49 protein-coding genes and 1 pseudogene (1 of these 50 only partly in view) are annotated in these 57,671 nt (G+C 68.6%); 25 read left to right on the top strand and 25 right to left on the bottom strand.

Annotation, left to right across the window (positions count from 1 at the left end):
• Both AC4HOU_RS02235 and AC4HOU_RS02230 read right to left on the bottom strand, forming a co-directional pair.
• On the bottom strand, positions 1–209 hold the 5' portion of the coding sequence (locus AC4HOU_RS02235) for a pyridoxamine 5'-phosphate oxidase family protein (protein WP_163810868.1). It extends 271 nt beyond the left edge of the window; 209 of the gene's 480 nt are visible here — the first part of the coding sequence; the start codon lies at positions 207–209; the stop codon falls past the left edge of the window.
• A gap of 55 nt (positions 210–264) precedes the next feature.
• A complete protein-coding gene (locus tag AC4HOU_RS02230; protein WP_163810870.1) occupies positions 265–1,095 on the bottom strand; it encodes an SAM-dependent methyltransferase in 831 nt (276 codons plus the stop codon).
• A 355-nt stretch (positions 1,096–1,450) separates the two neighbouring features.
• Between AC4HOU_RS02230 and AC4HOU_RS02225 the strand changes: the two genes are divergently transcribed.
• Positions 1,451–2,347 (top strand): Sco1979 family transcriptional regulator, encoded by an 897-nt coding sequence (locus tag AC4HOU_RS02225; protein WP_195019511.1) that lies wholly within the window; start codon positions 1,451–1,453, stop codon positions 2,345–2,347.
• Positions 2,348–2,376: 29 nt separating this feature from the next.
• On the opposite strand, the gene AC4HOU_RS02220 is transcribed toward AC4HOU_RS02225, so the two are convergent.
• On the bottom strand, positions 2,377–3,123 hold the full coding sequence (locus AC4HOU_RS02220) for a TetR/AcrR family transcriptional regulator (protein ID WP_195019510.1): 747 nt from the start codon (positions 3,121–3,123) through the stop codon (positions 2,377–2,379).
• A gap of 54 nt (positions 3,124–3,177) precedes the next feature.
• On the opposite strand from AC4HOU_RS02220, the gene AC4HOU_RS02215 reads away from it, so the two are divergent.
• A complete protein-coding gene (locus tag AC4HOU_RS02215; RefSeq protein WP_490724087.1) occupies positions 3,178–4,635 on the top strand; it encodes an MFS transporter in 1,458 nt (485 codons plus the stop codon).
• A 188-nt stretch (positions 4,636–4,823) separates the two neighbouring features.
• Positions 4,824–5,555 (top strand): GntR family transcriptional regulator, encoded by a 732-nt coding sequence (locus tag AC4HOU_RS02210; RefSeq protein ID WP_195019508.1) that lies wholly within the window; start codon positions 4,824–4,826, stop codon positions 5,553–5,555.
• Positions 5,556–5,630: 75 nt separating this feature from the next.
• Here AC4HOU_RS02210 and AC4HOU_RS02205 read toward each other — a convergent pair whose 3' ends face one another.
• Both AC4HOU_RS02205 and AC4HOU_RS02200 read right to left on the bottom strand, forming a co-directional pair.
• Positions 5,631–6,101 (bottom strand): PTS sugar transporter subunit IIA, encoded by a 471-nt coding sequence (locus AC4HOU_RS02205; RefSeq protein ID WP_195019507.1) that lies wholly within the window; start codon positions 6,099–6,101, stop codon positions 5,631–5,633.
• Complete coding sequence (locus tag AC4HOU_RS02200) at positions 6,098–6,397, bottom strand: PTS sugar transporter subunit IIB (RefSeq protein WP_163810881.1); 300 nt, start codon at positions 6,395–6,397, stop codon at positions 6,098–6,100. Before AC4HOU_RS02200 ends, AC4HOU_RS02205 begins: the two co-directional genes overlap by 4 nt.
• 152 nt (positions 6,398–6,549) lie before the next feature.
• Here AC4HOU_RS02200 and AC4HOU_RS02195 point away from each other — a divergent pair.
• The 9 genes and pseudogenes from AC4HOU_RS02195 to AC4HOU_RS02155 all read left to right on the top strand — a co-directional run.
• A pseudogene (locus AC4HOU_RS02195) lies at positions 6,550–7,779 on the top strand (PTS transporter subunit EIIC); the annotation flags it as partial.
• A gap of 337 nt (positions 7,780–8,116) precedes the next feature.
• Positions 8,117–9,352: an N-acetylglucosamine-6-phosphate deacetylase gene (locus tag AC4HOU_RS02190; protein WP_195020775.1), complete on the top strand. Its 1,236-nt coding sequence runs from the start codon at positions 8,117–8,119 to the stop codon at positions 9,350–9,352.
• The gene (nagB, locus tag AC4HOU_RS02185) at positions 9,340–10,119 is read left to right on the top strand and encodes a glucosamine-6-phosphate deaminase (protein WP_195019506.1); all 780 of its coding nucleotides are present in this window, start codon (positions 9,340–9,342) and stop codon (positions 10,117–10,119) included. The genes AC4HOU_RS02190 and nagB overlap by 13 nt, the downstream gene beginning before the upstream one ends.
• A gap of 164 nt (positions 10,120–10,283) precedes the next feature.
• A complete protein-coding gene (locus tag AC4HOU_RS02180; protein ID WP_195020774.1) occupies positions 10,284–11,786 on the top strand; it encodes an AIM24 family protein in 1,503 nt (500 codons plus the stop codon).
• Between the two features lie 92 nt (positions 11,787–11,878).
• Entirely contained in the window at positions 11,879–12,712 is an 834-nt protein-coding gene (locus tag AC4HOU_RS02175) for an alpha/beta fold hydrolase (protein ID WP_195019505.1), read from the top strand.
• 135 nt (positions 12,713–12,847) lie between these two features.
• Positions 12,848–13,198: a hypothetical protein gene (locus tag AC4HOU_RS02170; protein WP_195019504.1), complete on the top strand. Its 351-nt coding sequence runs from the start codon at positions 12,848–12,850 to the stop codon at positions 13,196–13,198.
• A gap of 202 nt (positions 13,199–13,400) precedes the next feature.
• Positions 13,401–13,982, top strand: a complete 582-nt coding sequence (locus tag AC4HOU_RS02165) for a PadR family transcriptional regulator (RefSeq protein ID WP_195019503.1) — start codon at positions 13,401–13,403, stop codon at positions 13,980–13,982.
• A 40-nt stretch (positions 13,983–14,022) separates the two neighbouring features.
• Positions 14,023–14,748: a DUF8817 family protein gene (locus AC4HOU_RS02160; protein ID WP_195019502.1), complete on the top strand. Its 726-nt coding sequence runs from the start codon at positions 14,023–14,025 to the stop codon at positions 14,746–14,748.
• 72 nt (positions 14,749–14,820) lie between these two features.
• Complete coding sequence (locus AC4HOU_RS02155) at positions 14,821–15,309, top strand: DnaJ family domain-containing protein (protein ID WP_195019501.1); 489 nt, start codon at positions 14,821–14,823, stop codon at positions 15,307–15,309.
• Positions 15,310–15,383: 74 nt separating this feature from the next.
• On the opposite strand, the gene AC4HOU_RS02150 is transcribed toward AC4HOU_RS02155, so the two are convergent.
• Both AC4HOU_RS02150 and AC4HOU_RS02145 read right to left on the bottom strand, forming a co-directional pair.
• A complete protein-coding gene (locus AC4HOU_RS02150) occupies positions 15,384–16,136 on the bottom strand; it encodes an aminoglycoside adenylyltransferase domain-containing protein (protein WP_195019500.1) in 753 nt (250 codons plus the stop codon).
• 106 nt (positions 16,137–16,242) lie between these two features.
• Positions 16,243–16,863, bottom strand: coding sequence for a DUF2867 domain-containing protein (locus tag AC4HOU_RS02145; RefSeq protein WP_195019499.1), 621 nt, complete (start codon positions 16,861–16,863; stop codon positions 16,243–16,245).
• 152 nt (positions 16,864–17,015) lie between these two features.
• Here AC4HOU_RS02145 and AC4HOU_RS02140 point away from each other — a divergent pair, with 152 nt between their 5' ends.
• Entirely contained in the window at positions 17,016–17,600 is a 585-nt protein-coding gene (locus AC4HOU_RS02140) for a TetR/AcrR family transcriptional regulator (protein ID WP_163810899.1), read from the top strand.
• Positions 17,601–17,626: 26 nt separating this feature from the next.
• On the top strand, positions 17,627–18,520 hold the full coding sequence (locus tag AC4HOU_RS02135) for a hypothetical protein (protein WP_280212735.1): 894 nt from the start codon (positions 17,627–17,629) through the stop codon (positions 18,518–18,520).
• A 37-nt stretch (positions 18,521–18,557) separates the two neighbouring features.
• On the opposite strand, the gene AC4HOU_RS02130 is transcribed toward AC4HOU_RS02135, so the two are convergent.
• On the bottom strand, positions 18,558–19,076 hold the full coding sequence (locus AC4HOU_RS02130) for a DUF4254 domain-containing protein (protein ID WP_195007088.1): 519 nt from the start codon (positions 19,074–19,076) through the stop codon (positions 18,558–18,560).
• A 506-nt stretch (positions 19,077–19,582) separates the two neighbouring features.
• On the opposite strand from AC4HOU_RS02130, the gene AC4HOU_RS02125 reads away from it, so the two are divergent.
• The 6 genes from AC4HOU_RS02125 (at position 19,583) to AC4HOU_RS02100 (ending at position 32,196) form a co-directional block, all read left to right on the top strand.
• The gene (locus tag AC4HOU_RS02125; RefSeq protein ID WP_490724086.1) at positions 19,583–21,424 is read left to right on the top strand and encodes a hypothetical protein; all 1,842 of its coding nucleotides are present in this window, start codon (positions 19,583–19,585) and stop codon (positions 21,422–21,424) included.
• Between the two features lie 435 nt (positions 21,425–21,859).
• Positions 21,860–22,489 (top strand): GNAT family N-acetyltransferase, encoded by a 630-nt coding sequence (locus AC4HOU_RS02120; protein WP_490724085.1) that lies wholly within the window; start codon positions 21,860–21,862, stop codon positions 22,487–22,489.
• A gap of 102 nt (positions 22,490–22,591) precedes the next feature.
• Positions 22,592–28,975: a type I polyketide synthase gene (locus tag AC4HOU_RS02115; RefSeq protein ID WP_490724084.1), complete on the top strand. Its 6,384-nt coding sequence runs from the start codon at positions 22,592–22,594 to the stop codon at positions 28,973–28,975.
• Positions 28,972–30,387 carry an aminotransferase class I/II-fold pyridoxal phosphate-dependent enzyme gene (locus tag AC4HOU_RS02110; RefSeq protein WP_490724083.1) on the top strand — a complete coding sequence of 472 codons (1,416 nt, stop codon included), beginning with the start codon at positions 28,972–28,974 and terminating at the stop codon, positions 30,385–30,387. Before AC4HOU_RS02115 ends, AC4HOU_RS02110 begins: the two co-directional genes overlap by 4 nt.
• Positions 30,384–31,457, top strand: coding sequence for a carboxymuconolactone decarboxylase family protein (locus AC4HOU_RS02105; protein ID WP_490724082.1), 1,074 nt, complete (start codon positions 30,384–30,386; stop codon positions 31,455–31,457). Before AC4HOU_RS02110 ends, AC4HOU_RS02105 begins: the two co-directional genes overlap by 4 nt.
• A 55-nt stretch (positions 31,458–31,512) precedes the next feature.
• A complete protein-coding gene (locus AC4HOU_RS02100; RefSeq protein WP_490724081.1) occupies positions 31,513–32,196 on the top strand; it encodes a TetR/AcrR family transcriptional regulator in 684 nt (227 codons plus the stop codon).
• Positions 32,197–32,211: 15 nt separating this feature from the next.
• Here AC4HOU_RS02100 and AC4HOU_RS02095 read toward each other — a convergent pair whose 3' ends face one another.
• The 5 genes from AC4HOU_RS02095 to AC4HOU_RS02075 all read right to left on the bottom strand — a co-directional run bounded on the left by AC4HOU_RS02095 (position 32,212) and on the right by AC4HOU_RS02075 (position 37,023).
• A complete protein-coding gene (locus tag AC4HOU_RS02095; protein ID WP_490724245.1) occupies positions 32,212–33,075 on the bottom strand; it encodes an LLM class F420-dependent oxidoreductase in 864 nt (287 codons plus the stop codon).
• 199 nt (positions 33,076–33,274) lie between these two features.
• Positions 33,275–34,297, bottom strand: coding sequence for a methyltransferase (locus AC4HOU_RS02090; protein ID WP_194991057.1), 1,023 nt, complete (start codon positions 34,295–34,297; stop codon positions 33,275–33,277).
• Positions 34,298–34,407: 110 nt separating this feature from the next.
• Entirely contained in the window at positions 34,408–35,346 is a 939-nt protein-coding gene (locus AC4HOU_RS02085; RefSeq protein ID WP_490724080.1) for an SMP-30/gluconolactonase/LRE family protein, read from the bottom strand.
• Positions 35,347–35,452: 106 nt separating this feature from the next.
• Positions 35,453–36,085, bottom strand: coding sequence for an NAD(P)-dependent oxidoreductase (locus AC4HOU_RS02080; RefSeq protein ID WP_163810915.1), 633 nt, complete (start codon positions 36,083–36,085; stop codon positions 35,453–35,455).
• Complete coding sequence (locus AC4HOU_RS02075) at positions 36,082–37,023, bottom strand: EamA family transporter (protein WP_218586373.1); 942 nt, start codon at positions 37,021–37,023, stop codon at positions 36,082–36,084. Before AC4HOU_RS02075 ends, AC4HOU_RS02080 begins: the two co-directional genes overlap by 4 nt.
• A 79-nt stretch (positions 37,024–37,102) precedes the next feature.
• Here AC4HOU_RS02075 and AC4HOU_RS02070 point away from each other — a divergent pair, with 79 nt between their 5' ends.
• The 3 genes from AC4HOU_RS02070 to AC4HOU_RS02060 all read left to right on the top strand — a co-directional run bounded on the left by AC4HOU_RS02070 (position 37,103) and on the right by AC4HOU_RS02060 (position 41,685).
• Positions 37,103–38,017, top strand: coding sequence for a LysR family transcriptional regulator (locus tag AC4HOU_RS02070; protein ID WP_194991054.1), 915 nt, complete (start codon positions 37,103–37,105; stop codon positions 38,015–38,017).
• 213 nt (positions 38,018–38,230) lie between these two features.
• Complete coding sequence (locus tag AC4HOU_RS02065) at positions 38,231–39,715, top strand: MDR family MFS transporter (protein WP_195007090.1); 1,485 nt, start codon at positions 38,231–38,233, stop codon at positions 39,713–39,715.
• A 221-nt stretch (positions 39,716–39,936) separates the two neighbouring features.
• On the top strand, positions 39,937–41,685 hold the full coding sequence (locus AC4HOU_RS02060; protein WP_490724079.1) for a DUF3556 domain-containing protein: 1,749 nt from the start codon (positions 39,937–39,939) through the stop codon (positions 41,683–41,685).
• A 22-nt stretch (positions 41,686–41,707) separates the two neighbouring features.
• On the opposite strand, the gene AC4HOU_RS02055 is transcribed toward AC4HOU_RS02060, so the two are convergent.
• The 5 genes from AC4HOU_RS02055 to AC4HOU_RS02035 all read right to left on the bottom strand — a co-directional run bounded on the left by AC4HOU_RS02055 (position 41,708) and on the right by AC4HOU_RS02035 (position 47,251).
• Entirely contained in the window at positions 41,708–45,022 is a 3,315-nt protein-coding gene (locus AC4HOU_RS02055) for a protein kinase domain-containing protein (RefSeq protein WP_490724078.1), read from the bottom strand.
• A 144-nt stretch (positions 45,023–45,166) separates the two neighbouring features.
• A complete protein-coding gene (locus tag AC4HOU_RS02050; RefSeq protein ID WP_490724077.1) occupies positions 45,167–45,643 on the bottom strand; it encodes a nuclear transport factor 2 family protein in 477 nt (158 codons plus the stop codon).
• 93 nt (positions 45,644–45,736) lie between these two features.
• Positions 45,737–46,162 carry a nuclear transport factor 2 family protein gene (locus AC4HOU_RS02045; protein ID WP_195017007.1) on the bottom strand — a complete coding sequence of 142 codons (426 nt, stop codon included), beginning with the start codon at positions 46,160–46,162 and terminating at the stop codon, positions 45,737–45,739.
• A gap of 104 nt (positions 46,163–46,266) precedes the next feature.
• Positions 46,267–46,719 carry a VOC family protein gene (locus tag AC4HOU_RS02040; RefSeq protein WP_194991716.1) on the bottom strand — a complete coding sequence of 151 codons (453 nt, stop codon included), beginning with the start codon at positions 46,717–46,719 and terminating at the stop codon, positions 46,267–46,269.
• Positions 46,720–46,780: 61 nt separating this feature from the next.
• Complete coding sequence (locus AC4HOU_RS02035) at positions 46,781–47,251, bottom strand: RDD family protein (RefSeq protein WP_163810932.1); 471 nt, start codon at positions 47,249–47,251, stop codon at positions 46,781–46,783.
• Between the two features lie 291 nt (positions 47,252–47,542).
• Between AC4HOU_RS02035 and AC4HOU_RS02030 the strand changes: the two genes are divergently transcribed.
• Both AC4HOU_RS02030 and AC4HOU_RS02025 read left to right on the top strand, forming a co-directional pair.
• Positions 47,543–47,863, top strand: a complete 321-nt coding sequence (locus AC4HOU_RS02030; protein ID WP_195019488.1) for a hypothetical protein — start codon at positions 47,543–47,545, stop codon at positions 47,861–47,863.
• Between the two features lie 99 nt (positions 47,864–47,962).
• Entirely contained in the window at positions 47,963–48,457 is a 495-nt protein-coding gene (locus AC4HOU_RS02025; protein WP_195019487.1) for a hypothetical protein, read from the top strand.
• Between the two features lie 86 nt (positions 48,458–48,543).
• Here AC4HOU_RS02025 and AC4HOU_RS02020 read toward each other — a convergent pair whose 3' ends face one another.
• The 7 genes from AC4HOU_RS02020 to AC4HOU_RS01990 all read right to left on the bottom strand — a co-directional run bounded on the left by AC4HOU_RS02020 (position 48,544) and on the right by AC4HOU_RS01990 (position 57,349).
• The gene (locus AC4HOU_RS02020) at positions 48,544–49,101 is read right to left on the bottom strand and encodes a DUF488 domain-containing protein (RefSeq protein ID WP_490724076.1); all 558 of its coding nucleotides are present in this window, start codon (positions 49,099–49,101) and stop codon (positions 48,544–48,546) included.
• A gap of 2 nt (positions 49,102–49,103) precedes the next feature.
• The gene (locus tag AC4HOU_RS02015) at positions 49,104–50,654 is read right to left on the bottom strand and encodes a GMC family oxidoreductase (protein ID WP_163810937.1); all 1,551 of its coding nucleotides are present in this window, start codon (positions 50,652–50,654) and stop codon (positions 49,104–49,106) included.
• On the bottom strand, positions 50,651–52,165 hold the full coding sequence (locus tag AC4HOU_RS02010) for an aldehyde dehydrogenase family protein (RefSeq protein WP_163810939.1): 1,515 nt from the start codon (positions 52,163–52,165) through the stop codon (positions 50,651–50,653). The genes AC4HOU_RS02015 and AC4HOU_RS02010 overlap by 4 nt, the downstream gene beginning before the upstream one ends.
• Positions 52,162–54,363: a choline BCCT transporter BetT gene (gene betT / locus AC4HOU_RS02005; RefSeq protein ID WP_490724075.1), complete on the bottom strand. Its 2,202-nt coding sequence runs from the start codon at positions 54,361–54,363 to the stop codon at positions 52,162–52,164. The genes AC4HOU_RS02010 and betT overlap by 4 nt, the downstream gene beginning before the upstream one ends.
• A 191-nt stretch (positions 54,364–54,554) precedes the next feature.
• Entirely contained in the window at positions 54,555–55,034 is a 480-nt protein-coding gene (locus tag AC4HOU_RS02000; protein WP_163810943.1) for a hypothetical protein, read from the bottom strand.
• A 131-nt stretch (positions 55,035–55,165) separates the two neighbouring features.
• Positions 55,166–56,080: an NAD-dependent epimerase/dehydratase family protein gene (locus AC4HOU_RS01995; RefSeq protein ID WP_195019484.1), complete on the bottom strand. Its 915-nt coding sequence runs from the start codon at positions 56,078–56,080 to the stop codon at positions 55,166–55,168.
• A 123-nt stretch (positions 56,081–56,203) separates the two neighbouring features.
• The gene (locus AC4HOU_RS01990) at positions 56,204–57,349 is read right to left on the bottom strand and encodes a PucR family transcriptional regulator (protein WP_163810947.1); all 1,146 of its coding nucleotides are present in this window, start codon (positions 57,347–57,349) and stop codon (positions 56,204–56,206) included.
• Between the last annotated feature and the right edge of the window lie 322 nt (positions 57,350–57,671).

Genomic DNA, 57,671 nt, shown 5'->3' with positions numbered 1-57,671 from the left:
AGCGTGCGGCCGCCCGATTCCAGGATCAGGGTGAGCCGGAACGGGTCGTCGTCGAGGTGGGTGAAGAACGCGCTCGAGCACCAGTTCACGCCGTCTTTGGACGTCGCGAGGTCGATGCTGGTGGTGGCGAGTATGCCGGCGAGCTTGTCCCGGACGTCCTGCTCGGTGATCTGTGCGTTGCCGGTGGTGGTGTCGGCGTCCGCTGACATGGCGGCCTCCTGTGATCGTGTGAATCGAATGCGAACAGTGGAACGGATGTGCGAGTTACGGTTTGCGGCCGACGCCGCCGATGATCAGGTACTCGTCCGGGACGCGCTCGCGCTCGTCGGGCCCCCAGGGCCACCAGTCGTCGAGCGGTACCAGTCCCGGTTCGAGCAGTTCCAGCCCGTCGAAGAACGGCATCAGTTCCTCGCGGGTGCGCCAGCGGCCGGTGCCGAGGCCTTCGTCGTGCAGGGCGCGTTCGGCGCGGCGGGCCAGCTGATGCAATTCGGCGTCTTCGCTGCCGGGATCGAAGAAGTGGCTGATCATGACGTAGGAGCCGGGCGCGAGCCGGTCGATGTACTGGGCCATGATGCCCGCCGGATCGCGATCGTCGTCGACGTGATGCAAAGTGCCGCATTGCATCATCAGCAGCGGCTTGCTCAGGTCGAGGTACTGGTTCACGGCCGGATGTCCGAGGACCTCATCGGGCTTGGTGAGATCGAGATCGAGGAAATGGGTGTACTCGTTGGCTTCGAGCAGTTCCTTGCCGCGGCGCACGCACACCGGGTCGTTGTCGACATAGACGACCATGACCTCCGCGCCCAGTTCCTGAGCGATCTCGTGGGTGTTCTTCTGCGTCGGTAGTCCGCTGCCGAGATCCAGGATCTGCGTCATGCCCACCTGGCTGGTCAGGTAGCGGACCACCCGTTCGAGCCAGCGCCGGTTCGCCACGCCGACCGCATTCTGGTTCGGCACAACAGTCAATAGGTGTTCGTAGACTCTACGATCGACCTCGAACCAGTCCGTACCGCCCAGTCCGTAGTCGTAGACGCGGGCAATGCTCGGCGTGTCAGGGTCGACACGCCCACCGAGATCCTCATCATCCATCGGCATCATGGGGCTCCTCTCCCATCGGCTCCCACGACTGTGACTCTACGCACCGCGCGTACGCCGCGCGCGGTATCGGGAAGAAGATATGCCGTTGTCCCGCTAGGACATCCACGCATAAAGGTCATTGGTGACGCGATCGGTCACCGCGCACCGGCGCGAGGTGCAACTCGACGACCGACCAGTCTGTGCCGAACGCGGGCACACGCGGCGCCCGGCCCCCCGCGACGATGATCGCCGACGGGTAACGGGCTCCGGTGGTTTCGCTATAGGAGCGAGTAGGATCTGCAACCGACGCGGTGGAACCGGTGGGTGTGACCGGGCAGATCGCGGTCTAACCACTATCGGCCAGAGGCGGTCCATGACCAACGACCAGGACAACAGCGACAACGTGGAACTGCTTGTGGCAGAGCGTGGTCCGACCGTGATCCGGATCGCGCTCGGCAGCAGGTTGCGTCGGCTGCGGGAAAGTTGCGGTGTCAGCAGGGAAGCGGCCGGAGACGCCATTCGCGGATCACACGCCAAGATCAGCCGGCTCGAGCTGGGACGCACCGGGTTCAAGGAACGCGATATCCGCGATCTGCTCACCCTCTACGGCGTCACCGATGACGACAAGCGCGAGCCCTACCTCGATATGGCGCGCAAGGCCAACGACCCTGGATGGTGGCAGAGCTACAGCGATCTGCTACCCGCGTGGTTCGAGACCTACGTCGGGCTCGAACAGGCGGCCACCACGATCCGCACCTACGAGGCCCAGTTCATTCCCGGCTTGTTGCAGACCGCCGACTACGCCCGCTCGGTCATCATGCTCGGCAACGACGACGAGACCGAACGCCGGGTCGCGGTCCGCATGCGCAGGCAGAAGATCCTGCACCGCAGGGCGGCACCGACCCTGTGGGCGGTCATCGACGAGAACGCCCTCCGCAGGCCCGTCGGCGGTATGAAGGTGCTGCGCGAGCAGATCCAACACCTGATCGCCATCTCCGAACTACCCAATGTGCGCATTCAGGTGCTGCCGTATTCGGCCGGTGGACATTCCGCGGCCGGCGGACCGTTCAGCATCCTGCGCTTCCCCGAGCCCGAACTACCCGACATCGTCTACACCGAACAGCTGACCAGCTCGCTCTATATGGAGAAGCGCCACGATGTGGAGCTGTACATGTCGGTGATGAATCAGCTCAGCGTGCAGGCCCTCTCGCCGGCCGAGAGCCTGCAATTCCTGTCGCAGATCCTCGCCGAGTACGCCGCGCAGGACTGACCCGCGCGCCGTCGGCGCGGCTCCCGGGATCAGCCGCGTATCTCGGAGTGGTTGTCGACAGCTGGCTCGGCGCTCGCCCCGCCGCGCAGACGTGCCTCGAGCCCGTCGAGCACCGAGATCAGGCCGAAGTCGAAGGCCACCGCGCGGGCGACGGTCGGGTCGGTCGTCACGGTGTCACGGTAATCGTCGATGAGATCGGGAAAGTCGGCGCCGTTGGCTTCCAGTACGGGCAGCACCGCCGCCGGGTCGATAGTGGCATCGCCATAGGCGTTGTTCCAGGCGATAAGGGGCAGCACCTGGCCGAGAACGAACGAGAACAGCGTCCCGGTGGCGAGATAGACGTCGTTGCCCTGGAATCCCGCGCCGACGAAGGTGCGGCGCAATCGGTCGGTCAACCGCAGCGAATTGGGGCCGATGCTGGGCAGATGGCCCAACAGCTCGGCGGCCCACGAATGGTTCATCATGGTGTCGCGCAGGCTGTAGGCGAATCCGGTCGCCACCCCGCGCCATGACGTCTGCTCCGGTTCCGGAACCTGCACCTTTCCCCAGAACTCGTCGAGGACCAGCTCGAGCAGCTCGTCCTTGTTCGCCACATACCAGTAGAGGCTGGTCGCGCCCGCGCCGAGCCGAGCGCCGAGCTTGCGCATGCTCAAGGCGGCCATCCCCTCGGCATCGAGGAGGGTGAGCGCGGCCTCCACGATCTGTTCACGGCCGAGACCCGAGGACTTGGGCTGGCGGGGTTCGCGGCTCCACACCGACTCGAACTGCTTGGTCACGGCCTCATTCTATATTCGCTCGCACACCGTTCGATTGTCTCGTACGCTGTGCGAGTGGAATCGAACGTTGTACGAGACCCGCGGCGCTGGTTGATCCTCGGGGTTCTCTGTCTGTCCTTGTTGGTGCTGATGATCGACGGCACGGTGTTGAACCTCGCGATTCCGTCGCTGATCCGGGAGCTGGGTGCCACCCCGTCGGATGTGCAGTGGATCCTGGACGCCTACGTGCTGGTTTTCGCCGGTCTGCTGCTCACCGCTGGCAGCCTCTCGGACCGGTTCGGGCGGCGCCGGATGCTCGTTCTCGGCCTTGCCGTCTTCGGGGTGGCCTCGCTGGCGGCGGTGCTGGCGACCGACCCCTGGCAGGTGATCGGGGCACGGGCGGCGATGGGCGTGGGCGGGTCGCTGCTGATGCCGTCGACGCTGTCGATCCTGATGACCACCTTCGACCAGGACGAACGGCGGCTGGCGATGGCCGCGTGGACGACGGTGTCGATGGTCGGCATCGTCGCGGGCCCGACGCTCGGCGGCTTTCTGCTCGAGCACTACTGGTGGGGTTCGGTGTTCCTGATCAACATTCCGGTGGCGATCCTGGCGATCGTGGCCGCGCTGGTGCTGATGCCGGAAACGACGGGGGAGCAGCGTCCGGTCGACCTGGTCGGGGTGCTGTTGTCGATCCTGGCGCTGGTGTCGGCGGTGTATGTGATCATCGAGCGCGAATGGAACCTGCCGGTGATCGGTCTGGCCGTGGTGGCCGCCGTCGCGTTCGTGGTGTGGGAGAGCCGGTCCGAGCATCCGATGCTACCGCTGGCGGTGTTCCGCAATCGCGATTTCACCGGCACCTGCCTGACCTTGTTGCTGATGGTCTTCGGTATGGGCGCGATCATGTTCATGCTCACCCAGTATCTGCAATTCGTGCTCGGCTACGGGCCGATGAAGGCCGGGCTGGCGCTGCTGCCGTACGCGGTGGCCGCTGCGGTGTGCAACGGGCTCGGCGCCACCCTCGGCAAGAAGTTGAGCAACAAGACCCTCATCGTGAGTGGTCTGCTGGTGATGGGCGTGGCGTTCGTGGTGCTGGCGACGGGCACCGGCTACGGCGCGGTGCTGATGAGCATGCTGACCATGGGCATCGGCGGCGGCCTCGCCGGACCGTCGGCCTACGCGGCCATCATGAGCGCCATCCCGCTCGAACACGCGGGTGTCGGGTCGGCCATGAACGACACCTTGCAGCAGGTGGGAATGGCGATCAGTATCGCGGTGCTCGGCAGCGTGCTCGCCGGGGTGTTCACCGCGAACATGCCGTCCGACGCGCCGGAGCCGGCCCGCGAATCCATCGGTGCCGCTTTCGAACTCGGCTACACCGAACCGGCGAAGCTGGCCTTCACCGAGGCGATGTCGACCGGGGCGTGGATCAGCGCGGGCTTCAGCGTCGCGGCCGCCGTGCTCGGCCTGGTGCTGCTGCGTGCCCGGCCACCGCAGGCGGTGGCACCGGAGCCGGTCGCGGTGCAGAGCTGAACGCTGGGCGGGTGCGTGCCGTCGCTGCCGCGCACCCGCCCACTGCGGCCCCGAATTCGGCTGCCGCGCACCCGCGCGCAGCGGTCGGGCGCTCAGGGCGAGGAGTATCCTCGGAGACCGGACCGTACCGGTAGGGACCTTCGGTCCCCTGCGAGAGTGGATCTGCGGTCCCCGACGAAGGAGCCGCTGTGATGCCTGTGCCGCTGCGTGACAGCGCGATTCCCAAACATGAACAGCTGCGCGCCATCCTGCTGCACAAGTGCACCCGCGAACTGCAGCCGGGCGATCTGCTGACCAGTGAACGCAATCTGATGCAGGACTACGGCGTCAGTCGGATCACCGTGCGCGAGGCGATCGGCCAGCTGGTCAACGAAGGTCATCTGATACGGGTGCGCGGCAAGGGGACCTTCGTCGCGCATCGGCCCGTCCAGTCGCGGCTGCATCTGGCGTCGTTCACCGAGGAGATGCGCGCCCAGGGACACCATCCGACGACGGTGGTCCTGATCGCCGAGGAAGATGCGGTGCCCGAGGCTTCGGCGCGGGCACTCGGCCTGGGCGAGGGTGCGCGCGGCTATCACATCAAGCGGCTGCGCCTGGCCGACGGTGAGCCGGTGAGCGTGGACGACGGCTGGTTCCATGCCGAGCTGCTGCCGGGGTTGATCGAGGTGGATCTGACCGCCTCCATTTATCAGACCTGCGCCGAACGCTACGGACGCCCGATCGAACGCGCCACCCAGACCGTCGACGCCACCGCCGCCGACGCGGGCATCGCCGCACTGCTCGGTGTGAAAAGGAATGCGCCGGTGCTGCATTTCGACCGCACATCGTTCAGCGCTGGGGTCGCGGTCGAGCACACGCAGAGCTGGTACCGCTCGGATCGCTACCGGTTGCAGATGGAGGTCGGACAGGAGCGCACCTGACCGTTCAGGGGGGTGCCGCACGGCAACCGGGTGCGACGGGGGCCGACCCGGGCCGCAGGCCTCCGCCGCGGTGCGTCAGCGCGGTTCGGGAGTCCAATCGAACAGCGTCGCACCGGTGTCCACCTGAGTCCCGAGGGTGCCGGGGTCGACGGAATCCCGCGCCGAATCCATCACCACGATCGGGCAGAGGGCCGAATATCCGGTGCCGTCGATCTCGGTCGGATCGAATCGCACGATCGGTGTGCCGGCGTCGACGTGATCGCCTTCCGCGGCGAGCAGGGCGAACCCGGCCCCCGCGAGCTTCACCGTGTCGATCCCCAGGTGTGTGAGCACTCCGGCACCGTCGGCACCGAGGACGATGAACGCGTGCGGATGCAGTTTCACGATCGTGCCCGCGATCGGCGCACGGACGTCGAGAGCGCCGCGATCACGGGCCGGGTCGATGGCCACACCCGAGCCGACCAGCTGACCGGCGAACACCGGATCGGGCACGTCGGCAAGGGCGAGGACCCGCCCGGGAAGTGGGGCCAGGATTCGTACCGTCACAGCAGGTCCTCGATGTCTTCGGCCAGCGTATCGGCCACCGGCCCCACCACGACCTGCACGACCGAACCGGACCTGAGCACGCCGTGCGCGCCTGCCGCTGTGAGCGCCGCCTCGTCCACCAGGCTGCCGTCCTTGACCTCGGTGCGCAGCCGGGTGATGCAGGCTTCGATCTCGACGATATTGTCGGCGCCGCCGAGGCCGCTGATGATGGCGTCCGCTGTGGACATGTGTTCTCCCTCGTTGGCTTTCCCGTGCCGGCGCCGGGTGTTACCTGGATCATAAGGACCGATTGACATCGGGCCACTACCTGGTCAAACTGACAACTGGTTATGACCGGACATTACCCGTCGGACGCCCGGCCCGCCCCAGTTTCCGCCGGATCCGCGAGCGTGCCTCCGGTGGCTCCAGCACGGCGTAGCGCCGCGTTCCGGCGACGAAGAAGGTCGAGATGACGGTCGTAGACAGCCCGAACAAGGAATCGGCGGCACTCGCCGGTTGGCAGCGCCTCGGACGCAGCCTCATGTTGCCGATCGCGGTGCTGCCCGCCGCGGGCATCCTGCTGCGACTCGGCCAGGACGATCTGCTGGGCCGGTTCTCGGCACTCGACAGCGCCGCGAGCGTGGTCTCGGCCGCCGGGCAGGCCGTATTCACGTGGCTGCCATTGATTTTCGCGGTCGGTATCGCCATCGGATGGGCGCGGAAATCCGACGGCTCGACCGCGCTGGCCGCCGTCGTCGGCTACATGGTGGTCGACGGCGTCTTCGAGGCGATGTCACCGATCGTGCTCGAGGGGGAGACCGATCCGAAGGGCGGCCAGGCGATGATCGATTACGGCGTGCTCGCCGGCATCGTGATGGGTGTGCTCTCGGCGCTGCTGTGGCAGCGGTTCTATCGCACCAAGCTGCCCGACTACCTCGGGTTCTTCAACGGACGGCGGTTGGTGCCGATCCTCACCGCCGTCACCGGTCTGGCGATCGGCGTGCTCATGGCCTTCGCCTACCCGCTCTTCAATGCGGGGCTCACCTGGGTCGGCGAGACCGTCGCGGAGAACTCCGTGGTGGGCGGCGGGATCTACGGCACCGCCAACCGGTTGCTGATTCCGACCGGACTGCACCACATCCTCAATACGACCGTGTGGTTCTTGATCGGCGACTACGAGAACGCGCAGGGTCAGATCGTGCGCGGTGACCTCAACCGCTTCTTCGCCGGCGATCCGACCGCAGGCACCTTCATGACCGGCTTCTTCCCGATCATGATGTTCGCACTACCCGCGGCGGCCCTGGCCATCTGGCGCAACGCGCGCCCCTCGCAACGCAAGCTCGTCGGCGGGATCATGCTCTCCACCGCGCTGACGGCGTTCCTCACCGGGATCACCGAACCGCTGGAATTCTCCTTCATGTTCGTGGCGTGGCCGCTGTATGTGGTGCACGCGATCCTGACCGGTACCTCGCACGCGCTGGTCAACGCTCTCGGCATCCACGACGGCTTCACCTTCTCGGCAGGATTCATCGACTACGCCCTGAACTTCGGCAAGGCCACCGACGCCTGGCTGCTGATCCCCATCGGCATCGGCTACGCGGTGCTCTACTACCTGCTGTTCAGCTTCGTGATCAAGAAATGGAACCTGCGCACCCCTGGCCGCGAAGCCGATACCGATGCCGAAATCCGCGGCGCCGGAACCGGATCGGATCAACGTCTGCCCGGTGCGACGCGCGAGCCACGCGCCACCGAGACCGATGCGCCGGCTGAAGGCGAGTCCGGCGCCGCGGACAGCGACACGCGCGGGGCGGAGGTCGGGACCGGCACCGCGCAGATCCGGACCGGCAGGAGCGAGACGGTGGAGCCTGCCGAGGACGCGCCGTCGGAGGCGCGGATCGACGCCGATAACCCGAGCAAGGGCGAAGATCGGTGATCATGACCGAACCCGCTGCCGGCGCCGGGACGACGACCGCCTGCCCCGTCATGGTGGCCGGAGCGCCCGTGTCGCGGTCATCGGCGGGAGCGTGCGGGCGGTGCTGAGCGTCGGTGGCGCGGCCCGTGGTGGCTCGCCGACCCTGTTGCGCGGGAGGGTGGTCGGCGCGGTGGCCGCAGCCGGGGACAGCGATATCGCCGACGGCGTCGTCGCGATCGACGGTGCGCGGATCTCCTGGGTGGGGCCGGCGGCAGCGTATCCGGGTCGCACCCCGTTACCGCCGCCCGGCGACTCGATCCTGTTGCCCGGCCTGATCGATCTGCACTGTCACGGGGGCGCCGGTGCCGGATTCCCCGACTCCGATGCGGGCGGAGCGCGCCGTGCGGTGGCCCACCATCGTGCGCACGGAACCACCGCGCTGCTGGGCAGTCTGGTGTCCGCCCCGCCGGCGGATCTGCTGCGGCAGGCAGCGGTCCTGGCCGACCTGGTGGAGCGCGGCGAGTTGCTCGGCATTCATCTGGAGGGCCCGTTTCTGAGCCGGGCCCGGTGCGGCGCACAGGATCCGGCCGCGATCATTCCGGGCGACCCGGAACTGTTCGAGCGGATCTGTCTGGCCGCGCGCGGTACTGTCCGCTCGATGACCGTCGCCCCGGAAACGTTGAACTTCACCGGGCTGCTCGCCGCCATGCGCGAGCACCATGTGCTGCCGAGCCTCGGCCACACCGATGCCGACGCGGCCACCACCGCTGCCCGCATCGCCGACGCCGCCGGCGCGCCGCTGACCGCGACGCACCTGTTCAATGGGATGCCGCCACTGCACCATCGGGCGCCGGGACCGGCGGCCGCCTTCCTGGCCGCTGCCGGACGCGGCGAGCTCGTCGTCGAACTGATCGCCGACGGCGTGCACCTGGCACCGGACACCGTCGCCATGGTCTTCGACACCGTCGGCCCCGACCGGATCGCTCTGGTCAGCGATGCGATGGCCGCGGCGGGGATGGGCGACGGCGATTACCGGCTCGGCCCATTGCGGGTGCGCGTGGAGCAGGCGGTGGCGCGGGTGGTCGTCGCCGAGGACGCCGCGGGCCCGATCGCCGGCGGCACCATGCGGCTGCTCGACGTGGTGCGCCACACCGTCGACGCGGCCGGTGTGCCACTGACGGATGCCGTGGCTGCGGCCACCCGCACTCCGGCGACGGTGCTCGGCCTCGAGCACGAACGCGGCGTACTCGCCCCCGGCTACCGCGCCGACGTGATCGTCACCGACCCCACTGTGCGCGTGCGCCACGTCTACACCGCGGGCGTTCGGGCCGAGACGGAAGGAACCGCATGGAAATCGTGATCCGCGACGACGAACAGCAGGTCGCGACGACGGTTGCCGATATCGTCGAAGGCTATGTGCGCCGCGGTGCGGCGACCCTCGGTCTCGCCACCGGATCCTCGCCGCTGAGCAGCTACCGTGAACTCGCCCGGCGTCATCGCGAACACGGCCTGGATTTCTCGGCGTGCACCGCCTTCCTGCTCGACGAATACGTCGGTCTGCCGAAAGATCATCCGCAGTCCTATTTCTCGGTGATCCGCGCCGAGTTCACCGACCACGTGAACCTCGATCCGGCGCGCGTGTTCGGTCCGGACGGGGAAGCCGCCGATACCGGGGCCGAAGCACAACGCTACGACGCCGCCATCGCCGCCTGCGGAGGCGTCGATGTGCAGCTGCTCGGCATCGGCACCGACGGCCATATCGGGTTCAACGAACCCAGCTCCGCGCTGACCTCACGCACCCGGGTCAAAACCCTGACCGCCCAGACCCGCCGCGATAACGCGCGCTTCTTCGACGGCGCCGACGCGGTGCCACGACATGTGCTGACCCAGGGGCTCGGCACGATCGGCGAGGCACGCCATCTGGTGATGATCGCCGTCGGCGCACGGAAGGCCGACGCCATCGCGGCCGCGGTGGAGGGCCCGCTGACCGCGTTCTGCCCGGCCTCGATCATGCAGTGGCATCGCCACGTCACGGTGGTCGTCGACGAGGCCGCCGCGGGCGCGTTGCGTCTGGCCGATTACTACCGCTACGCCCTCGAACACAAGCCGAGCTGGCAGAGCTTCTGAGGAGCTCGGCGCGGGCCGCCGGACCGGAAGTGGCGGATGCAGCCCGGGCGCGGCACACTCGACGCCGTGAAACGCATGTCATTCGCAGGGCGCGGCCGTGATCGAGGTGATCGGCGGTGAACGCGCTCGCGCGGGGTGAGAACCGTCCGGCGCCGGCGGATCGGATGACGGTGACCGTGAGCTGCTCGACGCCGGTCGACGTCTCGGCGCTGCTGCTCGGCACGGACGGCAAGGTCCGTGCCGACGGCGACTTCGTCTTCTTCAATCAGCCCGTCGGCCCCGGCGTCGTCTACCGGCACGGCCGCGGCGCGGGCGATATGGTCGATGTGCAGACCAGTGCGCTGCCCGCCGACGTCGACCGCGTCGTCGTCACCGCCAGTCTGGACGGATCCGGCCCGGCCACCTTCGCTGCCGCCGGTTCGCTGGTCGCGACCATCGCCTCCGATGCGGGCACCCTCACGTTCCCGGTCTCCGGGCTGACCACCGAATCGGCCGTGGTGTGCGTGGAGATCTATCGCCGCGGTGGCGGCTGGAAGGTTCGCGCGGTCGGCCAGGGCTACGACAACGGCCTGGCGGGCATCGCGACCGCCTTCGGCGTGAACGTCGACGACGAGCCCGCCCCCGCGCCGGCTCCGAGCGCCGACCCGCGGACCGTCCAGACGATGGTCGCGCCGTCGCGCACCGACCCGACCGTGGTCGCGCAGCCGTATCCACCCGCGCCTGCCTACCCGCCCGCTGCGCCCTATCCGGGTGGTCAGCCGCCCACCGCGCACCCGCACCAGCCCGCGCCGCCCTACCCACCCGCGCCGTCGTATCCGCCGGCGCCCGCGTATCCCGCTGAGCCGCAGCCCTATTCGGCGCCTGCTCAGCAGCCGCCCACCGCCCATCCGGTTCCGTCCACGTTCTCGTCCCAGCAAGGAGCGCTGCCGATGCACAGCGATCTGTTCGATCCGCGCCACGCCGAGGTTTCCGGTGTCGGTATCCAGAAACAGGGCGGCAAGATGATCAAGGTCGCCGTCAACGGTGAGGTCATGGCGCGGGCCGGGTCGATGGTGGCCTACCAGGGGGAGTTGCAGTTCCAGGCGCTCGGTTCCGGCGGCATCGGACGCGCCATCCAGCAGCGACTCACCGGTGAAGGTGTGCCGCTGATGAAGGTGACGGGGCGCGGCGACCTGTTCCTGGCCAACAGCGCCGCCGACGTGCACACCATCGATCTCGACGGCACCGACGGCCTCACCATCAACGGCGCCAATGTGCTGGCCTTCGACTCGACCCTGACCTACAACATCGGCCGGGTGCAGGGCGCCGCGGGCGTGGCAAGCAACGCCGGACTGTTCAACTGCGTATTCACCGGACGCGGCCGGATCGCCATCACCAGTCACGGGGCGCCGGTGGTGCTCAACGTCGACCAGCCGACCTACGCCGACCCGCAGGCCGCGGTCGCGTGGTCGTCGAGCCTGCAGACCGGCATCAAACGCAACGATTCCTTCGGCCTCGGCCGGCTCATGGGCCGCAGCACCGGCGAGGGCACGACACTGGCGTTCTCCGGCCGCGGATTCGTCATCGTGCAGCCCTCGGAACTGCCGCCGGGCGGGCTGCTCGACGGTACCGGCGGCGGCCAGGAAGCCGGGCACAGCGGTGGCATGTTCGGCGGGCTGCTCGGCTGACCGCCGGGCGCGCATGACCTCCGAGGTCATCGCCATCACGACCCGCCGCGATTAGCGTCGAGACCGTTGGCGGTTCGACGATGGGAGCGGTGATGGGCAGACGCGGTGAGCAGGTCGCGGTGACCGAGGGTGTGCTGCGGCACGGAATGCCCTACCTCGCGTTCGGCAGCGGGCAACCGCTGGTCTTCCTGCGCTGGTTCAGTCCCGACCACGCCAACCCGACGGGGTGGATGCGCTCATCGGAACTGAAGAAGCTGTCCGGGTTGGCTCGCCATTTCCGGGTGTACGCCGTGGGCCGGGCGCCGGGAACGCCCGCCGGTGCCACCATGGCCGATCTCGCCGCCGAACACGCCGACGCGTTGCGCACCGAGTTCGGCGGGCCGGTCGATGTGCTCGGGGTGTCGTCCGGTGGTTCGATCGCCTTGCAACTGGCCGCCGATCATCCCGAGGTGGTGCGCACGCTGATCGTCGCGTCGGCGGCGTGCCGGCTGGATCCGGCGCTGCGGATCGGGCAGCGGCGCTACGCGGAGGCGGTGCTGGCGGGTAGGCGGGGGCTGCATCACCTGGCGGTGGTCAGCGTCGGGAATCCGGTGGGAGCGCGACTGGCCGGGGCCGCGATGTGGTTGCTGGATCCGATGATGCGTCCGAAGGTGCCCGCCGACACCTATCGCTTCCTGCTCGCCGAAGACGGATTCGATGTCACCGCACGCCTCGGCGAGATCACCGTGCCGACGTTGATCATCGGCGGTGAACGCGACGCCTCCTATAGCGCCGCGACCTTCCGGCGCACCGCCGACGGCATCCCCGGCGGGCGGCTCATCCTGTATCCGGGCACCAGTCACATGGGCGTGTTGACCCATCCGGATTTCGTCGACGACGTCGTCGATTTCGTCGACCGGAACCCGGCGCCCCGACAGCGACGGTGACTGAACACTCACCCTCGCGGTGACCGGGGCGGATCAGCAAACCTGAGAGAACTCATAGCTTTGCCACAGGCTACGACCAGGCGTGACCGGCATCCTGAACCGAGCAGACACTCTCGGTGATAGTGGAGGTGCACGATGGTCGAGCTCGAGGTCACAGGTACCACGGTGACGGTTCATGTGCTCGGAGCGCACCGCCTGCTGTCGCTGCGCGACCAGATCCGGTTCGATCTGGCCTCGGTCACCGCGGTAGCTCCCGCCGAAATCGACCGCCGCCCGCCCTGGGTCCGCGCGCCCGGCACCTTCTTCCCCGGCGTGATCGCGGCGGGCACCTTCCGCGGTAAGGGCCGCAAGGAGTTCTGGGACACCGCCTTCGACGGCCGCGGCGTCCGCATCGATCTCACCGGCGCCGACTTCACCCGTCTGGTCGTCGATGTCGCGAACCCGGACGAGGTCATGCGCCTGTTGGCGACAGCGGCCGCCGCCTGAGAAGGGTTCACCCACCGCGTTCTCGCGGAGCGGCGGGCCTGCTGTACGACACCCGCCTGGCGTCCTGGTTCAGCGGCTTTGTTTCCCGATATCGGCCCGTCGCGCCATGTCTCCAGAACTAGCCAAATTTGGCTAATGCCGAATCCGGCGTTACGCTGGACTCTGTTAGCCAAATTTGGCTAGTCATTTCAGGTGGTGTGCGGTGAAGCCTGTTCAGCTACTGGTCCTCGGTGCGCTACGCCGAAGGGGGCGCGCGCACGGGTATCAGATTCGCGCGGATCTCGAATCCTGGGGCGCGCACGAATGGTCGACAGCCACTTCGGGTTCGGTGTATCACGCGCTCAAGAGCATGGCCGCCAAGCAACTGCTGACCGTGCACGAGAGCGCGGCCTCGGAGGCCGGGGGACCGCCGCGGATCGAATACGAGCTGACCGCCGATGGCGAGCGTGAGTATTTCGCACTGCTGCGCCGAGCGCTGTCGGACCGCGAGCCCGGCCTGGACGTGCTCGGTGCCGCCGTCGGCCTGATCGACGACCTGCCCCGCGACGAAGCCCTGGAGATGCTGCACCGGCGCGCCGCCGCGATGGACGAGTGGCGCCGCAGCATCACCGAACACCTGCCACCCGATACCGACCTCGACAGCTGGGGGCCGGTAGGCGAGGTCACCGCCTTGTGGCTGTCGACGGCCGACGCCGGCGCCGGGTGGACCCGGCGACTGATACGCCGGCTGGAGAACGGCGATTTCACCATGGCCGGCGAGACGCCGGTGCGACCGAGCCGCTAGCGGCCCACGCCAATTCCCCTCCTCGCGACAAGGACACATCATGGCCGATGAGATCACCGTGCCGCTGCTGCCCTGCCGGTCCATCGACGAGATGGCCGAGTTCTACACGATGCTCGGCTTCACCCGCACCTACTACCAGACCCGGCCGAACCCGTACGTGTCGCTCGCGCGCGAGGATATGCGGCTGGACTTCTTCGGTATGCCGGATTTCGATCCCGCGGATTCCTACGGGACCTGCCTGGTGATCGTGCCCGATACCAGGGATCTGTTCGATGCCTTCGCCGCGGGTATGCGGGCGGTGCACGGCAAACTGCTGGTCTCCGGTATCCCGCGGATGACGCGGCCGCGCAAGCGCAAGAACGCCGAGAACCATTCGGGCTTCACCGTCATCGATCCCGGCGGCAACTGGATCAGGATCGTCGCCGCCGCACCCGAGGCCGAGCGGGCCGCCGGCGGGAAACTGTCGGTGACCCTGGCCCGCGCGGTCGTGATGGGTGATTCCCATGGCAAACATGTGCGAGCGGCCCAGATCCTGGACGCGGCGCTGGAACGGGACAGGGCCACCGCGACGGCCGCAGAACTGGTCGAGGCCCTGGCCTACCGCGCCGAACTCGCGATCCGGGCCGACGACACCGCGGCAGCCGTCGCCGCGCTGACCCGGGCCCGGGCGATCCCGCTCACCGAGGCCGACCGCGGCGCGCTCACCGAATCGCTGGCCGCCCTCGACGACATCGAGCTCGGCCTGCGCGCTACCCCGCAGCCCTGACCGACGCCGGAACGGACCAACCGGTGTGCCGGACCGCCGATCGGGCGACCGACGATTCCGTAGTATCGGGGCATGACCGAGCGCAAGCCGCCCGATCTGACCTTCGAGTCCTGGATCGACAAGCAGGTGCGTGAAGCCACCGAACGCGGTGAGTTCGCGAACCTGGCCGGTGCGGGTCGACCGATTCCCGGTGCGGGCACCGGAGTGGACGAGAACTGGTGGCTGCGCGACTATCTGCGCCGCGAGGGCGTCCGCGCGGACGGCATGCTGCCGGAATCGCTGGTGCTGCGCCGCGAGATCGAGCAGATCCGCGAGACCGTGCGGGAATTCGAGACCGAACGAGAGGTGCGTAGGGCGGTCTCCGAACTGAACCAGCGCATCGTGCGCTGGATACGCATGCCCACCCCGCCGCATGTGCCGATCGCCCCGGTCGACGCCGACGCCGTGCTCGACCGGTGGCGGGCCGAACGCACGCCAACGCCACCGGCGCGGGCTCGCCGGATGGATGAATCCGGCCCACGAACGTCCGGCCGGCGGCGGTGGTGGCAGCGCCGGCGTTGAGTCACCGGCGAGGATGAAGCCGGGCGCTCATGGTTCGCGGCGTGAGCAGTTCCGGTTGTTCTCGGGCTGGACCTTCACCCGGTCTTGTCCAGCACGATGTCCAGGATGCCGGCAATGCCCTGTGGGTCGATCGACACCGTGGGATCGTCCAGATACTGCCGAAGCGCTTGGTGCACGGCGGTCGCCGCGGGATCGCGTTCGAGCGCCCATCGAGCGGCCGCGGCTTTGCCGATATGACGCGCCGTCTCGGAGAAATACCAGATGCGGCAGGCGGTGAGCACCATGAGCGCGGCGCTCTCGGCGTCGTCGGGGCGGGTGCGCCATGTCCGCAGCCAGTAGCGGCCCCGCTCGAGGATCCACTCTGGCGGTACCGCGCCGATCACCGCCTGCGGCGGTTCGCCGACCAGGGCGACGCCGTCCTGCCGGGCCATCGACAGTTCGGCGGGCAGGTCGGGATCTGCCGCCACCGACGGCTGCACCTCGACACCGAGGCCGGACCCGTCATAGCGGCCCACGTGCAGTTGAGCGGGCGGCGTCCGGGTGGGTGCGCCGGCGACCTCGGAGAGCACGACGTGCAGATCGATGCCACTCGCCGGCCCCTTATCGGCCCGGCGTACCGCCGTCTCCAATGCGGTGCGCATCGCCTCGGTCAGCTCGGTGTCGCTGACCACCAGCAGATCGATATCACTGCGATGCGGCCGGAACTCCCCGGTGGCCAGCGAGCCGTGCAGAATCACCGATCTGGCCGCGGCGCCGATGATGGTCGAGCAGGATTCGGCGAGCCGGGTGGCGGCCGCACGGGCGAGGGTGGCATCGGGGAGCGTCACCAGGTCATGGCTACCAGAGCGAATCCGGCCGATCCAGCGGATTTCTCGCCGAGCACAGTGCATGCGCTTGCGCGTGCGACGGTGAATTGTTGTGTGCCGCAGTGAGCTACGTACTGGACGCGGGCAGGTGACCGCCGGCGACCATGCTGCTGCGCTCCCATCCGCGGGCGAACATGCGCATGAGCGCCGGATAGACCAGGACGTACCGGAACGGCAGGATCGCCGCCATGTAGGCGCGGCCGAAGAAGCCGTTGGGTTTCACCATGACCGCCATCTGACCGCGGTAGCCGCCGTTGTCGTCGGGGACCCAGCCGATGTGCATGAGGGCGTGCACGGTCCGGTTGGCCATCTCGGCGGCCCATTCGTCGTCGGTGCGATAGACCGACTGGAAGGGCACCGAATCGAAGGCGGGACCGCGCGCCCCGTCGCGCAGGTCGGCGGGGAGGCGGTCGCGCAGGCTGGGGACGCGGGCGCCGACACCGGAATCGTCGCGGTCCCAGCCGAGCAGGGCGCCGAGCTTCCAGCGGATCGCGAACAGTACCCGATAGATCAGTGCTGGTGACTCGCCATGCGCACGGTCGGGCGCGGCGATCGTGCTGACCAGACGGTCGAAATCGCCGGACCCGCCGGGTGTGGGCAGCGCCCATACGTCCTCGACGGTGAAATCGGGGGCCACCTCGTGGATCCGCCAGGGCCGGGCGGTGTGTGCGCTGCGCGGGAGCCGCATCGTCGAGTCTCCATCCTTCAGTGGCCGGATCCGCACGCGGCCGGTGGCCGGGAAATCGGTGGGTCGGCAGCGATACTCAAATATACGGTGCCGTATATGTTGATCGTAGCGGTGCCGCCCACGTTGTCAATGGCGTCGGCGATACTGAGGCTATGGTCGCCGTCACCCGAACCCCGAGGACCAGCTGGATCGAGCAGGGCCTGCGTGCGCTCGCCTCCGGCGGGCCGGACGCCGTCCGCGTCGAGGCGCTCGCGCAGGCGCTCGGCGTCACCAAAGGCGGGTTCTACGGCCATTTCGCCGACCGCAACGCCTTGCTCGAAGAGATGCTCGACACCTGGGAGCACGAGGCCACCTTCGACGTCCGGGAGCGGGTCGAACGCGAGGGCGGCGACGCGCGCGCCAAAGCCAGGCGTGCCGGTGTGCTCACCTTCTCCGACGACCGGCTGCGCCCGATCGATCTCGCCGTGCGCGATTGGGCCAGGCGCGACGCCGGCGTGGCCGAGCGGCTGCGCCGGGTCGACAACTATCGCATCGGCTATCTGCGAGAACTGCTGAGCACCTTCTGTTCCGACCCCGACGAGGTCGAAGCCCGCAGCCTGTTGGCCTTCAGTCTGGCGGTCGGCACCTACATGATCGCCGCCGAACACGAGGGGCGCACCCGGGAGCAGGTCCTCGACCGCGCCTCGGCGTTCCTGCTGCGTACCGAGCACGACACCGACGCGACCGAGACCGGATAGCCCGGTCGGCTGGCTAGGCTCGGGGCATGGGGCTCAGCGAGATCGCGGCCGAACTGTACGGACTCGACCCGGGCGAATTCGTCGCGGCACGCAAGGACCGGGCCGCACAGGCCAAACGAGCGGGCGACAGCGATCTCGCTGCCGCGGTGGCTGAACTGCGCAAACCGACCGTCGCCGCGTGGACGGTGAATCTGCTGGCCCGCGCGGCTCCCGACGAGGTCGACGCGCTGCTGCGGCTCGGCGAGGCCCTGCGCGAGGCCCAGCGCGAATTGTCCGGCGCTGACCTGCGGGCGCTGACCAGGCAACGCCAGCAGGTGGTCACTGCGCTGGCCCGGCGCGCGGGCGAGCTGGCCGCCGAGCACGACCGGCCCGTCGGCGAACCGGTGCTGCGCGAGGTCGCGACCACCTTGACCGCCGCCCTGGCCGATCCCGAAGTGGCCGACCAGGTTCGCGACGGCACCCTGGCCACAGCGGCCACCTACGAAGGATTCGGTGACGCGGCTCCCGCGCTGACGGCGGTGCCCGATGCGGACACCGGTACGGGCCGTCGGGACCGCGCTCGCACCGCAGCCCGCCACGGGGCGCGCGGACGACGCCGAGCCGACCGTGCGGCCGAGCAACGCAAGGCTGCCGAGAACGAGCTGGACGAGGCACGACGCACCGCCGAATCGGCTCGCGCGGAGCAGGATTCGGCCGAACGCGACGCGGCCGACGCCGAGCGGCGCCTGCGCGAGGCCGACGAACTGGTCACTCGTCTGCGCGCGGAACTGACCGCGGCCGAGGAGCAGCATCGTTTCGCCCGTACCGCCGAACGCGCGGCCCGCGAGGCTGCCCGCACGGCCGCCACCGAACTCGAGCGTGCCCGGCGGCGCGTCGAGCGAGCCGAGCAGGCACTCGCCGATCACGAATCCGGCGAGTGACTACCGCCGGTGGGCGCGGCGGTGACTTGCGCCGGACTCAGTCGCCCTCGATGCCCGCCGCATGGGTGGGTAGCCGCCGCAGCCCTGCCGACACCTCCTGCACCAGGCCGGTGTAGCTCTCCACCAGTTGCGCGAGCCGGCGTTCGGCGTCGTCGACGCCGGGACGATGCGCTGAGCCCTTCGCCTTCAGATGCCGAACGTGCATATAGGCGGCCACGATCCGGTCCACCACGGTGCCGAGGGTTTCGGTGTGCAGCACCGTGCCCCTGCGATGTTGCGGCACATGGTTTTCGGTCCACACGTCGATCGCGTGGATCAGCGAGTCCCGCGTTGCCGCGGAATCGGCGTTGTCCTCCGGCGCGGTGTAGGGGTGCAGGGTCGCCAGGTACCGTGCGCAGCGGGTCACGGGATGGCGATCGGCCGAAGTGCCTGCGGCGTCGGTCTGGTCGAGGGCGTCGATGAGATCCTGTGCGGTCGGCAGGCGGCCGGTGTCGAAGCCGGCTGCCCAGGGGAGGTCGTTGTCGGTCGTTCCGGTGGTCGAGTGCTGTCGTCGCATCGCTGGCCCGCCTCCGCCTAGCGCCCTCCCGCACTCGGACCCGTTCGGCCGCGCGGTGTCGCGGCCGGTGCGCAGGGGCGTGATGTGGACCAGGGTGTCACGGTGGGAGCCTTTCGGTTCGCGGTGGCCGTCCACGGCGCAGGCCGCCTCAGCGGGCGGAAGCCAGTTCCGTTCGGCCGATCAATGTCGGGTGATCTCGGGGGAGTGGGACCTCGGCCCGCGTCGAGATGCCGCCGCGCGGTCGGCTGGGGGCCGGGTGACGCGACTCTCCGAGGGCAGTGGTCCCGGCGCGCGACGAGGAGGACGGCTGCCGGGCCGTAACCGGCTGCCGCGCGTCACCGTGGACGTTGGATGTGGATCGAGTTCTCGGAGAGTCTGTCCCACAGCAAGATTATCGTCGTCGCTGCCCGGTCCCGCTGCGCAATCAGCGAATTGCGATCGCACTTTTGCATCTCGACTCCGCTCGCGGCTGCTGGTGCCGTCGGGCGCCGCTACCCTGGGGTGCCATGGATACCGCCCCGGCCGCCCTGCTGGAGCCCGCCGAGCGGGTGCCGCCGGCCCGGGAAAGGAGCTCTACCTGGAAGTTTCCGGCGGCTCGTTGGCCTGCGGTGCTGAGCGCGGCGGCCGCGCTGGTCATCGCGCAACTGGTGGTGCGCGGATGGGTGGCTGGGTCGGGGTACTTCTATTGGGATGATCTGATCCTCGTCGGGCGCGCGGGCAGCAGGCCGCTGTGGTCGCCGGAGTTGTTGTTCTACGACCACGACGGGCACTTCATGCCGGCCGCGTTCGCCACCGCCTGGCTGGTCACCGCGATCGCGCCGCTGTCGTGGGCGGGTCCGGTGGTCACCATGCTCGTGATGCAGGCCGCGGCGTCGATCGCGGTGGTGCGGATGCTTGTGGTGCTGCTCGGTCCGCGGCGGATAGTGCTGGTGCCGTTGATCTTCTACCTGTTCTGTCCGGTGACGGTGCCCGCGTTTTCCTGGTGGGCGGCCGCCCTCAACGCCCTGCCCTTGCAGTTCGCGCTGGCCTGGGTGATCGCCGATGCGGTGCTGCTGGTGCGCACCGGCCGGCGCCGGTACGCGGTGAGCGGGGTGGCGGTGGTCGCGGTGGCCCTGTTGTTCTTCGAGAAATCCGCGTTCGTGCCGTTCGTGGCGTTCGCCGTCGCGGTGCTGGCGCGCTATGTGGTGGGGGAGCGGGGTGCGGTGCGTGCGGTGATGCGCCGCGGCGCACCGCTGTGGATCGGTGCGGCGCTGGTGCTCGGCTGCTGGCTGGTCGCCTACCTCGCCGTCGTCGATATCGCGTACACCCGCACCGAATCGGGTGATGTTCCCGGCCTGCTGCGCGCTGTCACGTCGCGCGGACTGGTGCCGACGCTGATCGGCGGGCCGTGGAGCTGGGAGCGGTGGGTGCCGGCGGCGCCGTGGGCGACACCGTCCGCGGCGGTGGTCGCGGTGTCGTGGGCCGCGCTGGCGGCGTCGGTGGGGTGGTCGATCCGGGCGCGGCCGCGCACGATGGCGGTCTGGCTGCTGGTGGTGGGGTATCTCGCCGTGGCTCTGGTGCCGGTGGCGGTGGCGCGCGGTGGGCCCAACAGCGTCGACGAGCTCATGTCATCGCTGCGCTATCTGGCCGATACCGCGGTTGTGCTCACCGCGGCGGGCGCGCTGCTGGTGGCGGCGCGACCGCGCGAGCCCGGGCAGGTGGGCCGGCCGCCGGCCGCGGTGCTGGTGGGGCTGGTGGCGGCGTTCGTCGTGAGCAGCCTCTGCTCCACCGTCACCTACGTGCGGTCCTGGTCCGACGACACCACCGAGCGCTATCTCACGACCGTCGCCGCGGAACTCGGCGATCTGGACGCACCGCTGCTCGAGCAGGAGGTGCCGTGGACCGTGCTGAATCCGACGGCGTATCCGCAGAATCTGGCCAGTCGCGTGCTCTCGTCCATCGCCGGTCCCACCACCTTCGCCGACTCGACTCCGCGTCTGCGGATGATCACCGATACCGGCGATATCGTCGATGCCCAGGTCTGGTGGAACCGCGGCATCCGTCCCGGCCCCGCGCCGGGATGCGGCTACCGCGTACAGGGCGGTCAATCCGTGCGGTTGCCACTCGACGGTCCGATGCTCGCGCACGAATGGACCGTGCAGCTGAACTATCTTGCCGGTCGCGACGGCACCGTCTCCCTCGGGTTCGAATACGGTGACCAGGTCGCGGTTCCGGTGCGGAAGGGGCTGCACACCGTGTTCGTCCGCGTGATCGGCAGCGGTGCGGAGCTGCGGATCGCCGCGCGGACTCCCGGTCTCGAGCTGTGTATCGCCTCGGGCCCGGTCGGCGTGGCGTCCTACGACAACTGACCCGCGTGGGGACGGGTGGGTGTTCAGGGAGAGGTGACGGTGCCATCGCGGTGGCCGACGCCGAATCATCCGTCAGCGGCATCGACGGCATACAGGTTCGTGGTGCATCCAGATCCAGACTACGTGCGGATACGTTCATATGCGCATCAAACTATATGGCTCAGACGCGACTCCGTCCTACGTGAACGGAAGCGAGCATGGAAGTGGGAGGTGTTCCCATTTTTGGGAACACGGTTTACAGAATGTGGTACACCGAAAACGCTTCGGAGCGTGCGGGATTCGCCACCTTAAGCTATGTGATCTAACGAATCAACTCCCTGCCGAGCTGTTCTTCACCACAGCCTCCCGGGGAGTAAGTGGCCATCGAATCGGGTAACGTACTGGCGAGTAGCGTCCGTCAGCGCCGATGGGCAGAGTGCGAAATATTAAGGGACAGTGTTGGATCAGTCCGCCGGGATCGTCCTTCGGCCGGCAACCGCGGGTGATATCGATGAGATCATCCGAGTCGTCGCCGATGCCTTCGAGTACGACGATCCGATCGAGGAGTTCGTCTTCCCCTCGGAGGCCGTGCGGCGACGGAATGCGCCGCGGATGCTCAGAGTGATGGTGAAATACCGTTTCCTCCCCGCCGGTGGCGCGCAAGTCGCGGTGCGTGACGGTGCGATCGTCGGAGCGGTTCTCTGGTATCCGCCGGGATATCGGAAGAGCCGGTGGCGGGAAGCGGTATCCGGGCCGCAATTCCTGTGGGCCATGGGCTCGGCCACCACCCGCGGCATGGCCGTCGACGCCGCGCTGGAGCGGGTCGCACCGCGCGAGCCGCACTATTTCGTGGTCTACCTCGGCTGCGATCCCGCCGCCCAGGGGATGGGCGTCGGCACCGCGCTGATGGAATGGCTGTGCGAGCGAGCCGGCCGGGAAGGCGTGCCGGTGTGCGGCATCTGCAAAGACGAGAATGTCGGCTTCTACGAGGGGCTCGGCGGCCGCCGAATCGGTGAGACGACGATCGGTCGCGACGGCCCGCTGATGAATGTCGTGACGATACCGCCCGCGGGGGCGAAGGTCTGATCGACGCGCGCGTGCGCGGCTGACAGCACGGCGGGCGAGGGGTTCGCCTGCGTAACAAGGGGGTTTTCCAGGGGTTTGTTTCGATGTGGGTGAGGAGTTTTCGTGTCTGATATCGCTATTGTCGGAATCGGTTGCCGTTATGCGGGTGGCATCGATTCGCCGGAATCCTTCTGGGATTTCCTCGTCGGCAAGGGCGACGGCGTTGTCGATATTCCGGCCGAACGCTGGGATTACCGCCGCTACTACGACCCGGACCGCCGCACACCCGGCCGCATGTACACCAAACGTGCCGCTTTCATGACCGGTGACCCCTGGCAGTTCGATCCGGACTTTTTCGGTATCTCCCCGCGTGAGGCCGCGGCCATGGATCCGCAGCAGCGGCTCATTCTGGAAGTCGCGTGGGGGGCACTCGACGACGCGGGTATCGCGGGCACCATCGCGGGTGCGCCCATCGGCGTCTACATCGGCGCGTTCACCATGGATCAGCTGGCGGTCTCGATGGCAGGCGAGGCCCTGCCGTTCGTCGACATGCACACCGCCGTCGGCGCGTCCTACACGATGCTGTCCAATCGCATCGCCTACGCCCTGAACATGGTCGGCCCGGCGGTCACCGTGGATACCGCGTGCTCGTCGTCGCTGATCGCGGTGCACCTGGCCTGCCAGGCACTCGACAGCGGCGATTGCGAGGTCGCGATGGCCGGCGGTGTCACCATGCTGTTGCAGCCCGAACCGTTCGTGTCGATGTGCAAGGGCGGCTTCCTCGCCGCCGACGGCCGGTCCAAACCCTTCGACGCCTCGGCCGACGGCTACGGCCGCGGCGAGGGCTCGGGCATGGTCGTGCTGAAGAAGCTCGAGGCCGCCGAACGCGACGGCGACCGCATCTACGCCGTCATCAAGGCCACCGGCGCCAACCAGGACGGCCGCACCACCGCGATCACCGTGCCCAATGCCGATCTGCAGGAGGAACTGGCCAAGAAGGTCACCCGCCGTGCCGGCCTGGCACCGCACGAGATCACCTACGTGGAGGCGCACGGCACCGGCACGCCGGTCGGTGATCCGCTGGAACTCCAGGCGATCGGACGCGCCTACGGCAAGGTCGAGGGCCGGACCGCTCCGCTCGGCGTCGGCTCGGTGAAGGCGCAGCTCGGACACACCGAGGCGGCCTCGGGTGTCGCGAGCATCATCAAATCGGCGCTGGCGATCTCGCATCGCACGATCGCACCGCAGGGCTGGCTGGACCAGCCCAACCCCGATATCCCGTTCGACGAGCTGAATGTGAAGATCCAGCTGGAGGCCGAACCGGTCGGCGCCGAGATCGAGCGAATGACCGTGGCCGTCAACGGTTTCGGCTACGGCGGCACCAACGCGCACGCGATCTTGCAGGAATACCGCCCCGCCGCCACCACCGCCGAGCGGGAGCCCGAGCATTTCGGTGTGCTGCCGATCTCGGCGCGCAGCGAGCAGGCCGCCCGCGATCTGGCCAAGGGATTCGCCGAGCGCATCGCCGACGGCGCCGACCCGGGCCACCTCGCCGAGGCGGCGTGGACGCGGCGCCAGCACCACGCCTACCGCACCGCCCTGACCTTCGGTGACGACACCGAACTGGTGCGCGCACTGGTCGATTTCGCCTCCGGCGAGGGCCGCGGCGCCACGAAGGTGATTCCGCGCAAGACCGCCGAGCCGGTCTTCGTCTTCACCGGCATGGGTCCACAGTGGTGGGCCATGGGCCGGGAGTTGTTGCAGACTCCAGGAGCGTTCGCCGAGGAGGCGGCCCGGATCGACGCGGTCTTCCAGGAGATCTCCGGCTGGTCGATCATCGAGGAACTGCTGCGCCCGGAGGAGGAGTCGAAGGTCACCAGCACCGCGGTGGCCCAGCCGGCCAACTTCCTGGTGCAGGTGTCGCTGTTCGCGCTGCTGGCCGACCTCGGTGTGCGTCCGGCGGCAGTGGTCGGCCACAGTGTCGGCGAGGTGTCGGCGGCCTACGTCACCGGCATGTTGTCGCTGCACGACGCGCTGCTGGTGAGCTACCACCGGGCACGCCTGCAGGCGAGCACCGCGGGGACCGGCGGCATGTTGGCCGTCGGCTTGGGGCCCGCGGCCGCCGCCGAACTCATCGCCGGTGACGACCGTGTCGATATCGCCGCGATCAACAGCCCGAACGCCGTCACCCTCGCCGGTGCGGTCGAGCGCCTGGACGAGATCGCCGAACAGCTCACCGAGCAGGGCACGTTCGCCAAACGGCTGCATGTGGAGGTCCCCTACCACAGCTATCTGATGGAGCCGATCCTCGACGAGCTGCGTACGGTGCTGGCCGATCTGCGGCTGTCGGATCCGGTGCTGCCGCTGTATTCGACCGTGACCGGTGAGCCGGTCACCAGCGGGGAGTGGGACGCGCGGTACTGGTGCGCGAATGTCCGTCAGCCGGTGCGTTTCGCCGACGCCGTCACCGCGCTCGTGGGCGCGGGCAGCCGGGTGTTCCTTGAGGTCGGTCCGCATCCGGTGCTCGGCGCCAATATCCGCGAGATCCTGATCGGTGCGGGCGAGACCGGCACCAGCATCGCCACCCTCAGCCGCAAGCAGTCCGACTCCGAGAGCATCCGCCAGACCATCGGCGGCCTGTATACCGCGGGCGTGCTCGATATCGATGCGCTGTTCGCGGGCCGCCCGGCGACCCCGCACATCGATCTGCCGCGCTATCCCTGGCAGCGCACCCTGCTGCACAACGAGCTGCCCGGCCTCACTCAGCGCAAGTACGGCACCCCTGGCGGCTACCCGATGCTCGGCGATCCCGATCTGATGGATCCCGCGACCTGGACGGTCCAGTTGAGCCTGGCCGCGCTGCCGTGGCTGGACGACCATGTGGTGGGCGGCGCGCGCATCCTGCCCGGCGCGGCCTACCTCGACGCCGCGCTGAGTGCCGCAGCGCTGCGGCACGAGGCGGCGACGGTCGCCGTCGAAGACGTGCGTTTCGTGGCGCCGCTGATCATCGCCGACGGCGCGGCGCCGGTGGTCGAGTTCACGGTGGAGGAATCCACCCAGCGGTTCACCATCCGCTCGCGTGGTGCCGCCGAATCGGCCTGGACCATCAACGCGCTCGGGCGTCTGGTCGCGGGCACATTCGAACCGTCGAAGGTGGAACTACCCGACGCGGCCGGCATGCTCGAGATCGATCCCGCCGCCTTCTACGCCGGTCTCGCCGAACGCGGACTGGCCTACGGGCCTGCCTTCCAGCGCGCCACCTCGGTGCGGATCGCCGACTCCACCGTGCTGGCCACCCTGGACGGCAGCATCGCCCGCGACTCCGGCCATCTCGCGCACCCGTGCGTGGTGGACGCGGCCTTGCAGAGTGTGGCGGCGCTGCTGGCCGGAACCGCGAATTCGCAGGACGGCGCCATGGTTCCGGTGGGCGTCGACGGCGTACGCGCCTTCGCCAGGATCCCGGACCAGGTGATCGTGGTCGCCCGCCTCGACACCGACGGCGAACCCACCGCCGATATCGATCTGCTCGACGCCGAGCACAACCTGGTGATGCGCATCGCCGGGATGCGCTTCGGGTCGATCACACCGGGACGCAGTGCGCTGCAACGGATGACCGACTTCTTCTACGAAGACCGCTGGGAGATGCGCGATCCGGTGGATCGCAGCGGGCTGCCCGCGCCGGAAACCGCGTTCACCCTCGTCATCGAACTGGGTTCGCAGGTGAGCGAGCGGGCACGCCAGGTGGCGGGCACCGCGGTGCGTTCCGAGATCGTCACCGTCGGCGATCCGGCGCGCGCGGATCTGGAGAACGCGATGCTCGAGCGGGTACGCGCGGCGGCGGCCGTCGACGGGGTCGAGCGCGTGCACGTGGTGATCGTGGCCGGCTCGGAATACTCCGACATGGACAATCTGTGGACGCTGCGCAGGCTCGCGGTGATGCTCGAGGGCTTCCTCGAGGACTGGCTCGACCAGCGCAAGGCCGAGGTGTCGATCATCGGTGACGGGTCCATCCACCTCACCCTCGTCACCGAACACGCCTTCGCCCATCCGCAGGACGCGGTGCCGCCGAACCCGAGCCATGCCGCGCTGGCCGGTGCCCGCCGGGTGCTGCTGAACGAACAGCCGCGGCTGCGCTGGCGGCTGGTCGACGTCGACGCCGAGACCGGTGACGCGGAGTTGGCCGCCGAGCTCGCCATCGGCGGCGCCTTCACCTACGACCACTCCGATGAGGTCTTCCTGCGCAACGGCCTGCGCTGGGTGACGGTGGTCGAGGCCTCACTACCCGGCCGGCTCGAAGCCATGGACGAGGCGGTGCCGCTGGCGGACCCGGAGGCCAACTTCACCCTGGAATTGCCGAAATCGCGGGTGCTGTCCCGGTTGGGCTGGCGGCGCTGCGATCGGCGCGAGCCCGGGCCGAACGAGGTCGAGATCCGGATCCGGGCGGTCGGACTCAATTACAAGGACCCGCTGAAGGTGATCGGTGTGCTCACCGAGCGCGAACTGGCGGGCACCTTCTTCGGCACCACGCCGGGTATGGAAGGCATCGGCACCGTGGTCCGGGTCGGGTCGCAGGTGCAGCATGTGGCCGTGGGCGATCAGGTCAGCCTCGGATCCAAGGGCATGATCAGCCGCTTCCACACCACCGACGCCGATCTGGTGCGCAGACTGGCCCCGGATGTGAATCCGGCGCACTGCACCAACGCGACCGCCTTCGCCACCGCCGAGCATTCGCTGCTGGAGCTGGCGCGGGTGCAGCCGGGGGAGACGGTGCTGGTGCACGGCGCCGCCGGCGGTGTCGGTGCGGCCGCGGTGCAGATCGCCAAGGCGCACGGCGCGCGGGTGATCGGCACGGCGAGCACCGATGAGCGGCGCGCCTACGTGCTGTCGCAGGGCGCCGACCATGTGCTGAACTCGCGGGCGCTGAACTTCGTCGACGATGTGCTCGGCCTGACCGATGGTCGCGGCGCCGATGTGATCATCTCCTCGGCACCCGGTGAGATCCTGCGCCAGAACTTCAAGGCCATCGCGGAATTCGGGCGCATCGTCGAGGTCGGCAAGGCCGACATCTACACCGGCGGCATGCTCGACCTGCGCCATTTCGACAAGAACGTCTCCTACCACTCGATGGACCTGGACCGGATGCTGGCGCTGCGCCGCCACGCCACCGTCGAACTGGTGCAGCGCAGCTACACCACCATCGCGGCCGGCACCTATCGGCCGCTGCCGTACGAGTCCTACGGGACGGCCGAGGTGGCCAAGGCGTTCGAGGAGGTCGCGCGGTCGAGCAAGATCGGCCGAGTGGCGCTGAACCTGGAAGACGAGGCGCCGCTGGTGCGTCCGCAGATCCCCGAGGTCGTCATCGACCCGGCGGGCCAGTACCTGATCACCGGTGGTTTCGGTGCCTTCGGCCTGGCCATGGGACGGTGGCTGGTGGGTAAGGGCGCCACCCGGTTGACGCTGCTCGGGCGCAGTGGTGCCACCACCGAGGCGGCCAGGCAGCAGCTGGCGATCTGGCAGGACAAGGGCGTGCAGGTCAGCACCGAACGCGTCGACGTCACCGACCCGGAGGCCATCGCCGCCGTCATCGCGCGGGCGCACACCCCTGAGCACCCGCTGCGCGGGGTCTTCCACACCGCCGGTGTGGTGGACGACAAGCGCATCTCGGTGATGGATCGTGACAGCCTCGCCTCGGTGTTCCGGCCCAAGGTCGACGGCGTGCGCGCGCTGCTGCACGGGCTCACCGCCGCGGGCGCCGAACTGGATCTGTTCATCCTCTTCTCCTCCGGCAGCGCGATCTTCGGTGGCGTGGGCCAATATGCCTACACCGCGGCGAATCTCAGCCTGCAGGCCGTGGCGGATGTGGTGGTGCGCAAGGGCGGCAAGGCGCTGGCCGTGGGCTGGGGGCACATGTCCGGTGGCGGTATGGCCGCCGCGGACGAGAATCTGGCGCGCTACCTGCGCAATACCGGCTTCGACTCCATCGACATGGACGAGGGCACCGAGTATCTGGAAGAAGCGCTCACACTGGGCCTGCACCACTACGGTGCGATCTTCCCGATCGACTGGGGCAAGGTCGACGCCACCGCGCCGTTCTTCGGGATGACCGGCCGGGTGGAGGCTCAGATCGCCGCCGCGGCCAAGGACGATTCGGCCGCCGCGCAGCTGGCCGCCGCGCTGCGCGAGCTCGACGAGGGCAAACGCAACGAGGTGGTCGCGCACATGCTCGCCGAACAGCTCGCCTCGGTGATGGGTGTGGCAGCCGAATCCATCGACCTGACGGTGCCGGTGCCCGAACTCGGTCTCGACTCGCTGATGGCGGTGGAGTTCGGCGCGCTGATCACCAAATCGCTCGGCGTCGACATGGCCTCGCTGCAGATGGGCCGCACCTTCACCCTGGAACAGGCCGGCGCGAAGGTGGCCGCGTACCTGGTCGAGGGCAGCCCGACGGCGCCGGCCGCGATCACCGCGCCGGCGCAGGCAGAGCTGAAGGCGGAGGTGAACGCATGACCGAGTCGGCCCGCGAGCTGGCCCGAAAACTGCTGTCCGGCACCGGGTCCGCACCAGGCTCCGCGTCCGGTCCGGTCGCCGCGCGTCCCGCCCCGGCCCCGGCCCGGCCCGCCGCGACGGGTGGCGGGGCCGCCCCGCGAAAGCGCCGCGGCCCCGGCCGGCAGTTCGCCGATCATCCCGAGGTGGCGGCCATGGTGGCGCGCCGGGCGGCCATCGCCGGACTCTACGAGCAGACCGGCATGCCCAACCCGCTGTTCCTGCCGCGCACCGGCGCCAACGACGCCACCATGCGTGTCGGCGACCGGGAGCTGGTGAACTTCAGCGCCTACAACTACTTGGGGCTGGCGAACCATCCCCGGGTGGTCGCCGGCGCCAAGGCTGCGCTGGACCGCTACGGCGCCTCGGCGTCGGCCAGCCGCATCCTGGCCGGTGAGATCGCGCTCTACGGCGAACTCGAACAGCGGCTGGCGGACTGGTACGGCGTCGGCGACGCCATGATCACCACCAGCGGCTACCTCACCAATGCCGGTGTGCTCGGGTTCCTGATGGGCGACGGTGACGTCGCGGTCTGTGACGCCCTGATCCACGGCAGTGTCATCTCCGGCACCCAGTGGGCCGGCTGCCGCCGGATCACCTTCCGCCACAACGACCCCGAAGCGCTGCGGTCGGTGCTGCGGATGTCGCGCTCCGGGTTCGACCGGGCGCTGGTGGTGGTGGAAGGCCACTACAGCATGGACGGCACCGTCGGCCGGGTGAACGAGATGGCCGATATCGCACGCGAATACGACTGCGCGGTCATGGTGGACGAGGCGCATTCACTCGGTGTGTTCGGCGCGCGCGGACGCGGCATCCGGGAGCATCACTCGATGGCCGGTGCGGATGTCGACATCTGGATGGGCACGCTGTCCAAGGCGCTGGGCAGCGTCGGTGGCTTCATCGCGGGCGACGCCGACCTCATCGGTGCGATGAAAGCCGCCGCACCCGGGGTCGCGATGCTCACCGGCGGTCCGGCGCCCTCGGCGGTCGGCGCCGCCCTCGCGGCCCTCGACGTGCTCGACGACGAGCCGGAGCGGCTGACCAGGCTGTGGTCGAATGCGAAGCGGTTCACCGCATTACTGACCGAACGCGGCATCGATCTGGGCGATTCGCAGGGGACGCCGATCTGTCCGGTGATCGTGCCCGGCGAGATCCGCTCCGGGTTCGTCGCCTCCTCGCTGTTGCAGCGCGGGGTGTACGCGGGCAATATCTCCGCGCCCGCGGTCCCGGCGGGGCAGGAGCGGCTGCGCTTTTTCGTCACCTCCGAACACACCGACGAGCAGCTCGCCGGCACCGCGGATCTGCTGGCCGAGGCGATCGCCGCGGCCGAGCACGTGCCGGATCCCACAGCACCGAGCGAGAGGACGGCCCGATGACCGAGCGGATCGAGTTGGGGTGGTCGCGGCCGGGCAGTCCGCGACTGCGTAACCCCTTGCCGTGGCGGTTCAGCCCGCCCAATGCCGAGATCGTGGTGCCGGTGCTGCACCACCTCACCATTCTCGGTCCATGGACCATGCTGGTGAACAACATTCATTTGCTGGCCATCGCGCATCCGATCCTGCCCATCGCCGACTGGGAACTGATCGCGCTGCGCGGCAGCTGGAACTGCGGCGGCCGGTTCGAATGGCAGAACCACGTCCTGACCGCCAAAGTGCTGCGCAAGGACGCCGATTACCTGGTCGCGATCAAGGACGGTCCGTCGGCGCCGCTGTGGAACGACCGGCAGGCCGCCATCCTCACCGCCGTCGACGAACTGCACGAGGATCAGCTCATCACCGAGGCGACCAAAGAGCGGTTGCTGCGCCACCTGTCGCCGCGCCAGTACCGCGAGTTGTACTCGGTGGGCGCGATGTACGAGGTGCTGGCCATGGTCAACAACTTCTGCCCGTCCGGGGAGTTGTTCGATCTCGAACCGCGCGCCGCCCGCCGCTCGCCCGCCCGGCCGCGCCGCCCGCGCAAAGATCGCCCGCTGGCCCCGGCGCCCGCCGAGATCGCCACCGCCACCCCGCCGTCGCGCCCGCACATCTGGGTGCCGCACGATCCGGAGATCACCGCGGAGTTCGCGCTGAACCATCCGTGGACGGCGGCGATCGTTCGCCGCATCGACGGTGTGGCCGCACGGCGGATGAAGCTCGCGGCCGCCGAACGGGAACTGGCCGTCCAGCGCATGCTGTGGCGCGTAGGCCCGATCGGTGAATGGTCTATGCGCTCGGCCGCTCACCCGGAAACAGCGGCCCTCGTCGCGGCGGGGCCGGACGGCCCGGATGCGAGCCCGGCCCAGTCCGCGCTCATGCGCGCGGTCGACGAACTGGACACCGAGTACTTCATCAGCGATGACACCTGGGCGCGGTTGCGTCGCCATTTCTCGGTGAAGCAGCTGCTCGAGCTCGTGCCGCTGGTGGGCAACTACCGGGTGTACGCCGCGATCATGAACAACCGCGGCTGACCCGCCCACCGGTCCGGAATACCGTTTCGACCTCGTCGAGCGGTATAAATGCTGCATGGGAGACCAGCTCACCGAAGCCGATGGGGCCGACGCGCCGTCGATGGCGCGTACCTCTCTGCTGCGTGAGCTGCCTGCCACCCAGCGCGGTCTGCGCACGCGTGCGGCGCTGGTCGCGGCGGCGCGGGAGGTGTTCGAACGCAATGGCTACCTCGAAACCCGGCTGATCGATATCACCCAGGCCGCCAACTGCTCCTCGGGCACCTTCTACACCTATTTCGCGAGCAAGGAAGAGATCTTCGCGGCGGTGCTCGAGGTGGCGCAGGAGGACATGATGCACCCCGGCATGCCGCACGTGCCGGAGGACGACGACCCCGCCGCCATCGTCGAGGCGAGCAACCGCGCCTATTTCGAGGCCTACCAGCGCAATGCCAAGCTGATGGCACTACTGGAACAGGTCGCGAACATCGATTCCGAGTTCGCCGAATTGCGGCAGCGTCGCGCCGACGCGTTCATCCAGCGCAATGCCCGCAGCATCGCCGATCTGCAACGACGCGGGCTGGCCGACGCCGATCTCGACCCGCTGCTCGCCTCACGGGCGCTGTCGGGCATGGTCAGCAGGCTGGCGTTCGGCCATTTCGTCACCATGGCCGAGCAGGGCACCGACGCGTCGATCGATGAGCTGACCTTCACCGCGACGCGGCTGTGGGTCAACGCCCTGCGCCTTCCCGCCAAGCAGTAGGACCGAGCAGTAAGGTCAGGCCTCGGCCGGGCCGGCGATGCGGGCCAATTTGTCCGACAGGCGCCCCAGATAGGACACGACATCGGCCTCCGGCTTGTCGGGCAGGCCGTACAGCACATCGGTCACACCGGATTCGGCCCATTCGGCCAGTCGCCCGGCATCCGGTTTGATATCGAGGGCCACCACGCGCGGCTGCCCCGTGCGGCCGGAATCGGTCCAGATCTTGTGCAGCAGGGCGAGCCGGTCGGAGATATCGGTTTCGCCGGGCGTGGTGATCCAGCCGTCGGCCGACTGCGCGATCCAGCGGAAGGTGCGTTCGGTGCCCGCCGCGCCGATGAGCACCGGCACCGAGCCGCGCACCGGTTTCGGCCAGGCCCAGCTCGCGCCGAAATCCACGTAGTCGCCGTGGTATTCGGCCTCCTCCTGCGACCACAGCGCGCGCATCGCCGCCAAGTATTCGCGCAGTACGGTGCGCCGCTTGTTCGGCGGGACGTGGTGATCGGTGAGTTCGTCGGTGTTCCAGCCGAATCCGGCGCCGAGGACCACGCGGCCGCCGGACAGGTGATCGAGGGACGCGATCGTCTTGGCCAGGGTGATCGGATCGTGCTCGACCGGCAGCGCCACGGCCGTGGACAGTTCGATCCGCTCGGTGACCGCCGCGGCCATCGCCAGGGCAACCCACGGGTCGAGGGTGCGCATATAGCGGTCGTCGGGCAGGGATTCATCGCCCGTTTGTGGGTGGGCGGCCTCGCGCTTGACCGGGATGTGGGTGTGTTCGGGCACGTAGAACGAGTGGAATCCGGTGTCCTCGGCAGCCTTGGCCGCGGCGGCCGGTGTGATGCCGCGATCGCTGGTGAACAACACGATGCCGAAACGCAAGGCCTCGCCGAGGGAACCAGAGCCGGTCATATGTGCACTCCTTCGGGTCCGCCGAGGGGCGTCGGCGCGGGGGCTCCGTCACCGGCGGGGCGCGGAGTCGACGTCCAGGTGCTCCTAAGTGTCTGGACAGGTGTTCGGAATACTAGCCAACGCCGGGGACTCCAGCAAGAACGTGTTTCAGTTTTGCGGCGCGGCGGCGCTAGGCGGGCCTGCATTCGATCGCGAGGTGCCCCTGTGGTGTCGGCCGCACGCCTGCCACCGTCAACCCCGCCGTGCCCGCGAGTGCGGTGTAGGCCTCGATGCTGCGTTCGCGGCCGCCGGAGATCAGCAGCATGCGCAGGTTCATCTCGGCGAACGACGCCGGATCGCCGGCGGAGTCGTAGCCTTCGACGATCACCACGCGCCCGTCGGGGCCTGCCGCCTCGGCGCACCGGCGCAGGATGGCGGCGGCCTGCTCATCGTCCCAATCGTGGATCACCCGGCACAGCACATAGACGTCGCCGCCGGTGGGTAGCGGGTCGAAGAAGCTCTGCGCCGCGAAGTCGCAGCGATCGTCCAGCCCGCGGGCGGCGAGGTGCTGCCTGCCACGTTCGATGGTCTCGGGCAGATCGACCAGGGTGCCACGGGCCTCGGGGTGCGCCTCGAGCACCCGGGCCAGCAGGGTTCCGGTGCCGCCGCCGACGTCGACGATATGCCGGGCGCCGGACCAGTCGTAGTCCGCGGCCTCCCCGGCGACGCGGTCGACCCCGGTCTGCATCGCGGCGTCGAATGCGGCGCTCATCGCTGGATCGTTGTCCAGGTACTCCCAGAACGGTGCCCCGAAGACCTGCTCCCATGCGGGTTTTCCGGTGCGCACCGTGTGCAGCAGCCGGGTGAACACCAGGTCCATCTGCCCGAAGAAGCCGTCGAGGTCGAGGTAGTCGCGCATCCGCGCCGGATGATCCGAACGCAGGAGCGCGGCGATCTCGTTGTCGCCGAAGGTTCCCGGGCTCGGCTCGGTGAACACGCCGTGGCAGACCAGATGCCGCAGCAGCCTGCCGAGGGCGTCGGCGTCGGTGTTCGAGCGCTGCGCGAGCTCCTCGACCGGTTGCGGACCCGCCGCGACGAAGTCGGCCAGTCGCAGCGTCGCGGCGACCCGCAATGCCATCGGGGTCACCAGATCCATCAGCGGCCCGAGTGCCGTCCACGCGTCAGGGACGGATGTGTCGCCGGTGGTTGCCATGAGCCCTCCCGCGGTCGTCGATCCGAGCCTTCGAGGTCTGCCGTGTCGGCCGGCCACCAGTGTGGCAACGGGGTTGCGGGGAGGCAACCACCCGGCCGACCGCCGCCCCCTCACGCCGGCAGATCGACAGCGACGGCGGCGTACGGCGTCGTCGCCGTCGCCGGGGTGGTGAAACGCGCGTTCGGCAGGTACAGCCGGTTTCCGAAAGCCGCGACGGTCGTCGGCACATCCCAGCGCCCATCGGTGAGCCGTCGCTGGACTCGGCCGGTGGTCCCGGCAGGGTCGAGCGCGATGACGGCAACCGTGTTCAGCCGGTTCTGCACGACGAACACGGTGTTCCCGTGCCGGAGCAATCCGTCGCCGCCGGGCAGTGTGTGCGCGCCCAGGTCGATCCGGCGCGTGGCTCCCGAGGCCGGATCGACCCGGAAAAGGTGCCCGGTCGCCGACTGCACGATGATCAGCGCCGAACCATCGGGCGTACGCACGATGCCGTTGGCATTGATGGCCCCGTCCAGGTAGCCGATGTCACCGGTCAGCGGGAGCCGCAGCACCGAATTTTCGCTGGGCAGCGCACCGTCGGAGCCGATCGGCAAGTGGTGCAGCACCGGCGCCCGGGAATCGGTGAACCACGCACCGGTCGGCGTCAGCACGACATCGTTGACGAAGCTTCCGGGTGCTGTGCCGAGCCGGTAGGTCGCGAGCACCGCACCGGTGTCGGCATCCACCACCCGGGCCGTGCCCGCGGTGCCGCCGGCGACGAACAGCCGGCCCCACGCGTCGAGGGCCAGGCCGAGCGCGGGTGTCCCCGGCCCAGGACTGACGATCGTGCCACGCCCGGTCGTCAGATCGACGCGAAAGAGGGAACCGTCGGCGCGCGAGCCGAAATAGCCCACCGGCAGCGCACCGATCGCGATCCCTTCGGGTAAGAAGCCGGCGGGCAGGGCGATCGTGGTGGGAAATATCCCGGGCAGCGCCGGCGCCGGAACGGGCAGCAGCGCCGTCGCGATCAGCCAGGCCGACAGCAGTGCCGGGTAATAGACCCTGTTCATGTTCCTCCGTCGATGGTCCGCGCTCGGGCGACATCGCCAAAGGAGCGCGCCCACGAGGACGTACCTCGCACGCCGGGCATGCCGTCGCCGGACGAGGCGCGACGATCTAGTAGCCGACAGTGAAATGCTGGGCACCGCACCGGGTTTCGAGTTCATCGACCACCGCGACCGCGAAGTCCTCGGCCGAGATCCGGGACGCGCCGTCGGCCGCGACGAGCAGGTCGGTGCCGCCACGGCGGTATCGCCCCGTGCGGACACCTGGTTCGAGCAGCGCCGGCGGGCTCAGATAGGTCCAGTCCGCCGGGTGCGCGCGGCAGGCCTCCAGCTGTGCGACGCTGGCGGCGGCGATGGGGCGGATGTGGGCCGGGACGTAGCCGGTGTCGTCGAGCACGAGCCGGTCCGGATGTCCGGGGACACGCAGCGGCGCGGCACCGCCGACGACGAGGATGCGGGTGCCCGCCCGGCCGGCGGCGTCGAGCAACGCGGTCGTCGTCGCCGCAACGGTGTCTTCGTGGCCGGGTGCGGGACGGGTCGCCGCGACGACGGCGTCGGCGCCTGCGAAGAAGCCGCTCATCCGGTCCGGATCCCGCGCCTCGCCCGCGACGGTCACCACGCCGGCGGGCAGGGCGGCCCGCCGCGGGGTACGGAAGACGGCGACGACGTCGTGGCCGCGGCGCGCGGCTTCGCCGACGACCCGGGAACCGACCATGCCCGCGGCTCCGACAACAGTGAACTTCATCGAGGTGTCCCTTTCCGAGGTGAAACATCATGAACAGGTGCGGGCAGCTGGCCCGCGACGATGGCGGCCAGCGCGAGTGCGAAACCGGTGAGCTGGATCGGCCCGAGGGTCTGGCCGAGCAGGAGCGCCCCGAGGATCGCCGCCACCAGCGGCGACAACAGCACCAGCACCGCCACCGATGCGACCGGCAGGGTGGCGATGCCGCGGAACCACACGACATAGGCGAACAGTCCGCCCACCAAGCCCATCCAGAGGTAGCCGAGGCTCGCGTCCGCATCGATCGCGGGCGGCGCACCCTCCAGCAGGAAGGTGAGCGGTAGCAGGAACAGCCCGCCGGCGGTGAGCAGCCAACCGGCGAAGGTGGTCGGGCCGGCCTCGGCTGGGCGTCCCCACCGTTTGGTCAGCGTCAGGGCCAGTGCCATCGACGCGGCACTCCCCACCCCGGCCACCACGCCGACGCCGTCGAGGCCCGCGTCCGGGCCGATCACCACCAGGCCGACGCCGAGCACGCCGATCAACCCCCACCCCAGCCGCCAGGCCGATAGGCGCTCGCGCAGCACCGGAACGGCCAGCACCGCGACGGCCAGCGGCTGCGCCGCCGCCAACGTCGCCGCGACCCCGCCCGGGAGATGTTCGGCCGACAGAAACAGCAGCGGGAACGGCATACCGATGTAGAGCACGCCGAGCACAGTCGCCTTCCACCACCACGCGCCGCGCGGCAGCATCCTGGTGAACGCCAGCGCGATCAGACCTGCCGGCAAGGCGCGCAGCAGCCCAGCGAACACCGGGTGGCCCGGCGGAAGCAGTTCGGTGGTGACGACGTAGGTGGTGCCCCAGGTGATCGGCGTGAGCGCCGTCAATGCGGTGAGCGGCAGATTCCCGTATCCGGACCCGGCGGCGGGTCCGGCGGAAACCAGTTCCGCTGCTGAACTTTTCATGCTCACCATCTCACCCGGATCCGAACGATGAATCCAACACATGTTTGTCACCGCAACGATCGTGATTCACGATTGATGGATGGAGTTGCAACAGATGCGGTACGTGCTGGCCGTCGCCGAGACGAACAGCTTCACCCGTGCCGCCGAACGCTGCCTGGTCGTGCAATCCGCCCTCAGCCACCAGATCGCCCGCCTGGAACGCGAACTCGGCGCGCGGCTGTTCGACCGCACCAGCCGCCGGGTGCGGCTGACCCCGGCCGGTGCGGCGTTCCTGCCCGCCGCCCGGCAGTGCCTGGACGCCGCTGAACGCGCCGCCGCCGAGGTGGCCGCGGCGGTCGGAGAGATCCGCGGCCGCCTGGCCGTCGGATTGATCCCCTCGGTTGCCGCGGTGGATGTGCCCGCGGCGTTACGCGAATTCCGCGGCCGTTACCCGCACGTGCGGATCAATCTGCGGGTGGGCGCCAGCGAGGGCCTCGCCGAACGGGTCGAGCAGGGGGCGCTCGACGTGGCGTTTCTCGGGCTGCCGCCCACGTCGCGTCCCCGTGGTGTGGCCGCGCACGAACTGGCTCGCGACCGGCTCGTGGCCGTCGTCGCACCCGAACATCCGCTGGCCGGCGCGGATTCGGTCGACTTGCGCGGGCTGTCGGCGGAGACGTTCGTCGATCTGCCGCCGGGCACCGCCGGTCGGGCCCAATCCGATCTCGCCTTCGCCGCCGCGGGCCTGGACCGTGACGTCGCCTTCGAGGTCACCTCCGCCGAATACATCGCCCGCCTGGTGAGCCAGGACCTGTGCATCGCCATGCTGCCCGCGCTGTGGGTGCCGCAGCTGACCGGTGTGGTCACCATCGAGATCACCGATGCGCCGACCCGCGTGGAGTACGTCATCTGGAGCCGGACCACTCGCACACCGGCTGCGGGCGCCTTCCTCGACATCCTCGGCATCCCCGCCGAGCCTGCCGTCATCGACGGCTCGGCCCCGCGAAAAATGGGATGACTTGACCTCGAGCGTGGTTTAGCTTGTTTGCTGTTCTCCGAGCCCGAAACGGCTCGGCGACGCCGACGAGGGGCGCCGCCGACGCCCGATCGGCGCGCGAGCGATGAATCGATCCGATGGATTCCGTCTGATCTGGTGTGGCGCCGCGCGAGGTCGACGATGACCTGCCATCGGCCACACGTCACCGAGCTCACGATTACCGGAGGTACCCCGATGCCCGACGCACACACCGAACGCCGGACAGGAGGGCAGCGGACTCCGGCGGTGATCCGGCTGCTGGTGCTCGCGACGTTCGTGGTGATCCTGAACGAGACCATCATGATCAACGCGATCCCGCGGTTGATGACCGATCTCGAGATCACCGAACGCTCCGCGCAGTGGGTCTCCACCGCTTTCATGCTCACCATGGCCGCCGTCATCCCGGTGACCGGCTGGTTCCTGCAACGGGTCACCACCCGGCGCGCCTACGCGATCGCCATGGGAGTGTTCCTCGCGGGTACGGCCCTGTCGGCGGTCGCCCCGAACTTCCCGGTGCTGCTGATCGGCCGCGTCATCCAGGCCGGTGGCACCGCGGTGATGATGCCGCTGCTGATGACCACCCTGATGACGGTGGTGCCCGAACGTGACCGCGGCCGCGTGATGGGCAATGTCACCCTGGCCATTTCGGTCGCACCCGCCATGGGCCCGGTGCTGTCGGGGCTGGTGTTGCAGGTCGGTTCCTGGCGCTGGTTGTTCGTGCTGGTGCTGCCCATCGCGGGCCTGGTCACCTGGCAGGGGCTGCGGCGCCTGGAGAATGTGGGTGAGCCGGAGGCCGGTGCGATCGATTGGTCCAGCGTGGTGTTCGCCGCGCTCGGCTTCGGCAGCCTGGTGTACGGGCTGAGCCGCTTCGAGACCGGCAGCGTCACCACCCCGGCGCTCATCGTGGCCGCGGGGATCGCGCTGATCGGTGTGTTCGCCTGGCGGCAGCTGCGGCTGCAGCGCACCGGAACCCCGCTACTGGATCTGCGCATCCTGCTGTCGGGCACCTACAGCAAGGCGCTGATCTTCATGTCGATCGCGTTCCTGGCCATGCTCGGCTCGATGATCCTGCTGCCGCTGTATCTGCAGAACCTGCGGGGGCTGAGCCCGCTGAGCACCGGCCTGCTGGTGATGCCCGGCGGCATGGCGATGGGCCTGCTCGGTCCGACCATCGGCCGGCTGTTCGACCGCTTCGGCGGACGGGTGCTGGTGGTTCCCGCGGCCATCGGGGTCACGGTGTCGCTGGCCGGATTCACCCAGATCTCGATGAGCACGCCGTACTGGCAGCTGCTCGGCCTGCACATCCTGTTGATGGTGTCGCTGGCCGCGGCGTTCACCCCGGTCTTCACCCTCGGCCTCGGCGCGCTGCCGCAGCATCTGTACTCGCACGGCAGTTCCATGCTCGGCACCCTGCAGCAGGTGGCCGCGGCGCTCGGCACCGCGCTGGTGGTGACCGTGATGTCCACTCGCAGCACCTCGCTGATCGACCAGGGCGTCGACGCGACGACCGCTCACCTGGACGGCATGAAGCTGGCGTTCGGTGTCTCCGCCGCGCTGGCGGCGATCGTGATCGTGGTGGCGGTACTGCTGCCCAATCGTGCGAGTGCGCCGGAGGAGCCCGCCGAACCCGGTGCGCCGCAGGCGCCCGACACTCCGGAACTGGAGCTGGTGAAGGGCTGATCCACCGGTTCGCAGCCGCACCACCGCGAGCCCTCTCGGGCTGGACAACCCGGTCCGAGAGGGCTCGCCGCATGAGGACCTCACGACACCCGATCGCTCGCAACCCCCGGGCAGCGGTCGGCCGCGCCCCGTGCGAACGAGCGCCGGATTCCACGAACACCGCCCGCACCCCGCGTTAAAGTAGAACACGTTCTTATTCTGGCGACGGAACGGATGCTGCGATGGGGTTTCTTCGTCCCAACCTCCCGGTGGTCGATTACGACGAATGGAGCAAGGGCACGAGGTCGGAGAAGATCCGGCCGATGGCCAGGCACTGGGCGGAGGTCGGTTTCGGTACACCGGTGGCGCTGCATCTGTTCTACGTCGTCAAGATCGCGCTCTACATCCTCGCCGCGTGGTTGATCGTGCTGAGCACCAGCGGGATCGACGGCTTCACCGAGGTCGGTACGTGGTGGACCGAACCGATCGTGTTCCAGAAGGTCGTCCTGTTCACCATGCTGTTCGAGGTGGTCGGGCTCGGCTGCGGCTTCGGACCGCTCAACAACCGATTCTTCCCGCCCATGGGGTCGATCCTGTATTGGCTGCGGCCCGGCACCATTCGCCTGCCGCCCTGGCCTGGCCGGGTGCCGCTCACGGCGGGCACCGCACGCACTCCGGTCGATGCGCTGCTCTACGCGGCGCTGCTGGTGCTGCTGGTGGCCGCGCTGTGCTCCGACGGCACCGGGCCGATCCCGGAACTCGACAGCGCCGTCGGTGTGCTGCCGACCTGGCAGATCGTGGCGATCCTCGCCGTGCTCGGCGTACTCGGGCTGCGGGACAAGGTCATCTTCCTCGCCGCGCGCGGCGAGGTGTACGGATCGTTCACGGTGGTGTTCCTGTTCGGTGGCGTGGACATGATCGTCGCGGCGAAGATCGTCTTCGTCGTCATCTGGATCGGCGCGGCGATCTCCAAGCTGAACAAGCACTTCCCGTTCGTGGTGTCGACCATGATGTCCAACAATCCGGTGCTGCGGCCCAAGGCCGTCAAACGGATGTTCTTCGAACGGTTTCCCGACGACCTGCGCCCCGGCCGCCCCTCGCGGGTCCTGGCGCACGGCGGCACGGCCGTGGAACTATGTGTGCCGCTGGTGCTGTTCTTCAGCCACGGCGGCCCGCTCACGACCGTGGCCGCCATCGTGATGATCTGCTTCCACCTGACGATCCTGGTGGCCATCCCGATGGGTGTGCCGCTGGAGTGGAACGTCTTCATGATCTTCGGAATACTCACCCTGTTCGTCGGCCACGCCGATCTCGGTCTGGCGCAAGTGGATTCCCCGGCGTTGATGGCAGCCGTGTTCGTCGTGCTCATGGGCATCGTGATCCTCGGCAACCTGTTCCCGGCCAAGATCTCGTTCCTGCCGGGGATGCGGTATTACGCCGGGAACTGGGACACCACCCTGTGGTGCATCAAGCCCTCGGCCGAGGCGAAGATCCGCTCCGGCATCATCGCGGTCGCGGCCATGCCCGCCGCTCAGCTCGAGCGGTACTACGGCAGCAAGGAGGCCGCCCAGATCCCGCTGTATCTGGGGTACGCGTTCCGCTCGTTCAACACGCACGGCCGGGCCTTGTTCACCCTGGCCCATCGTGCGATGGCCGGCCACGACGAAGCCGAGTACACGATCACCGACGGTGAACGCATCTGCTCCACCGCACTCGGCTGGAACTTCGGCGACGGTCACCTGCACAACGAACAGCTGATCGAGGCCCTGCATCAGCGCTGCGGATTCGAGCCGGGCGAAGTGCGGGTGGTGCTGCTCGACGCCCAGCCCATCCACACCCAGACCCAGCGCTACCGCCTCGTCGACGCCGCCACCGGCGAATTCGAGCGCGGCACAGTGCGAGTGGTCGACATGGTGACCAGGCAGCCGTGGGATGACCAGCTGCCCGTGTACCCGGACGCCGTCGAGGAGACGAGCCGGTCCACGCAGTAATCGCGACCCCGATGCCGGCTGATCAGGAAGTCAGGACCGTCGTCGAGTCGAGCAGGTACTGCGACAGCCCGCTCTCGAGGCAACGCCCGGCCGCCGGGGCCCGGATCCGCTCGGCCTCATCGACATCCCCGGTCGCGCTGAGTACAGCGCTCAGCAGTAACGTCGCCCCCAGCGCGGCCAGCGGACGGCGGCCGGGATCGATAGCGGCGGCGAGCGCGCGTGCCCGCGCGGCGGCTTCGTCACCGCGATCTCGCAGCAGCAGCAACCGGATCGCCGAATCCTCGTCCAATTCGGCTGTGACAGTGGCTATTCCGTCGCCACAGTCGAGCGATCGGGGCCGCAGCAACTGGCGGGCCGACGTCTCCGGGACGCCGAAACCCAGCCGGATGCGCTCAGTGCGTAGCCGGGCCGCCAGACGCGCCAGTCCCAGCAGTTCGGCCTGCCGCATCCCCTCCGCGAGCCGCAAGACCGCGGCATCGAGGTCACCGTGCGCGGCTTCGACCCGGGCAGCGGTGGCATAGGTCGCGATCATCACATCGACCAGACCGCCGCCCTCGGCGGCCAATTCGCGGAAGTCGGGCAGCAAGCGCAGGGCGCCGTCGAGGTCGCCGCTGTAGTAGCGCAGTTCGCTGAGCAGCGCGCCGGCGATCCTGGCCGCATGTGAGCGCGGGCCCATCGTCTCGACCGCCAACTCGAAGGCCGCATCGAACGACGCGAACGCGGCGGGTATATCGAGTTGCTCGCGCGCGGCGATCGCGGTGGCGCAGCGGCCGTACACTCGCACGAACGGGCCGGTCGCTTCGTGATACGGCCTCACCCAGAGCTGGCGCCGCCGGGCCGCGTCGAACTCGAAACGGTAGATCGAGGCGAAGGAGTCGATATTGCCCGCGACTCCGGTGACTCGCGGCGGGAAATCATCGGGCCGCGACAGCGCATCGGCGAGCAAGGCGTCGATCTTGTCGAGACGGTCGTTGAAAATCTCGGCGACACTGTCGATCACGGCGGCTTCCGCGCGCAGGTCGGCGATCTCGGACTCGCTCGCCGACGTCTGATCCAGGGCGGCGGTGAACCGTGCGAGCGAGACCGCGGCCGGCGTGCTCGGGCGCCGTAGCACCAGATTCACCCAGGCGATCCACAGCTGAATGCGCGGCCGGGACGCGATCGCGGACGCCGGGAGCTTGCCGAGAATGCCGAGCAACGTGGTCATCTTGGCGTGTTCGAGCAGATCGGTGGCGCCCTGTTCGACGAGCTCGACCGCATGCCAGGGGTCCCCGGCGGCGAGCGCATGATCGACCGCCTCGTTCAGTAGATCGTGGCGGGCGAACCACGCCGCGGCGCGCAGGTGCAGCGCGTCGATGTCGTGCGGTGGGCGATCGCGCGCGAGACGCCGACGCAGGTATCCGGCGAAGAGCTGGTGATATCGATACCACTGGCGATCCGGTCCCACCCGTTCCAGGAACAGGCCGCGGTGCTCGATATCGGCCAGGGTCGCCGCCGCGCCCTCGGAACCGGTGAGCGCGGTGGCCAGGCCACCGCACAGCCGGTCACAGATGGCGGTGGTGGTGAGGAATTCGACGGTGGCCTCGTCGAGCCCGTCGAGGACGTTCTCGGCGAGATAATCGCCGATGTCGGCATGCTCGGTCAGCGCGGTGAGCAGCTGGGCGGGGTCGTCTCCGGCGCGCAACGACAGCACCGCCAACTGCAGCGCGACCGCCCACCCGTCGGTGGTGTCGGTCAGCGCCTCGATATCGAGCGCCGGTCGCAGGCAGCCCGCCTCGGCCAGCAGGGCCCGTACTTCATCGGCATCGAAACGCAAAGCGTCGGTATCGATCTCGACCAGCTCCCCGCTCAATCGCAGCCGGCTCAGCGGCAGGTCGGCGGTGGAGGTGCTGGTGAGCACCAGCGGCAGATGATGGCAGCCGTGCTCGAGCAGGAAACGCAGCGCGGCGACCGTTTCCGGCGCGGTGACCCGCTGCCAGTCGTCGAGCACCAGCGTCAGCTGATCGTCGGCGCCGTGCGACCGGTTGATCAGCGCGGTCAGGACGTGGCGGGTGGGATCGTCGGGATGCTGTTCGAGCAGCTGTGCCAATTCGGCGGCCAGCGCCGGCCGTGGCAGGCGAATCGCCTCGACGAGATGTTCGAGAAACCAGACCGGGTTGTCGTCGTCGCTGTCGACGGTCAGCCAGGCCACCGCGCCGCCCGCCTCACAGACTTCGTCGCGCCAGCGCGCGGCCAGGGTGGTCTTGCCGAATCCGCTGGGCGCGTGGATCAGCGTCACCCGCTTGCCTGCGCCCGAGCGGAGCCGGTCCAGCAGCCGCTTCCTGATGATGGGCGAACGCGCCGAGGTCGGCGGCCGGTATTTCGTGGCCGGGGTCGGGGGAGCGGTGCTGCGTCCGCGCGGGTGTGTCGTATGCGAGGCGGTGGCGATCCGGGGTGTGGTGGCCGGCGGCAGCGGCAGCTCGTCGACGGGCAGGTCGTGTCGGCGTTGGATGCCGCGCAGGTGTTCACCGAGCGCGGCGGCGGATTCGAATCGCTCGGCCGGTCGACGGGCCATGGCCTGCTCGATCGCTGCGGACACGTCCTCGGGAATGCCCTGGTGGCGTAGGTCGGGCACCGGCTGCGCGGCCACCCGAAGGAAATGCGCCAGCACCTGTTCGCCTTCGCGCCGCTCATAGGCCACATGGCCGGTCAACGCGCAGAACAGCGTGGCGCCGAGGCCGTAGATGTCGGAGGCGACGGTGGGCGCCTCGCCTTCCAGGATCTCCGGCGCGGTGAAGGCCGGTGAGCCGGTGATGATCCCGGCCGCGGTCTGGAAGTCGCCGGCCGGGCGGGCGATACCGAAATCCGACAGCTGTGGCTCGCCGTAATCGGTGAGCAGGATATTGCCCGGCTTCACATCACGGTGCAGGGTGCCGACTCGATGAGCGGCCTCGAGCGCACCGGCGATCTTGACGCCGACGGCCAAGACCTCGGTCCAGTCGAGCGGCCCGGAATCGCGGATGCGCCGTTCCAGCGAGCCGTGCCCGTGATAGGGCATCACGAGGTAGGGGTGGCCGCCGGTGGTGGTGCCGACCTGGAAGACGTCGACGATGTGCGGATGCCCCGACAGTTGCCCCATCGCGCGTTGTTCGCGCAGGAATCGTTGCAGATTCTCGGCGGCCAGATCCGAGGTGAGGACCTTGACCGCGACGACCCGGTTCAACTCGGATTGGGTGCACCGGTACACCACGCCGAAGCCGCCCCGCCCGATCTCTTCGGCCTGCTCGAGGCCTTCGGTATTCAGTTCCGCGATGATCCCGGCAGCTCGGTTGCGCTGGGTCGGCGGCAGGTCGGCCATCGTCGGCCTCGATTCTTCGCGAACCAGGGACGTCCCCGCGTGCGGGGCCTGACTCGAGAATAACCCGCCGATCAGGCGCTGAGGCGGATCAGCGGCTGGGCTCGGCGGGGCGGTCGCTCCTGTTGCCTGCGTCTGCCGTGCGGTTCACGCCGACGGAGCCCACATGTTCGACAGCAGCCGATGGCTGGGTGTGTCGGCCAGCGATTGCGAGGATTCGTAGATGCGGACGTATCCGGTGGCGGTGATGCGCCAGACCCCGTCGGGATCGCGGCGATACCGGTCGGAGTAGTAGCCGGAGCCGCGGATGAGCACACCGTAGTCGGTGGCGATGACGGTGTCTTCGAACAACCAGCTGCCGGTGGCGTCCTCGCCGTCGACGCTGATCTCCGGGTGGTTGGCGACATGCGTGGTGACGATGCCCGGGCCCATATTGTCGCGCAGGAATCCGACGACGGCCTCCCGCCCGTTCAGCACCAGCGGCTCACCCAGCGCATGGGTGCCGTAGCGGCCCTCGACATCGTGGGCGAGGGTGTCGCCGAACTCGTCCCACAGCTTCAGATCGAGCGTGCGGAAGTACTTGTACTTGAGCGTGCGAATGGCTTCGACTGCCACCAGGTCCATCGCTCGAGCCTGACACGGCACACGCGGCAAAACAAGAACATGTTACAAATTCGGGGTGACGAATTCGGGCGCGCGGTGCGCGGCCGGTTCCGCTCAGGTGAAGGCCTGCTCCAGTCCCTCGAACCACGCCGAATCCTCCACCAGGCGGCTGCTGCGCCAGCCGTCGGCGGTCCGGACGAGATCGTGGTTGTACCAGCCGCCGCAGAAGAACTGTTTACCGGTCGAGACGATCATCGGGTTGAAGAACATCGCCCGCACCCGAGCCTGATCGCCGTCGAGCGTGACGTCGATATTGGAGACGAAATGCTGGGTGCGGGAGAACAATTCGAGCGCCACCGACAGTTGCGACACCACGGTGTCCAGATCGCCGCTCGGCCCGCCCGCGGTGGTGTAGTCGATGTGGGCATCCGGGGTGAACACCGTGCGGTAGAGCTGCCAGTCCTTGGTGTCGACGGCATGCGCGTAGCGGGTGAGCAGGTCGCCGATGGCGATCCGATCCGCGATCGTCTGTAGATCCATCCCTCGATATAAGCGCACGAGGGCACCCCGGGGGAGCCGAATCCGTCGGTTGCCCCGTCGGCCCGGGTATCTGCCGGCGATGGCTCAGGCGCCGGCCAAGCCGGCTAGGCGGCGCAGAACTCGTTGCCTTCCGGATCGAGCATGATCCACCAGTGCCCGGCAGGCCCGCGGTCGAACTCCTGAACCCGGGTGGCACCGAGGCCTTCGAGCCGCTGCACGAGCTCCTCGAGGCTCGCTGGTGCGCTGTGCACGTCGATGTGCAGGCGGTTCTTCACGGTCTTGGCCTCAGGGACGTCCTGGAACAGCAGCCGTCTGCCCTGGCCGACGCCGCTGACCGGGTCGAACGGATCGTCGGGGTGCCGGATCGCGGCGTAACCACGGAAGGTCTTGCGGCCGTGATGCTCGCGCACCGCGGCTTCCGGGAGCTGGCCGGCGGCCAGCAGCCGGTCGACGAGGTCGCTGGGATCCTCGACCTCGTATTCGAGCGCCGCGGCCCAGAAATCGGCCAGCGTGGCCGCATCGCGGCTATCGATGACGAGCTTCCAATTCAATGCCATGGGCATGTCCTATCATCGGCCACCGTCAGCCTCGGCCTGCCTCGATCCGGCACCGACGACGTCATTCGTCGATGACCTGCGTACCCGCCAGCCTGTCGTGCCAGCCCTGCTTGCTCGGGCTCGAACTGATCGTGACCGCGATCGCGATCGCGGCGATGAACCACAGGATCGGGCCGACCCAGGGAATCAGGTTCAGCAGCATGTAGGCATTGCGCAGCGCGGAATCCTTGACGCTCGGCTTCGGTGCGCCCCCGGACCCGTTGACGTGCAGTCCGAGAATCTTCTTGCCCGGCGTCGACCCGCTCGCCACCTCGAAGACGAGGAAGTACAGGAAGCCGAAACCGGCGCCGGGCAGGATGGATACCCAGTCGGGGGTGTCCCATGCCATGTTCAGTAGCCAGAAGAAGATCGCGCCGATGATCGCGGCGAGGATCCAGTCGATGAAACGGGCTGCGGCGCGTTTGCCGAGTCCGCCGGGAGTGACCCCGGCAGCCGAACCGAGCCGAGGATCGTATCCACCTGCACTCACCATGGTTACTCCTTCTGAAAAGTAGTTCCACTTGTCCGGAGTGTGTCGCACCGCCCGTCGGGTGGCCGCTCCAACGATCTCACAATCTCGGGCGGCAGCGGCGAATTAGCTGAAATGTGGCTAGAGTAGATGTGAGCCGCGGCGCGGTGCAGGGGGCGGAGACCGGTCGGCACCCCCTACGGCACGGCCCGGCGTTGCGCGAATCCCTGTGAACTCCTGCCCTGCTGTGGGATTCGCGCTCACGCATGGCGTTCGGTGGTCAGGTCGGTACTGGATTTCGAGGAAAGGACAACGATGCAGATGCGCTCACAGTCGGCTGTGCTGGAATTCGTCGACGAAGTGACGGTCCGGTACGGCTCGCTCGACACGTACTTCACCCGCATGCGGGCCGAACTCGATGACGAGCCAACGGTCGTCCTGCCCGCCCTCACCGACACACCGACCGCGCCGACGGCGTGGGCGGCAGTGCCGCGCGAGGAACCGGTTGCGAATACCGACGGATGCGGACGAGTACGCGGCTGCGGGCATGCCGAAGATGAGCCGGCGCAGGAGCCGGTTGCCAAGGGCCGCAAGGGTACTGCCACCGTCTGGGGTCGCCTATGGGGGCGGAGTTAGCCCACCCACCTATCCACGACGGGATCGGCGACGAATGTCGTAGCAGGTTCGCACCGCCGAGGTGCGACGTCAACGCTGGTACTTCGTGGAGGGTATGACATGTTCGGCTCGCGCGGCATCGCTCGAATCGCCGCCATCATCGCGATAACGATCGGTGTCCTCGCGGGGGCCGGGTTCGCCCCGGCCGCCGCGGAATACGGGGGAGTCCTCGCCATCGAGGACGTCACCTTCGTGCACTCGCCCGATGCCGCCGATGACAGCGGCGGAACCCTCGAAGTCACCGTCACCTACAGCTGCGCCGACGGCGAAGCCGACAGCCTGCACGTGTACGCCTATCAGGGCACACAGTCGCCGAGCGACGCCCCCGCAGGCGCACCGCACGGACCCGGCTACGACTACGACATCATCTGCGACTCGGTATCCCGCCGCAAAACCGTCGCGATCGACCCGCCGTGGCACGGAACCGGCTCGGATACCCGTCATTTCACCAACGGCGCGCAAGGCCGGGTCACCGCGGAACTGCGCCGCGGAACCACCACCACCCGGCACGCCACCGGCTGCTTCGAATGGAAGGACCCGACCGCGCGCAGATGAGCCTTGCATGCCGGTGTCGCGACCCGATCGCCCGGCGGTGCGCAGATCGAAAGGGGGCTGCGGCCGCCGACGCTGCCGCGCGCGGATCACGGTGATGTCGCGTCCTCGGGCGGGTAGGTGAGCCGCGTTCCCTCGGCCCGCGCGAAGGAGGTGAGCGTATGGCGGCGCCGACTGGTCGCCGACATGATCTCGACGACGGGCACATTCCGCACGGTGAGCGCGTCGGCGACCAGCGAACGATGGCACCGCCAGGGCACGGCCTCGGCGCACATGATCGCGGTGCGTTCTTCCCGGGCCAGACGCATGAGTTCGCTGAGCGCGTCCTCGAATTCGGTGGTCTGCATGTAGTCGGCGTATCCACGGAAACTCGTGTTCCGCCATCCGGTGTTCGGCGAATCCTTCCTGGAATGGCGCAGCCCGCCGAGCCCTGCCAGATGTGTGTAGCCGATACCGGCGTCGTGCAGGCTCACCGCCAAATCGTCGCTGTTGAACTGCGGATTGTGCCGGGAACGCGGAATCGTGCGAATGTCGGCGAGACGGCGAATGCCATAGCCGCGCAACAGTGCCACGAAATCCTCGATCGACATCGTGGAATGCCCGACGGTGTAGACCGCGCCGTCGGGTAGCTCGCGCTCCGCACCCACGGCTAGCGCGCCGCGGCGACGAGTTCGGCGCAGCGCTCACCGACCAGCATCACCGTGATGTTGGGGTTGACTGTCGTGTGCGCGGGGAAAACCGACGCGTCCGCGACCCGCAAACCGTCCACGCCCTTGACCCGCAGCTGCGGATCCAGCGGGCTCAATGGGTCGTCCTCGGCGCCCATCCGCACCGTCCCCGCCGGGTGATAGACCGTGTTGTGCGTCCGGCGGATGTAGTCGGCGAGTTCGGCATCGGAGCTGGTGCCGGGGCCCGGATACAGCTCGCGCGCCACCCATGACGCCAGCGGCGCGGTCGCCGCGATCTCGCGGGCCTTGCGCAATCCGGCGATCATCACGCGCATGTCATGACCCTCGGCGTCGGTGAAATAGCGCGGATCCACCCGCGGCTTGTCGCGGAAATCGCGGGAGCGCAGCCGCACCGTACCCCTCGACCGGGCATGGGTGACGTTGGGAGTGAGGCAGAAGGTGTTCTCGGCGGTGGGGTAGCCCTGGCGCACGGTGTGCATATCGAACGGCACGCTGCCGTAATGCATCATCAGGTCCGGCCGGTCGAGCCCGTCGACGGTCGTGGTGAAGATGCCGGCCTCCCACCACTGGGTCGAGCTGGTCACCATCGGGCGTGTCGTCTCGAAGCCGATCACGCCCTCCGGGTGATCCTGGAGATGGGCGCCCACACCGGGGGAGTCGACCAGCACCTCGATGCCGTTGGCCCGCAGATGATCCGCCGGCCCGATGCCGGAGAGCATCAGCAGTTTCGGCGAGTCGATCGCACCGGCGGAGACGATGATCTCGCGGCCGGCCGTCACCCGGGTCGTGCGGCCGAAGGCATTGTCGGTGATCTCGACCGCCACGGCCCGGCCACCGTCGAGCACGATGGCCTTGGCCCACGCGCCGGTCCGGACGGTCAGATTCGGCCGGTCGAGGACCGGGTGCAGATAACTGACCGAGGACGAGGCGCGAGTGCCGTCGGCTCGGCGATTGATCTGAAAGAAGTTGGCGCCGTTGATCACCGTGGTTCCGGTATTGAACTCCGCACGCGGAATACCGAGGGCCTCGCAGGCGTCCAGGAGCGCGACCCCGCACGGATCATTCGGCGGCACGGTCATGATGTGCACCGGCCCGCCGCGCCCGTGATGGTCGCCGGGTGCGTCGTTGGTCTCGATCCGGCTGTAGAGCCGATACACCGAATCCGCGCCCCAGCCGGTGCAGCCGTGCTCACGTTCCCACGAATCGAGGTCCTCGCGCGGTGCCCAGAACGCGATACAGCTGTTGTGCGAGGAGCATCCGCCGAGCACCTTCGCCCGGGCATGGCGCATGAACGAATTGCCGTTCTCCTGCGGCTCGATCGGATAGTCCCAGTCGTAGCCCGATTCGAGCAGCTCCATCCAGCGGTCCAGCCGCAGAATCGCCTCGTCGCCGACGTCGCTCGGCCCCGCCTCGAGCAGGCACACCGTCACCGCCGGGTCCTCGGACAGCCGTGCCGCGACAGCCGCACCGGCCGACCCGCCTCCGACGACCACGTAATCGTATTCGCTCACGACTGCTCCTTCCGGTCGGCGAACCAGCCGGTGACGCCCGGCCGGAGATTCTCGTAGACGTGCTTGGCCTCGCGATACTCGTGCAGGCCGGACGGCCCGAGCTCACGCCCGATCCCGGAGCGGCCGTAGCCGCCCCATTCCGCCTGCGGCAGATACGGCCCGAAATCGTTGACCCACACGGTTCCGTGCCGCAATCGACCGGCGATGCGGCGGGCCCGCGCGGCATCGGCGGACCATACGGCGCCGGCCAGTCCGTAGTCGGTGTCGTTGGCGATGGCGACGGCTTCGTCCTCGGTCGTGAACGTCTCGACGGTCACCGTCGGCCCGAATCCCTCATCGTGCACGCACGCCATCGCGCGGGTGGCGCGGTCGATGACGGTCGGCAGATAGAAATAGCCGTCGTCGAGGTTGCCCGCGCCGCGGTCGCCGGTGGCGAAGGCGCCGCCGGTGCGGATCACGGCGCCGTCGGCGCGGGCCTGCTCGACATAGCCGTGCACCTTCTCGCGGTGTGCGGCCGAGATCAGCGGCCCGGTCTCGGTGTCGGGGTGGAAGGGCAGGCCGAGCCGGATCTGCTCGGCGCGGCGCACCAGCTCGTCGACGAACCGGTCGTGCGCGCGTTCCTCGATCACCAGCCGCGCACCGGCCGAACACACCTGGCCGGAATGCAGGAACGCGGCGTTGAGCGCGTTGTCGACGGCGGCGGCGAGCCGCTCATCGGTGTCGCAGGCATCGGCGAACACCACATTCGGGTTCTTGCCGCCGAGCTCCAGGGCCACCTTCTTGACCGTGGCGGCGGCTTCGCGGGCGATGATCCTGCCGGTGGCCAGACCGCCGGTGAACGAGACCAGGTCGACATCGGGATGCGAGGACAGCGGCGCACCCGCGGTCGCACCCGCCCCGAGCACCAGATTCGCCACGCCCGGCGGCACGCCGAGCTCGTGCAGCACCGTCATCAACAGAATCGAGGTATGCGGTGTCAGTTCAGCGGGTTTCAGAACGAAGGTGTTTCCCGCGGCCAGGGCGGGTGCGACCTTCCACGCCACTTGCAGCAGCGGGTAATTCCACGGTGTGATCAGCCCGCACACCCCGACCGGCTCGTAGACGATGCGGGAATCGACATCCGGTGAGCCCGCGTCGACCACGCGGCCGGCGTCTTCGCCGGCGAGTTTGCCGAAATACCGGAAACAGTGGGCGATATCGGACATGTCGATATCGGATTCGTAGGGCCGCTTACCGGTGTCCAGAGTCTCCGCGCGGACGAATTCCTCGCGCCTGGCATCGATGGCGTCGGCGACCTTCAGCAGCAGATCGCCGCGCTCGTCGGCCGAGGTCCGGCGCCAGGGGCCGTCGTCGAAGGCGCGCCGGGCCGCGGCTATGGCGGCCTCGGTGTCGGCGGCGTCCGCTTCGGCGACCACGCCGACGAGGGAATTATCCGCCGGACAACGGATCTCGCGAGTATCGCCGGACCTGGCAGCGGTCCAGGCGCCGTCGATATAGAGGGTCTCACTCATGCGGTGGTTCTCCCTTCCGGATCGCTGTCGGTGTCGACGTCGCCGGGATCCGGCTCGTGATGATCGGTCGCCGAGCGCCGCAGATGCAGGTAGCCGAGATGACGTTCGTACTGGTCGAGAATGTCGCCGATGATCTGCTCGCGGGTGTAGCCGTTGAGCGAATAGCCCTGCGACCCCTCCGCCAGATAGACCTCGCAGCGGAAATACCGGTCCTGCGAGCGCTGGGCGAGAACGGCGTAGGTCGGGGTCGGGGCCGAAACCGGCCACACGCAGTATTCGAAGCGGGGCTCATTGGCTTGGTCGACGAGCAGCCGCGTGGTCGGCATGCCCTCGTTGCGCGCGGACTCATCGATGGTCGCCGCCACACCGGCCCTGGTGAACTCGGCGCCGACCTCGCGCACCGCGGGTAGCACCGAGGTGGTCATGAACCGGCGCGTGGCCGCAGGCCCTGGATAGCTGATGGTGGCCAGCAGCCGGCGGCGCCAACTGCCGTGTTCGGCCGGCCCGCGCCCCGCCGCGATGGCGTGCGGCAGTGCGGTGCGGAAGCTGTCGAGTTTGTAGGACTCGTTGCGTACCGAGCGCAGCAACGCGATGCCGATCAGCGCGAGCACGAATGAGAACGGCAGCCCCATGATGATGGTCGCGTTCTGCAGCGTGCTGATGGAGCCACCCGCGCCGGCGAACAGCATCGACAGCGTGAGCAAACCGATCGCCACCGACCAGAAGATGCGGGTGCCCTTGGCGCAGTCGGCCATCGGATTCGGCAGCCGCGAGGTGAAATTGCCCATCACGAGAGCACCCGAATCGGCGCTGGTGGTGTAGAACAACAGGCCGGTGATGGTCGCGATGCCGAGCAGCAAGGGTGCGCCCGGGTACTGCTCGAGCAGCGAATAGAAGCCGACTTCGGCCTGCGCGGCCGTCGTCTCGGCGAATTCGGCGTCCTTGCGAGCGAGGTCGAGCGCGCTGTTTCCGAAGATCGAGATCCACATCAGGATGAAGCTGAACGGCACCACCAGCACGCCGAAAACGAATTGGCGCAGGGTGCGCCCGCGCGAGATGCGCGCCAGGAACAGTCCGACGAACGGCGCCCACGCCACCCACCAGGCCCAGAAGAACAACGTCCAGGCATCCAGCCAAGCGGTCGGCTGGTTCGGCGTCTCCGGATTGCGTTCCCAGGCGAAGGTGTCGAGGGTGCGATCGGGGAAGGTCGAGACGTAATCGCCGGCGTTCTGGGCGAGGGCATTGAGCAGGAAATCCGAGCGCCCCGCCACCAGGATGTAGATCAGCAGCGCGATCGCCATGATGACGTTGAGTTCCGACAGCCGCCGGATACCGCGATCGACACCGGTGGTCGCCGATATGGTCGCCACGATCACCGACAGCACGATCAGGCCGATCTGGGCGGCCTTGCCCTGGTCGATGCCGAACATTTCGTGCAAGCCGTAGTTGAGTTGCACGATCCCGATCCCGAGCGAGGTCGCGATGCCGAAAATGGTGCCGAGGACGGCGGCCACATCGATGGCGTCGCCCCAGCGGCCGTGCACCCGCTTACCGACGATGGGGTAGAGGGCGGCGCGGATGGTCAGCGGCAGATTGTGCCGGAATGCGAAGTAGGCGAGCGCCGCGCCCATCAGCGCGTACATCGCCCAGCCGCTGAGGCCGTAATGGAAAATCGTCCAGGTCGTCGCCGCCCGGGCGGCCTCGTTGGTCTGGGCGGGGCCGGTGGGCGGGTAGAGGTAGTTGTAGACCGGTTCGGCGACCGAGAAGAACATCAGGTCGATGCCGATACCGGCGGCGAACAGCATGGCGGTCCAGGTGAACAGGCTGTACTCCGGGCGTGATTCCTCCGGCCCCAGCCGGTAGCGGCCGTACCGGCTGACACCGAGAAACACGACGAGACCGACGATGCCGGTCGCCAGGAGGAAATACCACCAGCCGAACCAGGTGGAGATGAACGTCTTGACCTCGCCGACGACGGTTTCCGCACTTTCCGGGGCGGCCAGTGCCCAGATCGCGAACACGAGCACGATGCCGGCCGCGGCGAGGAACACCGGCTTGTTGACCGACCCGCGCCCGGCCGCCGGATGCGCGGGATGGGCGGAATGGAAGGTGGCGGCGTCGGCGGCATCCGATGTCGCGGTAACGGAGGGTTCGCGGTCGGTGTTGTCGCTGTCCGGTGGATCGCTGACGCCACTCATGTGACGCACGCTAGTCGCGTCGGTGCGAGGCCGGAGGCATCATCGGCCTCGTGTCCGTGATCGGTCCCGACCCGCGTCGGGCCGCCTCCCGGCCGCTGATCCGGGAGAGGTGTGCGCGTCAACGACTGTGACCGGGCCTCGGCAGGCCCGGCCCGGTAGTCGATGCGGCTTCCGGGACGGCTACCCCGGAATCACCTGATGTCGATGGTCCCGTCGAACATCAGTGGGGTCGGGCCCGGTTCGCAGCCGCGGAAGCTGCTGGTCGGCATCGGCACGCCGTAGCCGATCCGGTTCGGCTCACCGGCCTGGCCCTTCATGACCGTGATCTGGATGGCCATCGAATCCGGCGGGAACAGCATCACCGGTTCCATGGTGGTGATCGGGTAGACCAGCGAGACGGTGTTGTCGCGGACCGTCAGGCAGGTCACCGGTCCGGTGACGCGGATCGGCAGGTTCATATTGCCGAGCTTGGCGGTGGCCACATAGGTGCCGGTTGTGGGATTACCCGGTGAACTCTGTGCGTCGACGTGCAGCACGTTCATGCCGAGGACCTGCATATTGCCGTCGATCGTGACGCTGGTCGGCTGTGCGGCAGCCTGTCCTGAACCGGCGATGACCGCTGCGGTCGCGATCGCCGCCGCCGCGCCGAGCCGGGTGAGCTGATGTGCCATGAGTGTGCCTCCTCGGGTCGTTGTCCCCGTTGCGCGGATACCCGGGATGATCGCGTTCACGCCGGAGAGATCGATCCCGATTAGTGCTGGGATGATGGGATATTTCGCCCCGACGTCCGGTTCGTCCAGGGTCAGGGGGCGGGCACCATGTCGTGCAGGATGTCGGTCAGCGATGTCGGCGTGATGCCGAATGTCTGCTCGGTGAAGGTGGAGTCGACCACGAACGGCTGGTCGAGCTGGTACTGCACTTCGCGGAGCTCCCGGACGATCGGGGAGGTCAGACCGCCCACGCGCAGCATCCACCCGGGCATGCGGCGCAATGTCGGCGCGGGTGCGCCGGCGACCCGGGCGAGCCGCTCGGCCAGCTGCCGGGGTGAGACGGGTGGACTGGTGGGTACGTGCCAGGCCCGGCCCCAGGCGCGTTCGTCCTGGGCGAGGGCGATGAGCGTGCGGGCCGCGTCGCCGGTACCGGTCCAGCTGTGCGGCGCATCCGGATCCCCTGGCAACAGCGCCGTCTTCCCGGATAAGACCTTGGGCGCCACCATGACGGCGAAGGTGGACCGGCCGCCGCGGCCGAGGAAATCACTGGCCCGCACTTCGGTGACCCGCACCCGCCCTGCCTCGTAGGCCGCCATCGCCTCCTGCCAGGCCTGCGCGCGCACCCGGCCCTTGACCGAATTCGGCGCCATCGGCGTCTCCTCGGTCATCGCCGCCGCGGGTGCTCCGTACCCGTACAGGTTGCCGAGCATCACGTATCCGGCACCGGTCGCCTCCGCGGTTCGCAGCAGGGAGCCGAACAGCGGCAACAGCTGCGTGCGCCAGCGGTGATACGGCGGCGCGGCGCAGTTGAACAGCGTCTGCGCTCCGGTGGTCAGCTCGATCAGCCGGGCGGTGTCGCCGGCATCGGCGGCGACACACTGGATATGCCGATCGCGCGGCCCGCTCCCGCTACGCGTGATCAACCGGACCTCGTGCCCGGCATCGGCCAGCAGTTGTGCGGTGAGGGTGCCGACGCCGCCGGCGCCGACCACAACAGACAGTGTCATGGGCTTCTTTCGATCGAGTGATATTCGGGGCCGGACACAAGACACCGCCCGAGCCCGGAACGTGACACCACTGCGACGAAACAGCCCAGCGAAATGTGAGGCGTGACGGCCGGCGTCGCCGGATCAGGCGACGTCGACGGTGCTGCGCACGCGGTGGGCGCGAATCAGCAGGGCCGCGCGCAGATAGCACAGGCCGGTGACATCGTTCGGGTCGAATCCGGTGATCTGGCCGATGCGTTTCAACCGGTAGTCCACGGTGTTGGTGTGCACGTAGAGTTTGCGGGCCGAGCGGGAGCGCTGCATATTCGTGGCCATGTGGACCTCGAGCGTGGTGAGCAATTCCGGGTGCGCCTCGAGGGAATCCAGGACCGAGCTCAGGTAGTCGCGGGCCGGGCCCGGCCGGGTCAATTGGTATTCGAAGGCCAGCTCGTGTGGGCGATACACCTTGCTCTCGCCGCCGAGCAGGTGCACGATATCGACCAATTCGTGGACCTGCTCGGCGATGCCGGGGATCTGCGCGGGTGCCGCCGTCGTCGCGACCGCCCGGATCGGGACCTGGCCTGCGGCGGAGAGGTTGTCGATCAGTTGGTCGAGGTCGTCGTCGGTGAACTCGGTGGCGGGCAGCAGTAGGGTGCCGCCGTCGACGCTGAGCAGCGACAGCACCTTGCCCGCGCACCGGTTGGCCAGTTCGGCCTGCACCCGGCGCAGCTTCCGGCGCGCCACGATCTTCTCGTCGAGCGCCGAGACCTGCTCCTCGGGATGTGGTGGAAGCTCCAGCGCCACAACGTGATAGCGCTCGGCCACCTCGATGCCGCACTCGCGGGCCATGGTGGAGGTGCTCTGCCCGCCGAGCAGCGCCGAGGTCAAGGTGTGCACCGCGGTGTGGTGTTCGCCGACCACCGAACGCAGTTCGCGCACATAGGCCACCGATACGGCCGAGTTGATCATGTCCTGGGCGTCCATCAATCGCCTGGCCACTCCGACCGCGGTGTCGAAATCGTGGATGGTGCCATTTTCCAGGATCAAGTCGAAACCGAGCTTGAAGCCCTCATGGATGGCGTGATGGATGGTGTCGATCGGGATGCCCTCGCGCGCCCAGTCGGCGGCGGCGTCCTGTACCCGTTGGGTGCGGCCGCGGAGATCGCGGCCGTCCAGCATGCTGTTGGTCAATTCCAGGCAGACCCGCGTCACCGTGGTGATATCGCCGTCGAGCGCTTCACCGGGCAGGGTGGCACACGGAACGACATTTTCGATGAAATGGCCGACCATCTGACGGGAAATGGTCCGTACATCCTTCAGGGGAGTGGATACCGGCCGACCGGACGAAGTGAGAAATGGTTCGGCTGAGGCTGCGACAGACATGGTAATTCCTTCCCACCCAGGGCCGCTGGGCAGGGACTCACGCTACCGCGAGAACCCGTTGCCATGTCGTGACCTTCGATTGTGACAAGGTGGAACGGATATCGGAAACGTTTATAGATTCCAACAATCGAGACCGCGGCCGCGGACCCGGGCACCGGGGGGGGGGGGGGGGGGGAAAAAAAAAACAAAAAAAAACAAAAAGAGGGGGGGAGGAAAAGAAAAAAACCCC

The sequence above is a fragment of the Nocardia sp. JCM 38205 genome, from assembly GCF_058222935.1.
The sequence above is the reverse complement of the archived record's forward strand: the minus strand, read 5'-3'. Positions and strand labels throughout refer to the sequence as shown.

Excerpts from the sequence above, each read along its gene's own strand:
- nagB (WP_195019506.1), top strand. The coding sequence starts at position 9,340 with ATGGAAATCGTGATCCGCGACGACGAACAGCAGGTCGCGACGACGGTT.
- AC4HOU_RS02155 (WP_195019501.1), top strand. The coding sequence starts at position 14,821 with ATGACCGAGCGCAAGCCGCCCGATCTGACCTTCGAGTCCTGGATCGAC.
- AC4HOU_RS02090 (WP_194991057.1), bottom strand. The coding sequence starts at position 34,297 with ATGGCAACCACCGGCGACACATCCGTCCCTGACGCGTGGACGGCACTC.
- AC4HOU_RS02140 (WP_163810899.1), top strand. The coding sequence starts at position 17,016 with ATGGTCGCCGTCACCCGAACCCCGAGGACCAGCTGGATCGAGCAGGGC.
- AC4HOU_RS02225 (WP_195019511.1), top strand. The coding sequence starts at position 1,451 with ATGACCAACGACCAGGACAACAGCGACAACGTGGAACTGCTTGTGGCA.
- AC4HOU_RS02200 (WP_163810881.1), bottom strand. The coding sequence starts at position 6,397 with ATGTCAATCGGTCCTTATGATCCAGGTAACACCCGGCGCCGGCACGGG.
- AC4HOU_RS02060 (WP_490724079.1), top strand. The coding sequence starts at position 39,937 with ATGGGGTTTCTTCGTCCCAACCTCCCGGTGGTCGATTACGACGAATGG.
- AC4HOU_RS02030 (WP_195019488.1), top strand. The coding sequence starts at position 47,543 with ATGCAGATGCGCTCACAGTCGGCTGTGCTGGAATTCGTCGACGAAGTG.
- AC4HOU_RS02105 (WP_490724082.1), top strand. The coding sequence starts at position 30,384 with ATGACCGAGCGGATCGAGTTGGGGTGGTCGCGGCCGGGCAGTCCGCGA.
- AC4HOU_RS02080 (WP_163810915.1), bottom strand. The coding sequence starts at position 36,085 with ATGAAGTTCACTGTTGTCGGAGCCGCGGGCATGGTCGGTTCCCGGGTC.
- AC4HOU_RS01990 (WP_163810947.1), bottom strand. The coding sequence starts at position 57,349 with ATGGTCGGCCATTTCATCGAAAATGTCGTTCCGTGTGCCACCCTGCCC.
- AC4HOU_RS02070 (WP_194991054.1), top strand. The coding sequence starts at position 37,103 with ATGGAGTTGCAACAGATGCGGTACGTGCTGGCCGTCGCCGAGACGAAC.
- AC4HOU_RS02125 (WP_490724086.1), top strand. The coding sequence starts at position 19,583 with ATGGATACCGCCCCGGCCGCCCTGCTGGAGCCCGCCGAGCGGGTGCCG.
- AC4HOU_RS02075 (WP_218586373.1), bottom strand. The coding sequence starts at position 37,023 with ATGAAAAGTTCAGCAGCGGAACTGGTTTCCGCCGGACCCGCCGCCGGG.
- AC4HOU_RS02130 (WP_195007088.1), bottom strand. The coding sequence starts at position 19,076 with ATGCGACGACAGCACTCGACCACCGGAACGACCGACAACGACCTCCCC.
- betT (WP_490724075.1), bottom strand. The coding sequence starts at position 54,363 with ATGAGTGGCGTCAGCGATCCACCGGACAGCGACAACACCGACCGCGAA.
- AC4HOU_RS02230 (WP_163810870.1), bottom strand. The coding sequence starts at position 1,095 with ATGCCGATGGATGATGAGGATCTCGGTGGGCGTGTCGACCCTGACACG.
- AC4HOU_RS02010 (WP_163810939.1), bottom strand. The coding sequence starts at position 52,165 with ATGAGTGAGACCCTCTATATCGACGGCGCCTGGACCGCTGCCAGGTCC.
- AC4HOU_RS02025 (WP_195019487.1), top strand. The coding sequence starts at position 47,963 with ATGTTCGGCTCGCGCGGCATCGCTCGAATCGCCGCCATCATCGCGATA.
- AC4HOU_RS02045 (WP_195017007.1), bottom strand. The coding sequence starts at position 46,162 with ATGGATCTACAGACGATCGCGGATCGGATCGCCATCGGCGACCTGCTC.
- AC4HOU_RS02035 (WP_163810932.1), bottom strand. The coding sequence starts at position 47,251 with ATGGTGAGTGCAGGTGGATACGATCCTCGGCTCGGTTCGGCTGCCGGG.
- AC4HOU_RS02135 (WP_280212735.1), top strand. The coding sequence starts at position 17,627 with ATGGGGCTCAGCGAGATCGCGGCCGAACTGTACGGACTCGACCCGGGC.
- AC4HOU_RS01995 (WP_195019484.1), bottom strand. The coding sequence starts at position 56,080 with ATGACACTGTCTGTTGTGGTCGGCGCCGGCGGCGTCGGCACCCTCACC.
- AC4HOU_RS02175 (WP_195019505.1), top strand. The coding sequence starts at position 11,879 with ATGGGCAGACGCGGTGAGCAGGTCGCGGTGACCGAGGGTGTGCTGCGG.
- AC4HOU_RS02170 (WP_195019504.1), top strand. The coding sequence starts at position 12,848 with ATGGTCGAGCTCGAGGTCACAGGTACCACGGTGACGGTTCATGTGCTC.
- AC4HOU_RS02110 (WP_490724083.1), top strand. The coding sequence starts at position 28,972 with ATGACCGAGTCGGCCCGCGAGCTGGCCCGAAAACTGCTGTCCGGCACC.
- AC4HOU_RS02145 (WP_195019499.1), bottom strand. The coding sequence starts at position 16,863 with ATGCGGCTCCCGCGCAGCGCACACACCGCCCGGCCCTGGCGGATCCAC.
- AC4HOU_RS02085 (WP_490724080.1), bottom strand. The coding sequence starts at position 35,346 with ATGAACAGGGTCTATTACCCGGCACTGCTGTCGGCCTGGCTGATCGCG.
- AC4HOU_RS02040 (WP_194991716.1), bottom strand. The coding sequence starts at position 46,719 with ATGGCATTGAATTGGAAGCTCGTCATCGATAGCCGCGATGCGGCCACG.
- AC4HOU_RS02000 (WP_163810943.1), bottom strand. The coding sequence starts at position 55,034 with ATGGCACATCAGCTCACCCGGCTCGGCGCGGCGGCGGCGATCGCGACC.
- AC4HOU_RS02100 (WP_490724081.1), top strand. The coding sequence starts at position 31,513 with ATGGGAGACCAGCTCACCGAAGCCGATGGGGCCGACGCGCCGTCGATG.
- AC4HOU_RS02050 (WP_490724077.1), bottom strand. The coding sequence starts at position 45,643 with ATGGACCTGGTGGCAGTCGAAGCCATTCGCACGCTCAAGTACAAGTAC.
- AC4HOU_RS02180 (WP_195020774.1), top strand. The coding sequence starts at position 10,284 with ATGACGGTGACCGTGAGCTGCTCGACGCCGGTCGACGTCTCGGCGCTG.
- AC4HOU_RS02055 (WP_490724078.1), bottom strand. The coding sequence starts at position 45,022 with ATGGCCGACCTGCCGCCGACCCAGCGCAACCGAGCTGCCGGGATCATC.
- AC4HOU_RS02160 (WP_195019502.1), top strand. The coding sequence starts at position 14,023 with ATGGCCGATGAGATCACCGTGCCGCTGCTGCCCTGCCGGTCCATCGAC.
- AC4HOU_RS02065 (WP_195007090.1), top strand. The coding sequence starts at position 38,231 with ATGCCCGACGCACACACCGAACGCCGGACAGGAGGGCAGCGGACTCCG.